The sequence below is a fragment of the Streptomyces sp. NPDC044984 genome, from assembly GCF_040646935.1.
GTDB lineage: Bacteria > Actinomycetota > Actinomycetes > Streptomycetales > Streptomycetaceae > Streptomyces.
The window spans coordinates 55,167-107,483 of record NZ_JBEZBE010000032.1 but is presented as its reverse complement, the minus strand read 5'-3'; the positions used below and the strand labels follow the sequence as shown (position 1 = coordinate 107,483).

Here is a 52,317-nt window from a genome sequence, read left to right as displayed (position 1 = left end):
CTTCGTCGCCCAGGAGTTCGCCTACGTCTCCGCCGACCGCCTCGCCCTGGCGCGCGAGGCCGAGTCCGGGGACCGCAAGGCCGCCCGCGCCCTGAGGGTGCTGGAGCGGCTGTCCTTCATGCTGTCGGGCGCCCAGCTCGGCATCACCGTGACCGGACTGGTCGTCGGCTTCATCGCCGAGCCCTCGGTCTCCGCCCTGCTGAGGCCCGCCCTGTCCGGCACGGGCCTGCCCGACGCGGCCGTGAGCGGCATCGCGGTCGCGCTGGCCTTCGTCCTGGCCACGGTCGTGCAGATGGTGCTGGGCGAGCTGGCCCCGAAGAACCTGGCCATCGCCGTCCCCGAGCGGCTGGCGAAGGCCCTGGCCGGCTCCACGCTGGCGTACCTGAAGGTCGTCGGCCCCCTCGTGCGGGTCTTCGACGGGGCGGCGAACGGGCTGCTGCGCCGGGTCGGCATCGAACCGGTGGAGGAGCTGCACCACGGCGCCACCCTGGAGGAACTGGGCCACCTCATCGGCGAGTCCCACGAGCAGGGTGCGCTGCCCGAGGACACCGCCGCGCTGCTCGACCACGCCCTGGAGTTCTCCGACCGGACGCTGGACGAGGTGATGGTGCCCCGTGTGGACGCGGTCTTCGTCCGGGAGGACGCCACCGCGGCGGAAGCGGTCGACCTGATCGCCAAGTACGGCCACTCCAACTACCCGGTGCTCGGCGACCACCCCGACGACGTCGACGGCGTCCTCGGTGTGGCCGAGCTGATGCGCCTGCCCGCGGACCGGCTGACCGCCACCACGGCCGGCGCCCTCGCCCGGCGCCCGCTGCTGCTGCCGGACACCCTTCCGCTGCCCGACGCGGTGACCCAGATGCGGAAGCGGGGCGACGAGTTCGCGGTCGTCCTGGACGAGCACGGCGGCGTGGCCGGCATCGTCACCTACGAGGACATCGCGGAGGAACTCGTCGGCGACATCGCGGACGAGACCGACACCGTCACCGCGGTCGCCGTCGCGGACGGTGACGGCTGGCTGGTGGACGCGGGCCGCCGGCTGGACGAGGTGGCCGAGGCCACCGGCGTCGAACTGCCCGAGGAGGAGGACTACGACACCGTGGCCGGCCTGATCGTCGACCGGCTCGGCCGCTTCCCCGCCATCGGGGACCGGCTCACGGTCGGACTGCCCGACGGCACCGCCGTCGTGATCGACGTACGCACCCTCGACCGGCACGTGCCCGACCGCGTGCGGATCCGGCAGGACCTCAAGACGGAGGAGCAGGCATGAGTTTCCCGATGGCGCTCTTCGTCACCGTGCTGCTGCTGATCGGCAGCGGATTCTTCGTGGCCGCCGAGTTCGCGCTGGTCGCCGCCAAGCGGCACCGCATGGAGAAGGCCGCCGCCGAGGGCCGGTCGGGCGCCGGTGCCGCCCTCGCCGGCATGCGTGAGCTGTCCCTGATGCTGGCCGGGGCCCAGCTGGGCATCACCGTGTGCACCCTGGGCCTGGGCTCGGTGTCCAAGCCCGCGATCTCCCACGAGCTCGACCCGCTGCTGCACAAGCTGGGCCTGCCGAGCGCGCTCAGCTACGGCGTCGCCTTCGCCGTCGCCATGACCGTGGTCGTGTTCCTGCACATGGTGGTCGGCGAGATGGCCCCCAAGTCGTGGGCCATCGCCCACCCCGAGCGGTCCGCGATGCTGCTGTCGCCGCCCTTCCGGGCGGTGGTGAAGGCCGTACGGCCGCTGATCTCGGTGCTGAACAGGATGAGCAACGCCCTCGTGCGGCTGTGCCGGGTCACCCCGCGCGACGAGCTGGCCTCCGTCCACAACCGGGAGCAGCTCACCCACCTGGTGGCGGAGTCCGAGCGGCTCGGCCTGATCAGCGAGACGGACTCGGAGCTGCTGACGCGTTCACTGACCGAACCGCAGACCCCGGTGCGGGAACTGCAGGTGCCGGCCTCCGAGATCGTCTCGGTGGACGGCGGCGCCGGCGTCGACGAGATCCTGCGCGTCGCCGCGGCCCGTGACCGCACCCGGCTCCTGGTCCGCGAGCAGGGCGTGGTCCTCGGCGCGGTGCACGCCCGCGACGCCGTGGTGGCCCGCGCCCGGGGACGGGCGGCCGGCGCCCGCGCCCTGGCCCGCCCGGTGCCCGAGCTGACGGACGACGCCACGGTCGCCGACGCGATCGACCTGCTGCGCCGCCGCCGGGCCTCGCTCGCCGTGGTCCGCGACGGCTCCGGGCGGCTCACCGGCATGGTGAGCCTGGACGACCTGCTGGCCCGCTTCCTGCAGCCGCAGACGGCATGAGGCCCACCACGGGCCGGGCCCGGATCACCCGTCCGTCCGGCGGCGCCGCTCGTTGTGCCAGGCGATGGCCCGCCGGATGTCCGGCTCGTGCAGTCCGGTCCGGCGGGCGAGCCGCTCCATGGTGAGCCCCGGCGGGCCGGACGTCAGCACCCGGGTGATCTTGGCCGCCCAGAGTTCCTCCTGCACGAAGGGACGGCGCCGGTACGTCTCGCGGATCGCGTCGAGGTGTGCCTCGCCGCAGGCGGTCACCCGGCGCAGACCGTCGGACCAGTCGTCGGTGGGGTGGGCGGAGGACGAGTCCGGAACGTATCCGCGCACCGCCTCACCGGCCGGGAAGGTCCTCGCACAGAGGTCGCACAGCTCCAGCTGGAGGTCCTCGGAACGCCGTGCCCGCTTCCCGCGCTTCCACATCAGGGCTCCCGGTGGCCGGATGCGGCCAGCGTACAGCGGGGCACGGTGAGCGGCACGGCGTTTGCACCGGGGCCGCACGGCAACCCGTCACCTTCCCTGGCAGCGTGACGCGCGGCCGGAACGGGCCGGTGCGCGTCGGCGGAACGGAGGGCCGATGGCCGGCACGAAGGTTTCCGATTACGTCCTTCAGCGCCTGCGCGAGTGGGAGGTGGACCACGTCTTCGCCTACGCGGGCGACGGCATCAACGGCCTGCTGGCGGCGTGGGGGCGAGCCGACGACAACCCGAAGTTCGTCCAGTCGCGGCACGAGGAGATGTCCGCGTTCCAGGCCGTCGGCTACGCGAAGTTCTCCGGGAAGGCCGGCGTCTGCGCGGCGACTTCGGGACCCGGCGCGATCCACCTGCTCAACGGCCTCTACGACGCCAAGCTCGACCACGTTCCCGTCGTCGCGCTGGTCGGGCAGACCAACCGCAGCGCGATGGGCGGCTCGTACCAGCAGGAAGTCGACCTGCAGAACCTGTACAAGGACGTCGCCTCCGACTTCTGCGAGACGGCGATGGTGCCCGAGCAGCTGCCGAACCTCATCGACCGCGCCTTCCGCACCGCCTACGCGCGGCGCACGGTCACCGCGGTCATCATCCCCGCCGACGTGCAGGAACTGGACTACAGCCCGCCGACGCACGCCTTCAAGATGGTGCCGTCCAGCATGGGGATCGGCCGGTACGCGCCCGTGCCCGCGGACGCCGACATCGAGCGGGCCGCCGAGGTCCTCAACGCCGGTGACAAGGTCGCCGTCCTCATCGGACAGGGTGCCCGCGGCGCCCGCGCCGAAGTGGAGGAAGTGGCGGACGTCCTCGGCGCGGGCGTCGCCAAGGCCCTGCTCGGCAAGGACGTGCTCCCCGACGACCTGCCCTACGTCACCGGAGCCATCGGCCTGCTCGGCACCCGGCCCTCCTACGAGCTGATGCGGGACTGCGACACCCTCCTGATGATCGGCTCCAGCTTCCCGTACACGCAGTTCATGCCGGAGCTGGACCAGGCGCGGGGCGTGCAGATCGACATCGACCCGCACATGATCGGCCTGCGGTACCCCTTCGAGGTGAACCTCGTCGGCGACGCGGCCGAGGCACTGCGCCGCCTCCTGCCGCACCTGCACCGCAAGAAGAAGCGGTCCTGGCGCGAGAAGGTCGAGAAGGACGTCGCCCGCTGGTGGGAGGTCATGCAGCGGCGCGCCGCCGTGGACGCCGACCCGATCAACCCGGAGTACGTGGTGCACGCCCTCGACGGCAGGCTCCCCGACGACGCGATCGTCACCGCCGACTCCGGTTCCGCCGCCAACTGGTACGCCCGCCACCTGCGGCTGCGCGGACGGATGCGCGGCTCCCTCTCGGGCACCCTCGCGACCATGGGGCCCGGGGTCCCGTACGCCATCGGCGCGAAGTTCGCGCACCCGGACCGCCCCGCCATCGCCCTCGTCGGCGACGGCGCCATGCAGATGAACGGCATGATGGAGATGGTCACGGCCGCCAAGTACTGGCAGGGCTGGTCCGACCCGCGCCTGATCGTGGCCGTCCTCAACAACCGGGACCTGAACCAGGTCACCTGGGAGATGCGCGCGATGTCCGGGGCACCGCAGTTCGAGGAGTCGCAGGCCATTCCCGACCTGCCGTACGCCGAGATCGCGCAGCGGATCGGGCTCGAGGGCGTCCGCGTGGAGAAGCCGGAGCAGGTCGAGGAGGCCTGGGACCGGGCGCTGACGGCCGACCGGCCCTTCGTCATCGACTTCCGCACCGACCCCGCCGTACCGCCGATCCCCCCGCACGCGGAACTGGACCAGATCGAGGCCGCGGCCTCGGCCGTGCTCAAGGGCGACAGCGACCGTTCCTCCATGGCCAAACAGGGCTTCCTGGCCAAGGTGCAGGAGATACTGCCGGGTACCCGGCACCGTTCCGACCGCCCCGGCGCCGGAGCCGGCGACAGCACCGGCGAGTGAGCCGGCCGACGGGACGCCACGGAGGCACACCGCGAGGGTGAACGACGCGGGCGGCACCGGTCGCGCGGCAACCTCCCGCGGGCGTTCGTCCACCCCCCCGTGCCGCCGCCGGGGCGTTCCCGTGAGGCGCCGTGCGGACGCCGGTACGGCTTCCGCGGTGCGCGACGGCCCGGACGGAGCCCCGCGCCTCCGCCCTCCCATCCGGATCACCCACCACGCGGACGTGCACGATGACGACGGCGCGAAGGTGACGAACGGCCCCATGTCAGGATGATGCGGCATGTCCCTGCGGCGTGTGGCCCACGGGATCCGGGCCTCGATGCGCAACAACGGCCAGGCCTACGGCTGTTCGGTGTCGATCACCCTCGCCCTGGGAATGCTGGACGTCGAGGCGCCGGTGTCCGGTTCGGCCCACCACATCTACTTCGCGCTGGGCGCGGCCCTGGCCCTCAGCGTGCTGGAACTGCTCGCGACCGCCGGGTTCCGCAAGGTCCTGGAGGAGGAACCGGGCACGGTCACGGCCATGGGCGTCTCGCTCAGCCTGGTCTCCGTCGGCATCTCGGCGCTCCTGGCGTGGGCCACCGCCTCCCTCGTCGGCGGAGTGGTCGCGTGGCCGGTGACCTCCTTCGTCGTGTCGGTCGTCTACCTGCTGCCGGCCGGGACGGAGTTCGCCCTCGCGGAACGGGCGCAGCGCTCGCCGCCGCCCGACGGCCCGGACCCCCGCTGACGCCGGTGCGCCGGTGCCGCAGGACACCGGCGTTCCCGGCCGGAACGGTCACCGGGGAGCCAGGGTGAGCGCGCCGTCGGCGCCGAGGGCGATGTCCACGCCGCTGATCCGGTCGAGCGTCTCCCGCAGCCAGGCCCGCTCCTCGTCCGCCGCGGGCTCCAGCCGCATCCGCCGCGCCCTCAGCGGCACCATGCGCAGGCCGGACGGCCGCCCGCCGTCCGGGGACACCGACAGCAGAAAGGCGAGCCGCAGCTCGTCGCGGTACTCCTCGTAGCCGGTGATGCCCTCGTAGTCGTCGACGAAGTCGCCGCAGCCGTACAGGATCACCCGGCCCCGGTACACCTCGACCGGGCGGGGGTGGTGCGAGGAGTGGCCGTGGACTACGTCGACACCCCCGTCGACCAGCGCATGGGCGAAGCCCACATGGCTCCGCGGAACATGGTGGCCCCAGTTCGAGCCCCAGTGCACGGACACCACCGCGATGTCACCGGGGCGCTTCGCCCGCCGTACCCGCCGGACGAGCGCCTCCGCCGCGGCGGCCGAAGGCTCCGCGAGGTACGCCACTCCGGACTGCTCCGCCGTCGCCGCCCAGCTCGGCGGGATGCCGCTCGACATCGTCCCCAGGGCGAACACCAGCACCCGGCCGCCGTCGACGGGGACCACCGCCGGCGCGTACGCCTCGTCGGCGTCCCGTCCCGCGCCCGCCGTCCTCAGGCCCGCGCCGTGGAGCACGTCCAGCGTCTCCCGGAGTCCCGGGCGGCCGAAGTCGAGCACGTGGTTGTTGGCCAGGACGCACACGTCGGGCCGCGCCACCGCCACGGCGGGCACGTTGGCCGGGCTCATCCGGTAGTGGACGGCCTTCCCGGGCGCGAACGCGTCGCTCCGCGTGACGGAGGTCTCCAGATTGACGATCCGCACATCCGGGGCGGTCTCCTCCAGCACCCCCAGCGCCCGGCCCCACGGCCACGGGAACGGGACCGGACGGGGGACCGGGCCGCTCACGGCCTCCGCCAGCTCCACGTAGCCGCGGGCGTCCCGGATCCACTCCTCCCGCAGCGCGGGATCGCCCGGGTGCGGGAGGATCTGGTCGACACCGCGCCCGAGCATCACGTCCCCGCACAGGAACAGCGTCACCGTCCCGGCGCCCATGCCTCCACCGTAGGACTACGGCACGCCCAGTTCGAACAGGACGTACCCCGCGTACGAGCCGGAGGCCAGGGCCGCCGTGCCCAGCACCGTGGCCAGCGAGGGCCACTTCAGCCGGCGCATGGCCAGGGCGAGCGGGACGAACAGCGGGAACAGGGGGAGCAGATAGCGGGAGACGTTGCCGAAGTACTGCTGGGTCGCCATCACCATCAGGTACGACAGCACCGTGTACACGACGAGGACGACGGGCGGCCGCAGCCGCATCAGCAGCACCGTCAGCACCGGCACCAGCAGCACCACCCCGACCCCGATCAGGTCCTCCACGGGCATCGCGAACCGGTAGTCGAAGTGCCCGACGGGTACGGAGGTCAGCACGTCGAGACTGTGCCGGCCCCAGTCGAACTTGTGGGCCCAGGCACCGTCCTGGAGCTTGTTGTAGCCGCCCCAGTCGCCCATCCGGTAGCCGACCCAGCCCAGGTAGCCGACCGCGCCCAGCGGGGCGATCGCCACCGCGGTCAGCGGGCGGCGGACGCCCTCCTCGCGGCGCCACACCGCCAGCAGCCCGGCGACGGCGAGGGCGGCGACCAGGGTGACGGCGGTGGGCCGGGCGAGCCCGGCGGTGAAGGTCAGCACCCCGGCGGTGAGCCAGTGACGGGTCATCACCGCGTAGCAGGCCCAGGCGGCCAGCGCCGTGTACACGGACTCGGAGTACACCGCCCACTCCGCGCCGGAACCGGGCCACACGGCCCACAGCCCCACGGCGATCAGACCGGCCCTGCGCCCGCCCAGCCGGGCCGTGACGGCGTGGATCCCGAGCGCGGCGACGAAGGAGAACACGACCGACACGGTCATGCCGGCGCCGTACGGGCCGAGCCCGGTGACCTCCGAGACCAGCCGCATCAGCGCCGGGTACAGCGGGAAGAACGCCGCCGAGTTGCCCTCGAGGGTGATCAGCCCGGTGGCGCCGGGTATCGGCTCCAGCGCCGGGTCGTAGCCGTGCAGGGCGATCTGCTGGTACCACCAGCCGTCCCAGCTGCCCAGGACGTCCCAGGTGCGGGCGCCGCCGCCGAAGCGCGGATGCTTCTCGCGGAAGTCGCCGGCCGAGTCCAGCAGATACATGAAGACGGCGAAGCCGACGAGCTTCAGCACGCCGTACACCGCGAGAACGGGCCCGTAGCGCGCGGCGGCGCGGCGCAGCCGCTCGCGCGGGTCGGGGGCGGTCGGCGGGGCGTCCTCGGCACGGGGCACGGGGGACGGGGCCGGGCCGGCCGGGTCGGCCGGGGCGATGGTCATGAGGTCGGGGATCCTGTCGTACGGCGGGAGCGTCGGCCGGGGAACACCCAGGCCCGCAGGAGGAGGAAGCGCAGCAGGGTCGCGGCGAGGTTGGCGGCGACCAGCGTCAGCAGCTCCACCCGGGGCCCGGCCCCGGGCGCCGTGCGGTGCAGCACGGCCAGCGAGCCGCTGGTGAGGGCGAGGCCGACCAGGAACGCCGCCAGCCCCTTGAGCTGGTGGCGCAGCACCCCGGCCCGGCCCCGCACCCCGAAGGTGAGCCGCCGGTTCGCGGCGGTGTTGGCGACGGCACTGGCCAGCAGGGCCAGCGCGTTGGCAGGCTGGGCGCCCGCGGCGGGCCGGAGCAGGCTGTACAGCAGCAGGTAGAACAGGGTGCTGGCCACCCCGACCGCGGCGAACCGGATCAGCTGCGGGACCAGCGCGGGCGGCAGGCCGGCGGCCTCGTCGAGTTCTTCGGGGCGGCGCAGCGCGGCCAGCGGCAGCCGGCCGCCGGCCAGCGCACGCCCCAGCCGGGCCGTGCCGCGCAGGTCCGCCAGCGCCGTGGACAGGATGTCGACCCGGCTGTCGGGGTCGTCCACCCAGTCCACCGGCACCTCGTGGATGCGCAGCCCGGCGCGCTCGGCTATCACCAGCAGCTCGGTGTCGAAGAACCACTCCCGGTCCTCGACCAGCGGCAGCAGCCGCTCGGCGACGTCCCGCCGCACCGCCTTGAAACCGCACTGGGCGTCGGAGAACCGCACGGCGAGGGCGCCGCGCAGCAGCCCGTTGTAGCAGCGGGAGATGATCTCCCGCTTCGGTCCGCGCACCACCCGGGAGCCACGGGCCAGGCGGGTGCCGATCGCGATGTCCGAGTGCCCGGAGATCAGCGGGGCCACCAGTGGCAGCAGGGCCGCGAGATCGGTGGACAGGTCCACGTCCAGATAGGCGAGCACCGGCGCGGACGACCGGGACCAGGCGGTGTGCAGGGCGCGGCCGCGGCCCTTCTCGGCCAGCCGTATCCACTCCGTCCCCGGCAGCTCCCCGGCCAGCCGCTCGGCGATCGCCGGGGTGCGGTCCGTGCTGGCGTTGTCGGCGACGGTGATCCGGAAGGCGTAGGGGAAGGTCTCCACGAGGTGCGCGTGGAGCCGCCGGACACAGGGCTCCAGGTCGTTCTCCTCGTTGTGCACGGGCACGACCACGTCCAGGACGGGTTCCGGATGGTGCGCCGGCAGCGGCGCCCGGCGCGGCAGCGCGGCCTGCGCCGCGGACGCGGCGGACGAGCGGCGGCCGGCCGGTGCCGGCCGCCTCGCGGTTCTCATGACGGGTTCACGGTCTCTTTCCGGCGTACGGCATGACGGGCCCTGGTGGCGGCATGCCGGATGCGCCCGAGTGATGGTCGGGGACACGGCCCGGGGCGGCTTTCGCCCACGGGCGGGACGGCGGTGCGGTCTAACCGCTGCCGGGCGACTCCTCGTCGGCCGAGGCGGAGGGCGACCGCGCCGGCGGGGTGGACGGCGGGGTGGCCGGCGGTGCGGAGGAGTACGGCGGCGGTGCCGTCGTGGTCCGCCCGGTCGTGCCCGGCGTGGTGGTCGGCGTGCCGCCGTACCCGGGCGCCGTGGTGGCGGCGCCCGCGGTCCCGGACGCGCTCGTCGGCGGCCGGGAGGGGCTCGGGTCCGTGCTCGGGACGGACGTCGTCGGCGGCGGGGACACCGGGGGCGGCGTCGGACCGGTCGCCGGCAGCGGCCCGCGGTCGGCGGGCAGGGACCGGGAACCGGCGCCGGGCAGCAGGGCCAGCCCGACGCTCAGTCCGGCCACCGCGAGGGCCGATCCGCCGGCCCGCCACAGCATCCGGGACCGGCGGCGGACCCGGATGCCCTCGTACAGCCGCTCCTGGTGCTCGGACCGGAAGGGAGCCGGCTGCCGGGTGTCGCGCATCATGCGCGTCAGCTCACGCTCGAAGTCGTCCATCGCTTCTCCCCTCACCCCACGGGCCTGACGGAGTCGGACAGGATCTGCCGCAGCCGCGCCACCCCGCGCGACGCGTGGGAGCGCGCGGTGCCCACCGGGCAGCCGAGGGCCTGTGCCACCTGCCCCTCGGGCAGGTCCTCGCAGTAGCGCAGCACCACTGCGGCCCGCTGCCGGGGCGGCAGCAGTGCCAGCGCGGCCTCCAGCCGCGAGCGCTCCGCGACGGCCGACGACACGTCGCCAGGACCGGCCCGGTCGGGCAGCTCGCCCACCGGGCGCTCCCCCCACCAGCGGCGCCGGGCCGAACGGGCCGCCATCCGCACCAGCACCTGGCGCACGTACGCCTCCGGGGCCTGCTCGGCGACCCTCGGCCAGACGAACCACAGCTTCACCAGGGCCTCCTGGACGAGGTCCTCGGCCCGCTGCCGGTCGCCGCCGGTGAGCAGACGCGCGACATGGAGCAGCGCCGGCCAGCGGGCGGCCACGAACTCGTCGAAGCCGTCCACCCGAAACCGCTGCATCCCCACCGCCCGTGTCCGAACAACCCTTCACACCTGAGACAAAGACTTACGGCCCGGCGAAACGATGCACCCAAGTGCTGTGATCTGCCTCACTCCGAGCACGCCTCACTCCGAGCACGCCTCACCCCCCGACACCGGACATGCTCACCCCCGGACACACGAAAGGGCGGGCCGTACGCCCATGACCGCGTCACAGCGATCGACGGACGTACGACCCGCCCCCGGGGCGGTGGCCGGTCCTGCCTACGTACTACGGTCACCCTTCGGCTTGCCCCGCTGGTCCGGGGTGCCGTGCGGCGGCGGGCTGGACGGCTGCGGCGAGGTGGCGGGCGAGACGGGGGACCCGGCCCGGCCGGCGCCCTGTTCGGGACGCAGCGCGCCGGGGTCGCCCGACGTCGGCTCGGCACCCGCGTTCAGCTGCTCCAGCCGGGCCGTCAGCAGCTGGGTCGCCGGAACCCGGTCGGCGTGCGACCGCTCGTAGGCCAGCAGCTCCTCGACCTCGCCCGCGGACAGCGAGCGGATCCGGCTCTCCAGCCCGCCGATGGGCAGATGGTCGTAATCGGGCAGCGGCAGGGTGTTGCGGGCGGGATCTGCCATGGCTCTCACTTCCCTGTGTACGACGTTGCGGGCTCCCGGCGGCGGGCCGCCGGGGGAGCGGGACGGTCAGTGGCTGCCCGGGCCGCCGCTGCCGAACGCCCCGCTGCTGTCCTCGTTCCAGCGGGGCCGCTCCTGCGACGCGCTCGTGCGGCTGCCGGCGTTGCCGTGGCCCTTCAGCTCGTGCGGCAGCAGCCGCTCGTCGCTCGTGGGCACCTCGTCCGGCTCCCGCCGCTCCCGTGTCTCCCGGACCGGGCCCCCCTCGGGCATCCGGGGCTGCTCCTCCGGGCCGGGCCGGCGCACCGTGCTGTTCCTGACCCGGCGGCTGCCGAACACGAACATGCCGATCAGCAGCGCCACGACCACCACACCCGCCACCACGAGCCCCGCACCGAGGGCGCCGCGGCCCGCGGCGAGGTCGGCCGTTTCCATCCACGCGGTGTTCATCATGGCTCGCGGGTACCCCCGGTCCCGTCCACCAACCTGCCCACCTCACCGCACCGCGAGGCCGCCCGCCGCGGAACCCGGGAAACCGCGCGGAACCCTTGCGGGCACCGGGTTTGACCGCCGGGGCGGCGGCTACCCGCGTGGTGTGACGACGACATCCCAGGAAGAGCTGTTCCGGTTCCTGGAGGACCGTTTCGCGTGCGCCCAGGCATGCACCGAATGCGCGCGGGCCTGCGCCACGCGGGCGAGCCTTGTGGACCCGGACGGCACCGAGAACCAGGAACTCGTACGGCGCAAGGGCATCATGTGCGCGGAGGTCTGCGACGCGACCTGCCGGGTGCTGTCCGAGCAGAACCAGGTGGACGAGGCGACCATCCGCGTCCAGGTGGAGTGGTGCCGCCAGGTGTGCCTGGAGAGCGCCCAGGTGTTCGACGGCTGCTCCGGGGCGGAACAGACGGCGCAGGCGTGCCGCGCCTGCGCACGGGCCTGCACGGAGTTCCTCGCCACGCTGAACTGACCCGCCGGTGAGCGAGCGGGCCGGACGTCGCGGCACCGTACAAACTCGGGCGAGTTGCCGCCATACTGGACGAGCCAGGGGAGGCGGGGCGGACTGCGACGGGGGCGGGCGAAGGAGATGGGGGACGGCAGGCTGATCCACGGCCGGTACCGGCTGATCGACCGGATCGGACGCGGCGGCATGGGGGAGGTGTGGCGGGCACGGGACGAGTCACTGGGGCGGCAGGTCGCCGTGAAGTGCCTCAAACCCGTCGGCCCGCAGCAGGACCGGTCGTTCGGCCGGGTGCTGCGCGAGCGGTTCCGCCGGGAGGCCCGGGTGGCCGCGGCCCTGCAGCACCGGGGGATCACCGTCGTCCACGACTTCGGGGAGTCCGAGGGCGTGCTCTACCTGGTGATGGAGCTGCTCCGGGGCCGCGACCTCAGCCGGCTCCTGGAGGACAACAAGCAGCACCCGCTGCCGGTCGACGAGGTGGTGGAGGTCGCCGAACAGGTCGCCGCGGCCCTCGCCTACACCCACGACCAGGGCGTCGTGCACCGGGACCTCAAGCCCGCCAACATCGTGCGGCTCGACGACGGCACGGTGAAGATCTGCGACTTCGGCATCGCCCGCCTCGGCCACGACATCGGCTTCACCTCCCGGCTGACCGGCACCGGCGTCGCGATGGGCACCCCGCACTACATGTCGCCGGAGCAGATCAGCGGCTTGGAGGTGGACCGGCGCAGCGACCTGTACTCCTTCGGCTGCGTGCTGTACGAGATCGCCACCGGCGTACCGCCGTTCGACCTCGACGACGCCTGGGCGATCCTCGTCGGGCATCGCGACACCCCGCCCCGCCCGCCGCGCGTCCACCGCGCCGAACTGCCCGAGCGGCTGGAGCGGATCATCCTGGACCTGCTGGCCAAGGAGCCCGGCGGGCGGCCGGACAGCGCCCGCGAACTGGCCCGCCGGATCGGCGCGCTGCGGGCCGCGCCGGCCGTGGTGGCGGCCGGCGCGGGCTTGGCGGGCTCGTTCGACGCGCCCACGGTCCGTCCGTACCGCTTCGGGGAGCCCGAGCTGGCGGGGCGCGCGGCCCGGCTGCCGTCCTGGACCCGCGGCATGACCTCCGGACACAGGCCGGCCGGAACGGGACCGCGCACCGCGCCCCCCGACCCGGCGGCCGGCCTGTCCGGCGAGTGGATCGCCCGCCCCGCCACCGGCTCCCGCGCGCAGCCCGCGGCGGACGAGCCGCCCGCGCCCTCCCCGGAGGCGCTGACCGCCCTCGCCGGACGGCACAACGCGGGCCTGAGCCTGGGACGCCTCGGCCGCTGGACGGAGGCGGGGGAGGTGCACCGCGCGGTCGCCGCCGAGCGCGAGCACCTCCTCGGCCCCGACCACCCCGACACCCTCGCCAGCCGCTACGAGGTCGCGTTCACCCTCAGCCGCACCGGCCGCGCCGCCGACGCGCTGCGCGCCTACAAGCAGGTCGCCGAGGCCCGTATCCGTGCGCTCGGCGCCGACCACCCCGACACCCTCGCCGCCCGCCAGGAGATGGCGTACGTCCTGGCCCAGCTGGGCCGCCCCTCCGACGCCCACCAGGTCTACCTGTCGGTGCTCGCCGCCCGCGAGCGGACCACCGGGCCCGACCACCCCGACACCCTGCGCTGCCGCCACAACCTCGCCTTCAACCTCGGCCGGCTCGGCCGCCCGGAGGAGTCCTACGGCATGGCGTGCGAGGTGGCCGCGGCCCGCGCCCGCGTGCTCGGACCCGAGCACCCCGACACCCTCGTCACCCGGTACGACGTCGCCTACGCCCTCGGCCGGCTGGGCCGCTGGACCGAGGCCCTGGAGGCCTACCGCGAGGTCGCCGAGGCCCGCGCCAGGGCCCTCGGCCCGGACCACCCCGACACCCTCGCCGCCCGCTACGAGACCGGGATCAGCCTGGGCCGGCTCGGCCGCACCGGCCAGGCACTCGACCTCTACCGCGGCCTCGTCGAGGACCGCACCCGCGTCCAGGGAGCCACCCACCCCGAGACCCTGCGCGCCCGGCACGGCATCGGCGTCAACCTCGGCCGGCTCGGCCGCTGGGCGGACGCCCTCGCCGAGTCCCGCGAGGTGTGCGCGCTGCGCGAGCGGGTCCTCGGCCCCGACCACCCGGACACCCTGGTCAGCCGTCGCGAGGTGGCCGTCGGGCTGGGCTGGCTCGGCCGCTGGGCGGACGCGCTGACCGAGTACCGGCGGGTCGCCGGGACCCGCGAACGCGTCCTCGGGGCGGACCACGCCGACACCCTCGCCGCCCGCGACGACGAGGCCCACTGCCTGGAACGGCTGGGCCGCGGCGCGGAGGCGGCCGAGCTGCACCGCCGGGTGGCGGCGGTGCGGCAGCGGTGGGCGGCCGACGGGGCGTGAGGCCCCGGCCGCCCCTGGCCGGTGCGGAGCGGCGCGTGCTACGAAGGACCATGACCGCACCCGAGGGAACCCGGACCTACGACGCCGTCATCGTCGGCGGGGGCCACAACGGCCTCGTCGCCGCCGCCTACCTCGCCCGGGCCGGACGCTCCGTGCTGGTGCTGGAGCGGCTGGACCACACCGGCGGGGCGGCGGTGTCCACCCGCCCGTTCCCCGGCGTCGACGCACGGCTGTCCCGGTACTCGTACCTGGTCAGCCTGTTGCCCCGGAAGATCGTCCGGGACCTGGGACTCGACTTCCGGACGATCACCCGCACCGTCTCCTCGTACACCCCCGTCGAACGCGACGGACGGCCCACCGGGCTGCTCGTCGGCGGCGGCGAGCGGCGCACCCGCGAGGCGTTCGCCCGGCTCACCGGCTCCGAGAGCGAGTACCGGGCCTGGCGGCGCTTCCACGACATGACCGGCCGCGTCGCCCGCGGCGTCTTCCCGACCCTCACCGAGCCGCTGCCCACCCGCGAGGAGCTGCGCCGCGCGGTCGGCGACGAGGAGGCCTGGCGGACCCTGTTCGAGGAGCCCCTCGGCGTCGCCGTCGAGCAGCGCTTCGCCGACGACCTGGTGCGCGGCGTCGTCCTCACCGACGCCCTCATCGGCACCTTCGCCGACGCCCACGACCCCTCACTGAAGCAGAACCGCTGCTTCCTCTACCACGTCATCGGCGGCGGCACCGGCGCCTGGGACGTCCCCGTCGGCGGCATGGGAGCCCTCACCGACGCGCTGGCCGACGCCGCCCGCGCCGCCGGCGCGGTCATCGCCACCGGTCACGAGGCGGTGCGCGTCGACACCGACGGCCGCACCGCCGAGGTCGTCCACCGCACGGCCGACGGCGAGGGCGTCGCCGCCGCGCGGCACGTCCTGGTGAACGCCTCCCCGCGGGAACTCGCGAGGCTCACCGGCGACACGCCCCCGCCGCCCGCCGAGGGCGCCCAGCTCAAGGTGAACATGCTGCTCGAGCGGCTGCCCAGGCTGCGCGACACCTCCGTCGACCCGCGCGAGGCGTTCGCCGGCACCTTCCACGTCGCCGAGGGGTACGGACAACTGGCCGCCGCCCACGCCCAGGCCGCCGCCGGTGAGCCGCCCGCCGTCCCGCCCTCGGAGATCTACTGCCACTCGCTCACCGACCCCACGATCCTCGGCCCGGACCTGGCCGCCCGGGGCTACCAGACCCTCACCCTGTTCGGACTGCACACCCCCGCCCGGCTGTTCGAGCGGGACAACGACGCCGTGCGCGAGGAACTCCTGAAGTCGACGCTGGCCCAGCTCGACGCCCATCTGGCCGAACCCCTCGCGGACTGCCTGGCCACCGACGCCGACGGACGCCCGTGCCTGGAGGCCCGGTCCCCGCTGGACCTGGAACGCGACCTCGGACTGCCCGGCGGCAACATCTTCCACCGCGAACTCTCCTGGCCCCACGCCCAGGACGGCACCGGCCGCTGGGGTGTGGAGACCCGGCACGCCAATGTCCTCCTGTGCGGCGCGGGCGCCGTGCGCGGCGGCGGGGTGAGCGGAGTGCCGGGACACAACGCGGCCATGGCGGTGCTGGAGGCCGGGGAGGCGTGACGTGCCCGGCTCAGTCGGCCGACCGGGTCCAGCCCTCCGCCCGGACGCGCGCCGCGTCCGTCCGGCGCGCGTCGTCGAACAGCCGGCCGCCCGGCGTCTCGACCCGCACCCCGTCGACGTAGGCGCCGCGCCCCGCGTACAGCCGGTCCGTCGTGTACCGCCAGCGCAGGGTGAGGTCCCGCGCGGCGGGCAGGGCGGCGGTGAGGTCGTGCCAGACCCGGCCGGACCAGCCGGTGACCGTGCCGGACGGGTGCCGCCGCGGTTCCCCGTCCCGGCGCCGCGTGGTGAACGGCACCGGCTCCCAGGCCGTGCCGTCGTCCGTGGCGGCCTCCAGGACGAGGACGTCGGCGCGGGGCTCCGTGTCCCACCACAGCGAGCAGCGCAGCCGCGCCCCGCCGGACGAGGTGTCCAGCGCGGGCAGGGTGAGGGTCGCCGTCGCCGAACCAGCCATCCCGGAGAACCATGCCGTGCGGCCCCGGGCCGGGCGGACCGGCACCGCGCGGGCCAGCTGGTTCGCGGCGGCCACCCTGGGCGCGGAACCGGAGCGCCAACTGCGCGCCGGATGAACGGAGTTGCCCAGCACGACGAGGAACGAGTCGGTCGTCGGGTCGAGCACCAGGCAGGTCCCGGTGAAGCCGGTGTGGCCCGCCGTGCGCGGGGTGGCCATCGCGCCCATGTACCAGTGCTGGTACAGCTCGAAGCCCAGACCGTGCTCGTCCCCGGGGAAGGCGGTGTTGAAGTCGGTGAACATCAGCTCCACCGACTCCGGGGCCAGGATCCGCTCCCGGCCGTAGACACCGCCGTTGAGCAGGGTCCGCCCGAGGACCGCCAGGTCCCAGGCGTCGGAGAACACGCCCGCGTGGCCGGCGACCCCGCCCAGGCTGTGGGCGTTCTCGTCGTGCACCTCGCCCCACACCAGCCCCCGGTCGAGCCCGGACCACGGCCTGCGGGCGTCCTCCGTGGCCGCGATCCGCGGTCTCCAGGAGGCGGGAGGGTTGTAGCGGGTGCGACGCATGCCCAGCGGGCCGGTGATCTCGTCGCGCAGGAGGACGTCGAGGGTGCGGCCGGTGACCTCCTCCAGGACCAGCTGGAGCGAGATCAGGTTCAGGTCCGAGTACAGATAGGCGGTCCCGGGCGGGCTGACCGGCCTCTCGTCGTGGACGAGCCGGACCTTCTCCTCGTAGGTGGGCGCGTCGTACAGCGGGATCCAGGCGCGGAAGCCCGAGGTGTGGGTGAGCAGCTGGCGGATCGTCACGTCCTGCTTGCCCGCGCGCCCGAACTCCGGCAGGTACGAGGCGACGGCCGCCTCCAGCTCCAGTCCGCCCCGCTCGATCCGCTGCACGGCGAGGATCGACGTGAACAGCTTGGACACCGAGGCCAGGTCGAAGACGGTGTCCTCGGCCATCGGGATCTGCCGGTCGGGCGGGAACTCGACGCCCGTGTCGGTCTCCTCGTCGTACGCCCGATAGCGCACCGCCATGCCGATGGGCCGGTGCAGCGCGACCGTGCCGCCGCGCCCGGCGAGCAGGACGGCGCCCGCGTACCAGGGGTGTTCGGGGGACGGGGCGAGGAACGCCTCGGCGTCGGTGACGAGTTGCCGCAGGGGCGCGGCCAGCAGTCCGGCGCGCCGGGCCGAACCGTGCCGCAGGGTCGGACGGCCGCCGCGCGCCGGTACGGCCGCCGACGCCGGATCGGCCGGGAGGGAGGCGAAGGCCAGCGCGCCGCCCAGGGCCAGTGCGCCTCCGCCCAGTTGACGTCGGGTGAGGCTTCTCGCCCCTTCGTCCGCCATCAGGTTCCTCCCGGATCGTGGCCCTGCGCGGGCTGAAAGAACTTTTCGGGGATCGCCTTGCGGAGTGAAACTTTCCTGTCAGGTGCGGGCCGTGTCAATGGGGCGTGCGCGGTCGCTCCGCCCCGAGGTGGACGACTCCGGGCGTAGTACTCTGGCTGAAGTGGTGTGGCGGGTGTGCTGCGAGCGGAGTGGTGTGGCAGTGGTCAGACGGAACGAGCAGCGGCGGGCCGCCCTGGTGGACGCCGCGATCGAGGTGCTGGCCCGCGAGGGCGCCCGGGGCCTGACGTTCCGGGCCGTGGACACGGAGGCCGCCGTACCCGTCGGCACCGCGTCGAACTACTTCGCCTCGCGCGACGACCTGCTCACCCAGGCCGGCGCCCGGGTCTACGAGCGGCTCCAGCCCGACGAGGAACTCGTCGCCCGGCAGCGGGCCGCCGGGCGTGACCGGGAGACCTACGCGGAGCTGATGCGGGAACTGGTCGGCCGTATCGCCGCCTTCCGCACCGGATACCTCGCGCTGCTCGAACTCCGGCTGGAGGCCACCCGCCGCCCGGAACTCCGCGAGGTGCTCACCGAACGGGTCCGTGCCGACGTCGAGGCCAACGTCCGCTACCACGAGGAGTCCGGCCTCCCCGGCGACGCCATGGCCGTCAAGCTGCTCTACCTGGCGCTGAACTGGCTGATCGTCGAACAGCTCACCCTGCCGGACGTCTTCACCCCGGACGAGCGCGAACGGCTGGTGACGGCCGCGGTCGAGCGGATCGTGGCCGCCGGGTAGCCAAAGCGGGCGGTCAGTCCCGCTTCTCGCGCAGGTCCACGATCCGCCGGATCTTGCCCACCGAGCGCTCCAGCGTCTCCGGGTCGACGATCTCCACGTCCACCGAGACGCCGATGCCGCCCTTCACCGCCGCCGCGATCGACCGGGCGGCCGCGTCCCGCGTCGTGGCGTCCGCGTCGGCACGGGCCTCCGCGCGGACGGTGAGGGAGTCCATCCGGCCCTCGGTGGTGAGGCGGAGCTGGAAGTGCGGTGCCACGCCCGGGGTGCGCAGCACGATCTCCTCGATCTGCGTGGGGAAGAGGTTCACCCCGCGCAGGATCACCAGGTCGTCGCTGCGGCCCGTGACCTTCTCCATCCGCCGGAACACCCGGGCGGTCCCCGGCAGCAGACGGGTCAGGTCCCGCGTCCGGTACCGGACGACCGGCATCGCCTCCTTGGTGAGCGAGGTGAAGACCAGCTCACCCCGCTCGCCCTCCGGAAGGACCTCGCCGGTGATCGGGTCGACGACTTCCGGATAGAAATGGTCTTCCCAGATGTGGAGACCGTCCTTGGTCTCCACGCACTCCTGCGCGACACCCGGACCGATCACCTCCGACAGCCCGTATATGTCCACCGCGTCGATCGCGAACCGCTCCTCGATCTCCTGCCGCATCCGCTCCGTCCACGGCTCCGCGCCGAAGATCCCCACCCGCAGCGAGGTGGAGCGCGGGTCGACGCCCTGCCGTTCGAACTCGTCGAGCAGGGTGAGCATGTAGGACGGGGTCACCATGATGATCTCGGGCTTCAGGTCCTGGATCAGCGTCACCTGGCGGGACGTCATCCCGCCGGACGCGGGGATCACCGTGCAGCCGAGCCGTTCGGCGCCGTAGTGGGCGCCCAGGCCACCGGTGAACAGACCATAGCCGTAGGCCACATGTGCCGTGTCCCCGGGCCGGCCGCCCGCCGCGCGGATGGACCGGGCCACCATGTCGGCCCACAGGGAGAGGTCACCTTCCGTGTAGCCGACGACCGTGGGGCGTCCGGTGGTGCCGCTGGAGGCGTGCAGACGGCGGATCCGGTCGCGCCCCACCGCGAACATGCCGTACGGGTAGTTCTCCCGCAGGTCCGCCTTGGTGGTGAACGGGAAACGGGCCAGATCGGACAGCGAGCGGCAGTCGTCCGGGTGGACGCCCGCCTGGTCGAAGGACTCCCGGTAGAACGGCACGTTGTCGTACGCGTGCCGCAGGGAATTCCGCAGCCGTTCCAGCTGGAGCGCGCGCAGCCCTTCGGGGTCGAGCCGTTCCGCCGGGTCCAGCAGGTCCGCCGCCTCCGTCATCGGGACCGTCCTCCCACCTGTCGTACCAATTCGGACGACCGATCATTCGGTCGATCCTTCCGGGATCAGTAAGTCAGGCCACTGCTCCAGGGGCAAGAGTCCGCCTGCATTTTTCTCGCCCCCGCCGCCCCTTCCCGTCCCGACCCGGGGCTCCGCCCCGGATCCCGCTCCTCGAACTCCCCCAGAGGGGGCACCCCCGGAGGAGCTGTCCTTCAACCCGTCCGGCAAAAATCCGGCCTCACGGGCGCGCCGGCCCGCCCCGCGGCCCGTACGCCGTCATGAAGCGGTCGCGGAACTCGTCCATGGCCCAGCGCGGAGCGTCGGGCGCGGGCTTGAGGCCGTCGGTCCAGTTCCAGCCGGCCACCCGGTCCAGCACCTCCGGATCCTTGGCGACGATCGTGACCGGCACGTCCCTGCTGGTGCTCCCGGCGGTGACGGTGGGCACCGGCTGGTGGTCGCCGAGGAACACCAGGACCGTGTTCTCGTCGCCGTACCGCTCGACCCACCCGGTGAGGCTGCTCAGCGAGTACTCGATGGCCCGCCGGTACTCGGTGCGCACCTTCTCCGGGTCCTTCCAGACCTCCTTCGGGTCCGTGCCCTCCTTCTTGATCCCGTGGAACACCGAGCCGTCACCGAGGTCGTCCCAGTCGATCATGCGGGCGACGGGGGACCAGGGGTTGTGGCTGGAGGCGAGGATGATCTCCGCCATGATCGGCTCACGGTCCGCCCTGCCGTGCTCCAGCCGCTCGAAGGCCTCCAGGCTGAACTGGTCGGGCACGGGGGTCCAGCTGAAGTACGGGCCGTGGTAGCCGAGGTGCTCGGAGTCGTAGATGTGGTCCAGGCCGAAGAACTCGCCCTCCGGCCAGGCCCGCCGCACCCCGGGCACGATGCCGACGGTCCGCCAGCCACCGGCCTTACGGAAGTACTTGGTCAGGGTCATGCGGTCACTGGTGGTCAGACTGCGGTAGCGCTGCTGGTTCTTGATCCACAGGCCGGACAGGAAGGTGGAGTGCGCGAGCCAGCTGCCGGCGCCGGTCACCGGGGACTCCAGCCAGCCGCTGCGGGAGGCGAAACCGGCGTCCTCGAGCCTCCGGGTGCCGTCCTTCAGCGCCGCGTCGACCGGTCCCGCCATCGCCGGGTCGTCGATCGCGACCCGGCCGTAGCTCTCGACGAAGGTGAACAGGACGTCCTTGCCGCGCAGCCCGGTGAGCAGCCGGTCGGGCGGCGTGTCCGCGAAGGCGTCGACGGCGGCCTCCTTCTCGAAGACCCGCGCGTCGCGCAGCCCCGCCCGCACCTGCTCCACCCGGTTGCCCAGCATCTCCGCGGTGCCCTTGGTGGCGACCGGCACACCGGCGACCTGCACGCCCAGCGTGACACAGGTGATCCACGCGACGCCCAGGACCAGCGTCGTGCGGACGGCGACGGGACGGTGGCGGACCATCAGGCCGGTCAGCCGCACCGTCGCCAGCGTCATCAGCACCAGCAGGGCCACGAACAGCGCGATCACCCCGGCCACGGCGAGCACCTGCCCGCCCCGGCCGAACGACTCCCGGACGAAGTCCGTCGCGTCGTCCAGCAGGATCCAGTCGAGCACCAGGTCGAAGGGCCGGGCCAGCACCTGGTGGAAGCCCATGTCCACGAACTTCAGGACGGTGAGCAGACCGAGCAGGACGCCCGAGACCACCGCCGCGATCCGCCGCCACCTCGACGGCAGCGCGAGCAGCAGCGTGGCGAGCAGGATGCCCTCGGCGGGCAGCCGGACGAACGCGCCGACCTCGAGGCGTTCCACCCGGTTCGGCACGAGAAGCGCGAAGAGCACCAGCGCCCCGGCGAGAACGGTCGTCCCGACGGTGACGCCGCGCGCCGTACGCGGCCACCGGTGCCGCCAGCCGAACCAGCCCGGTGGCGTGACCACCGGCGGTGTGCCCTTGGCGGTCTCCCCGGGCGCGGCCGGGCCGCCGTCCCGGCCCGCTCCGCCCTCGGTGGTGTCCGGCAGTCGGCGGGGGCGAATGAAGAGCGACACCCGGAGGGTCCTTCCGTGCGGTCCTGCGATGGCATGGCGAACAGGACCCGGTGAGCGGGCCCGCCCCCACCAGTACGTCGGCACGCCGCCACGGGTTCAAAGCGCGCCGGCCCGGTTTGGTCCGCCCACTCCGGCGCCCTCGCGAAAGGTGCTCCTCGCGGCCTGTCGGGGGCAGGGACCGATCGCTAGGCTGGCCCGCGGACGACGGTAATCGGGAGGAGCACGGACGTGGCCGAGAGCACCACCCAGCAGCGCCCGCTGACGGGCTGGGACAAGCCGGACCTGGACCTCAGCAACGCGCAGTGGCAGTCCAGCAGCCGTGGCCTGGGCGATGTCCAGATCGCCTTCGTGGAGGGCTTCATCGCCATGCGCAACAGCGGCAGTCCGGAGAGCCCTTCCCTGATCTTCACCCCCGCCGAGTGGGGCGCGTTCGTGTCGGGAGCGCGGGAGGGGGAGTTCGACCTGACGTGAGCGGCGTCGCCGCCACGAGGGTGTTCCGCGCGTTTTTCCGGACACGCGATCCGAAGCGCCGTTCCCGGCCCCCGCCTGAGTCAGGCTGGCCGGGGGGGCGAAGAGCGATGGTCGTATCCCGGAGGCGAGGAACCATGAACACCCAGCCGGTCGTCGCGGCGGTCGACGGTTCGGACGACAGCCTGCGCGCGCTGGAGTGGGCCCTCGACGCCGCACGCCGGCGCGGAGCCCCGCTGCGGATCGTGCACGTACGCCAGTACGCCCCCTGGACGCAGCCCGAGGTGCTGGCGGCCGGACCGCCCGACCCCGACGAGGACCCGGTCCTCGACCAGGTCCGCGGTCACCTGGCACAGCGCGGCGGCCTGCCCGCCGTCGAGTACGCCGTGCCGGAGGGGGCGCCCGGGGTGTTGCTGCCCGAAGTGGGGGCCGCGGCTCGGCTGCTGGTGCTCGGCTCCCGGGGCCGCGGGGGCTTCGCCAGCCTGCTGCTCGGCTCCAATTCCCTGGCCGCGGCCCGCGACGCCGAGTGCCCGGTCGTCGTCGTGCCCCGGCCCCGGCGCGGCGGCGAGGAGAGGACGTCCGGCGGGGCCGACCGGCCCGTGGTGGTCGGCCTGAACGCCGACGGCCCCGACGAGGCCACGCTCGCCTTCGCCTTCGCGGAGGCGGCGCTGCGCGGCGCCCGGCTGCGGGTTCTCGTCGCCTATCCGTGGCCGCTGCAGACCTGGATGCTGCCCGGGGAGATGCCTCCGCCGCAGGTCGATCAGGGCGCTGTCGAGCACGAGAACCGCCTTCTCGCCGACGGCTTCCTCGCTCCGCACCGGGAGCGGCATCCCGAGGTCACCGCCGGGATCGACGTGCTGCCCGGAGACGCGGCCGGCCATCTGGTCGAGGCGTCGCGGGACGCCGAGCTGGTCGTCGTGGGCCGTCATCGGCGTCGGCTGCTGGCGCCGGCCCGCATGATGGGGTCGGTGACGCAGGCGGTGCTGCTCCACGCGGTGAGTCCGGTCGCGGTGATTCCTCCGGCGGCACCGGAGGAGTAGTCCGGAGGGGCCGGCCGAGCCGGGGCGGGGCAGGAGGTGCCGACCGGTGCGGAACGCCACGTCGCCGGCGCCGATGGTCTCGCCCGTGTCCGTGACCTGCGCACCGCTGTCCGCACCCTCCTCGCGCACGCCGTCCGCCCGGCCGAACCGAGCCCCGCGGACGCGACCCGTCTGCTCCCCCTCCCCGAGGTGCCGCGGCGCCTGAACGACGCTGCCGCCCGCACCTCCACCGGCCCCGACCGCGAGCGCCTGCGCGCCTGCCACGCCCCCGCCGCGTGCGCCACTTCCCGAAGGAGCACCCGCGTCAGGAGTGGCGCGAGCCCTCCTGCGGCGACCGCGCCCGGGTGGCCCGCCACCACGAGCGGCACCGGCGGTCCGGGGAGCCGGGGCGGGTGTCGCCCGACCGTCCATACGCGGGTCCGGGCACGTACCATGGCGGCATGTCGTTCCTCCGCCGCCGCAGTGCCACGCCCGCCGGGCCCGACTTCGACGTTCTGGCCATGGACCCGGGCGACTGGCCCGGCAACCTGGGCGCCGGGCTGCTGCCCGCCCCCGACGGAAGCTGCCAGGGCGTCTTCCTGCGCTACGACCTGTTCGGCGGCCGCGGCCCCGCGATGGTCATCGGCAATCTGCCCGAGGGCTCCCCGGCCCGGGACGTCCCGGAGGGCGAGGTCCCCTTCGAGGTCGGGCAGCTGCTGCTGGCGCTGGAGAACGACGAGGAGATCACCGTCGTCGGCACCGAGGACGTGCCGGTGATGCAGGGCGACAACCTGCTGATCGTGCGCCGGGTCAAGCTCTCCGAGGGCCGGATCTCCTGCGTGCAGTTCGACCGCAGCGACAACGTCCTGGTGACCATCGCCGCCTGGGACCGCCCCATCACCGACGACCTGTACGCCCTCCTCAAGCCGCTCCCCGCGGAGCTGTTCCAGCAGGGCTGACACAAGGGGCCGGGTTCCGTGGGAACCCGGCCCTCCCGCTACGCCCCCGCACCGCTACGACGACGTCACCGTCACGTCCGCCGCCCGGACGAAGCCGACCCGGTGGCCGAACTGGATCTCGTAGTACAGGTCCTCGCCCCGCACCACCTGGTGGGACGCCTCGTCGAAGGTCACCGCGTAGTAGTACTCACCGGGCACCTTGCCCCCGGTCACGTACTTCTGCCCCTCGGGCACCGTGTACGGCAGCGGCGACACCGCCTGGGCCGGCACGCCCTCCGGGTAGGCGGCCTCCTCCGGGTACGCCCTTCCGTACACCGGCACCGGGCCGAGGCCCTTCCTCGGGGTGACGACCCTCCCCTTCGCGGGCACGGCGGTCGGCTGCTCCTCCGGGTTCCTGAACCAGGCCTTCTGACCGAGGTACCAGATGGCGGTCCAGTCGCCCCAGCGGTCGGCGACCGCGTACTGCTGGCCCGTGGAGGCCCGCGAGGACAGGTCGTTCACCCCGGTGGTCGGGGCGGAGCCGAGGCCGATGTCCCTGATCAGCGGGGAGTCCTCGGCGTGGTCGGAGTACAGCCGCACCGCGCTCGACCCGTGGGCGGCGCACGGCTCGCCCGCCCGCTCGCAGCCCGTGAACACCGGCCGGTTGGCGGAGTGGTCGGGCCGGATCGTGACGACGCCGGCGTTCTCGCCGGCCGTGGCCCTCAGGGGTTCGCCCAGCAGTTCGAAGTAGTGCCGCCAGTCCCAGTACGGTCCGGGGTCGGTGTGCATGCCGGGGATGGTGGCGGTGGTCGTCCCCGGCACCGTGTCGTGGCCGAGGATGTGCTGCCGGTCCAGTGGGATGCCGTACTTCTCGGCGAGGTACTTCACCAGCCGGGCCGAGGACCGGTACATCGCCTCGGTGTACCAGGCGTCGGGATCCGCCAGGAAACCCTCGTGCTCCAGACCGATCGACCCCGCGTTGACGTACCAGTTGCCCGCGTGCCAGGCCACGTCCTTCGCCTTCACATGCTGGGCGATGTGGCCGTCCGTGGAGCGCAGACTGTATTGCCAGGACACATAGGCGGGGTCCTGCACCATGTCGAGGACGCCTTCCCAGGCGCCCTCCGTGTCGTGGACGACGATGTACCGGATGCGCTGCGAGGCGGGCCGGTTCCCCAGGTCGTGGTTGCCGTAGTCACCGTCGCCGAACTCCTCGTACGGGGCCGGGACCCACTCGCACGACACCGTCCTCGGGCACTCCGTCCCGGCGGCGGAGGCGGTGCGCAGTCCGGCGCGCTCCAGCGCCGCGGTGTCGGGTGCGAGGTCCGGGCGGGCGCCCAGGACCACCCGCTGCCCGGCGTCCGTGACCCGTGCCCCGCCTGCGCGGATCACCTCGTACACCTCGTGGGCGTACGCCGCCGCCGACGCGGTGTCGTCCGCGCCGGAGAAGAGGGCGACCGCCGCGTACCAGTCCGCGGGGTCGTCGCTGCTCGGCCCGCCCAGCCGGCGCTGGGCCTCGGCCAGCAGGGCGGCGCCGCCCGCCACGTTCGCGGCCGGGTCCTCGCGCAGGCGTTCGGGGCTGAGGCCGGTCAGGCGGGCGGCTTCCGGCAGCGTGGTGAGCCGGTCCGGCAGCTCCTCGGTCCGTGCCGCTCGTGCCCCGGGACTTTTCGGCGGGCGGGCCTCGTCGCCGCGCGGGTCCTCCGTGCCGGAGGAGTGGTGGTCGGAGGCGGCGAGCGCGGTGCGGGCGTCCGTGAGGTGCATCGGTCCGTAGCCGCCGGTCACGCTCGGGGCGCCACCGTGGGCGTCCCAGCGGGACTGGAGATAGGAGACGCCCAGCAGCACGCTCTGCGGCACGCCGTACTCGGCGGCGGCGGTGGCGAACGCGTGCTGGAGGTGGGCGGTGCTCGGCGGGACGGCGGAGGGGGCGGCGCCCAGGAGGGGGAGGGTGAGGGCGGTTGCGGCGAGGGTGCGGATGGCGATCCGGGTGGGGACGGGTCGTCTCATGCGGCCTCCTGGGGCGGCGGTGCGTGTGACGGGAGCCGAGCGGTGTGTCAGTGGTACCGGTCAGCTGATGATCCGTCAATCATGCCCGGGGAGGCGCGTATTACCTTGTCAATGGGGGTGCGCGTCGCTTTCGTGGTGGTGGGTGCCAGGCCTGCGGGGCGTCAGTGGTGTACGCCAGTGGTGGGGCGGGGGGTGTTGCGCAGCCCGGCGTTGCGGGGTGCCTCCCCCACTCTCGGCTTCGCTCGAGCGGGGGGACCCCATCGCCCACCCGTGCCGCCCCAGCGGCACGACTGCCCGCAGCTGGGGCGGCACGGGTGGGCGCGGTTGGGGTGATGGGGGGGGTCAGCGGGTGCCCACCGCTGCGCGTACTGCTCGGCGGGCCATCTGGCAGTCGTCGTGGAGGCGGCGGAGGAGCAGGCGGTGTTCCTCGCCGGACGGGGCCGAGGGGGACGTGTCCTGCATCGAACGCTGTACGGCCGTCTCGTAGGTACGGATCTCCCGGGTCAGCACCAGCATCAGGTTCACCAGGAAGGCGTCCCGCGAGGCGGGCCCCGCCGACTGGGCGATCTGGCTGATCTGACGCCGCGCCACCGGCGCGTCCCCCAGGACCGACCACAGCGTCGCCAGGTCGTATCCCGGCAGGTACCAGCCCGCGTGCTCCCAGTCCACCAGCACCGGACCGGCCGGTGAGATCAGGATGTTGGAGAGCAGGGCGTCGCCGTGGCAGAACTGGCCCATGCCCTGCCGGCCGGTCGCCAGCGCGATGCCGTGCAGCAGCTTCTGCAGGTCGCCGAGGTCCCGGTCGGTGAGCAGACCCAGTTCGTGGTACCGGGAGATGCGGGCCGCGTAGTCCAGCGGCGCGTCGAACGTCCCGGCCGGCGGCCGCCAGGAGTTCAGCCGGCAGACCGCGCCGAGTGCCGCCCTGATGTCCGCCCGCGGCGGTGCCTCCACCGGGTGCCGCTGGAGCGCCGCCACCCGGCCGGGCAGCCGCTCGATCACCAGCGTGCCGTTGTCCGGGTCCGCCGCGATCAGCCGGGGCGCCCGCACGGGCGGGCGGTGCCGGACGAACGAGCGGTATGCCGCTATTTCGTGGCGGATCCGTTCGCTCCACGCGGGGGAGTGGTCCACTAAGCACTTGGCGACCGCGGTGCTCCGGCCGGCGGTGCCGACCAGCAGGACGGACCGGCCGGTGCGGCGCAGCACCTGGACCGGCGCGAACTCCGGGCAGATGCGGTGCACCGACGCGATCGCCGTGCGCAGCTGGGCGCCCTGCGGGCCGGACAGGTCGAGCCTCCCGCTGAGCGGCTGGATGCCCGGTCCCGCGGTGCGCCGTACGCCGCCCGCGCCGAGCACGGGGTTCGCCGGGCGCGCGGGGGCGAGGTAGGGGCCGCTGTCCGACGGACGGGGGCGCAGCGGCCGGGGCGGGGCGGACACGGAGGACGATGCTGCGTACATGGGTGATACAGATCCCTTCGTGTGCCTGCGACGTCAGCGCACCACCCGGCCCGGCCGCCCGGGCGCACCCTGGGGAATGCCCCTGTGGCGACGGGGTCGTGGTGGCGCGTTCCTACTCGACACCCGATGCCCCCTGGCACACCATCTGGCGCACCCTGGCGAACCCTGGCGAATAGTCGCCCGGCAACCCGCACCGGGCTACTGTCAACTCAGCCGAGAACCTGGGGGCTTGACGTGAGCGGACAACCCAACACCCGGCTCTCGGACCTGTTCGGCCTGGCCGGCTGGTCCAAGGGCGAACTCGCGAGGCTGGTCAACCGGCAGGCGGCGGCCATGGGCCACCCCCAGCTGGCGACCGACACCTCCCGGGTGCGGCGGTGGATCGACATGGGAGAGATCCCGCGCGATCCCGTACCGCGGGTGCTGGCGGCCCTGTTCACCGAGCGTCTCGGCCGTGTCGTGACCATCGAGGACCTCGGTCTGGTCCGGCACGGGCGTACGGGGAAACGGCCACGCCCCGGGAGTGCGGAACATCCCGACGGAGTGCCGTGGGCGCCCGAGCGGACAGCCGAGGTCCTCACCGAATTCACGGGAATGGACCTCATGCTCAACCGACGCGGCTTGGTGGGCGCGGGTGCCGCGCTCACCGCGGGCTCCGCACTCAGCAGCGCCATGCACGACTGGCTGCACACCGATCCGGCCCTGACCGCCGACGCTCCCCGACTCGACGACCCCCTGCGCGTCGACCCCGCCGGGTTCGACCGTTACGAGGCCGCCCCGATCGGCTCGCAGGAGATCGAGGAACTGGAGCGCTCCGTGGAGGTGTTCCGCGCCTGGGACGCCGCCCGGGGCGGCGGTCTCCAGCGCAAGGCGGTGGTCGGCCAGCTCAACGAGGTGGGCGGCATCCTCGCCTACCACCACCCACCCCATCTCCAGCGGCGCCTGTGGGGCGTCGCCGCCAACCTCGCCGTCCTCGCCGGCTGGATGTCGCACGACGTCGGCATGGAACCCACGGCCCAGAAGTACTTCGTGATCGCCGCCCACGCGGCCCGGGAGGGCGGCGACCGGCCGCGCGCGGGCGAGGCGCTCTCCCGGGCGGCCCGGCAGATGGTGCACCTGGGCCGGCCCGACGAGGCGATGGACCTGATGGAACTCGCCCAGTCCGGCTCGGGCGAGGAGGTCCTGCCGCGCACCCGCGCCATGTTCCACACCATCGAGGCCTGGGCGCAGGCGTCCATGGGCAAGGGCCAGGCGATGCGCCGCACCCTGGGACAGGCGGAGGACCTCTTCGTCTCCGACAAGGGGGACGTGCCACCGCCGAACTGGATGCAGCTGTTCAACGAGGCGGACCTGTACGGCATGCAGGCCCTGGCGTACCGGACGCTCGCGGAGTTCGAGCCGGACGCGGCCGTGCACGCCCAGCACTACGCGGACAAGGCGCTGGCACTGCGGGTCGAGGCACAGCAGCGGTCGAAGATCTTCGACTTCCTGTCCATGGCCTCCGCGTGCTTCATCGCCGACGATCCCGAGCAGGCGGACCGGTTCGCGCGCCTCGCCCTGGTGTCGATGGGCCAGAACTCCTCGCGCCGCACCTGGGACCGGCTGCGCCAGATGTACCGGCTCACCGCCGAGTACGCCTCGTACCCGAGGATCCAGGAACTCAGGGAGGAGATCGAGCTGGTGCTGCCCAGGCCCAGGGGCAAGGGAGGCAGCGCCCAGGCGTGAGGGCGGTCCGGCCCGCGGGCTCGCTCGCTACGGGGTGACCCGGGCGACGAGCACACAGGCGGCGTCGTCGCGCTCCCGCTCGCCGAACTCCTCCGCGACCGCCCGGACGCAGTCCTGTGCGGTGCGGGCGGCGGCGAAGCGCGGGGCCAGTTCGAGCAGACGGTGTGCGGCCGTGGCTCCGGCGTGTCCGGGCACCAGCCCGTCGGTGTGCAGCAGCAGCACGTCACCGGCGTCGAGGGTCTCCTCGGCCTGTCCGTAGGAGGCGCCCGAGACGGCGCCGAGCAGCACGCCGTCCGGCGTGTCCAGCGCCCGCCCCGTCCCGCCGCGGAACAGCAGCGGGGCGGGGTGCCCGGCCTGCGCCCACAGCAGTGAGCGGGTCCCGGGCCGGTAGCGCAGACAGACGGCGCTGCCCAGGGCCGGCTGCGCGGTGGTGTCCAGTAACCGGTTGAGGCAGGCCAGCAGCGGTCCCGGCGCGGTGCCGGTCATCGCCATGCCGCGCACGGCGCCGAGCAGCATCGCCATGCCCGAGGCCGCGCCGACGCCGTGCCCGGTCAGGTCGCCGACGCTGAGCAGCGTCGTACCGTCGGACAGTTCCAGGGCGTCGTACCAGTCGCCGCCGATCCGCGCGTGCGCCGACGGCGGCAGGTGGGCCGCGGCGAGGTCGAGGCTTCCCGGGCCGGCCTGCGGGAACCGCAGGGGGCCGTGCCACGTCGGCAGCACGGCCTCCTGCAGCTCGACCGCGAGCCGGTGCTCGGTCCGCGCGGCGGCGTGCCGTTGGCGGTGCAGCGAGTCACGGGTCTCGCTCACCGCCCGCCGGCAACGGCGCACTTCGCTGACGTCGCGCAGCACCGCCCACATCGAGGCGGTGCTGCCGTCGGCACCGAGTACCGGTTCGCCCATCATGTGCACGGTCCGTACACCGTCGTCCGGGCGTACGACGCGGAACTCCCCGTCGATGGGCCGGGCGTCGACGAGACAGTCCGTGACCATCGCGGTCAGCCTGGGCCGGTCCTCCTCGAACACCAGCGAGGGCAGTTCGTCGAGGGTGAGCGGCGCGGCGGCCGGGTCGCGGCCCAGGATCCGGTACAGCTCCCCGGACCAGCGCACCTCGTCCGTGAGCAGGTCCCACTCCGCGCTGCCGACCCGGCTGAGCAGGGCGTCGTGCGGTGCCTGCGCCGGCACGGGGAGCGGGTCGTCCCGCAGCTGCGCCAGGTGCCCGTCCAGGTCGTCGAGCTGATGCAGCGCCAGGTCGTACAGCGCGCGTCGCCAGCGTTCCCGCGGGTCCGCCGCGTCGGCCGGACCGTCCCGGCGTGCGGCGTCGACCTCGCCCTTGAGCCGCCGGGTCTGCGAGATGAGCGCGTCGACCGGGCCGCGTCCTGGCGGCTGGGCGGCTGGGCGGTCCGCGGAGAGGTGGGACGGCATGACGCACTCCGATGCGGGGACGGTACGGCCTTCAGGCGGAGGGAGGACCGTTACGACTCTCGCACAGCCCGCGACGGCCCGTAAGGGATTCGGCAACACACGATAAGGCGGTGCCCATGGCATATGTCACCGTCTTCACCGGGTTACCCGCGGGAATACGTCAGAGGCGCTACGGGCGTCTCAACTCCCATGGTACGCAAGTGATATGACGCTCCGTCGGTCGGCCGCCGTCACTCATTCACGCGTTCGACGGACAAGTGTTCGCGCGTGGGTGACCGGTGGGTCGCCCCGTCCTCAGTAGCGCAGCACCGCCGCCATCCCGTCCGCGTCCCCGAGCGCGCCGTCCGGGACGAAGCGGACCTCGGCGCCGGTCTCCAGGCACTGTTCGACGATCTCGTCCACGATGTCCGCGCGGGCGTCCAGGTCGCCGTCCTCGGCGATGACCAGATGGTCGCCGGTGTCGCGCGCCGTGATCCGGTAGTTCTCCTCCACGGCCAGCAGCCGGACCCGGCCCTCCCGGGCGCTCTGCCACAGCTCGTCGACGCCGGCCGCGAACTCCTTGCGGCCCCGGGCCGACTCCAGCGACCGCGCCACGTCCTCGGTGCTCCTGCGGGCCTCGGCCTCCAGCACCGGCCGCACGGCCTGCCACACCGCCTCGGGCGTGCCGTGCGCCAGGCCGCCGTGCGGGACGTGCACGGCGTCCCCGGCCGCACTGCCGGCCTCGCCCAGCAGGGACAGGGCGGCGGGCTCACCGGTGACGTACAGCGGCCGCGGGTGGTGGCGCAGCAGCTTCCCCAGCGCGGTGTCCGCCTCGCGCAGGAACCGGCGGGTGTCCTCGTTCCGGAAGCTGCTCGGCTGGTCGCCGATCCACTCCTGCCGCTCGGGGTCGAAGTTCCGCTGCTCCCGGATCAGCGGGAAGCCGCCGGCGCGTTCCTCGACGACCCGGTCCACGCCGCCGCTCCACAGGGTGCACCGGTCGGCGGAGACGGACAGCACCCAGAACGGCCGCTGCGCCGTGTGGGCGGAGACGAGGTTGCGGGTCAGGAAGGTGTCCGAGAGGACGATGCGCTCGGGCACGCTGCGGGCGAGCGACCACACCTGGTGCTCGCCCGGGGCGGCGAAGATGACCAGGCCGTCCTCGGAGTGCGACAGGTCGACCTCGGCCAGGGCCCGGTCGAGCTGCCGGGCCACATCGGTGCGCCGGTCCCGGGTGACCGCGGGATCGGCCTCCAGCTTCTTCTTGGCCTCGGCCACCGCGTTGCGCAGCCGGACGGCGTCCTGGGTGTTGAGGGGCTCGCGCCGGTGCGTCGGCGTCAGCACGGACACCGCGGGGTAGGGGCGCGGGCGACGAAGCTCGGCAAGGGCCGTGGGACTCAGATCGTGCTCCATGACAGCACCATAGGGCGGATTCACCGACAGGGCATTCGGGGCAAAGCGGGCCTGTGCGTCCCCGGGGCCGGGCAGCCGCTCAGAGGCGGCCGTCGTCCTCGGATCCGCAGGAACTGCCGCTGCGCGGCAGGGAGCCGTAGAGCAGGAAGTCGTCGATCTTGCGGTGGACGCACTCGGACGCCCCGTAGCCGGTGTGCCCCTCCGCCCGGTTGTCCAGCACCACGGCGGAGGGGCCGAGCCGCTCGGCCGTCTCCACCGTCCAGCGGTACGGCGTGGCCGGGTCGCCCCGGGTGCCGACCAGCAGCATCTTCGGCGTGTCGAGGTCCTTGACCCGCTCGCGGATGTAGTCGGTCCCCTTGGGGCGGCCGTAGCACAGCACCACCTGGGCGAGCCGGTACCGCCCGAAGACCGGCGAGGCCTCCTGGTAGGCGCCGCGCAGCCGGGCCAGGTCCCGGGTCAGGCGTTCGGCGTCCGGACGCTCGGGGTCGTCCGCGCAGTTCACCGCCATCAGCGCCGCCGGCAGGTTGTCCAGGGGCACGTCCTCCTCGTCGACGAGGGGGTGGTCGGCCCGATGGGGCACGGGCGGCGCCATCCCCCCGGTCGCGAGGGCCTCCACCCCGCGCGTGTCCCCGTCCTCCATGAGCTGGGCGAGCGCCCGCTGCAGCAGCGGCCACGTCTCCTTGGTGTAGAGGCCCTGCCCGATGGCGGCGACCAGGTCCTGACCGGTGAACTCGTAACCGAAGTCGGTCGGCACCGGGTTCTCGTCGAGCGAGTCGACCAGCTCCACGACCTGTGTGCGGGCCGTGCGCGCGTCCTGCCCGAACGGACAGGAGAGCTCCTCGGTGCACCAGGTGAGGAAGTTGTCCAGCGCGGTCTGCTGCCCCCGGGCACCGGCCAGCCCCTGCTCGGCCAGCGGCTCGGTCAGCGTGTCCACGCCGTCGAGCGCCATGCGGCCGACCTTGTCGGGGAACTTGGCGGCGTACACCGCGCCGAGCCGGGTCCCGTACGAGAATCCCAGGTAGTTGAGCTTCTCGTCGCCGAGCGCCTGACGCATCACGTCCAGGTCGCGTGCGACGTCCACGGTGCCGATGTGCTCGAGGACCGGGCCCGAGTGCTCGGCGCACTCGGCGGCCACCTCGCGCAGCTTGCGCAGCGTGTCGCGCGGATCCGCGGTCTCCTCGCCGTCGGTGGCCTCCAGCGCCTGACCGGTGGCGTCGGCGCCGCAGCTGACCGGCGCGGAACGGCCGACGCCCCGCGGGTCGAAGGAGACCACGTCGTAGTCCTCGGTCAGGCCCAGGAAGTCCTCGCGGCCCCGGGCGAGTCCCAGCACCCCCGAACCGCCCGGACCGCCGAAGTTCAGCAGCAGCGAGCCCCGTGGGTCGCCGGAGGCACGGTAACGGGCGAGGGCCAGTTCGAGGGTGCCCCCGTCGGGCTTCGCGTAGTCGAGCGGCACGGTGACCGTCCCGCACTGCATGTCCTTCGGCAGGTCCGTGCCCTCGCAGGCCGACCACGTGATCTTCTGGTCGTGGAACCGGTCGAGGTCGGCGTCCGTCCGGCCGGTGGCCGTCAGTCCCGTGCCCAGCAGGGCCAGCCCGACCGCCCCGGTGGCCGCGCAGCGCCGGACCGTGGGCCGCACCGCGCGGCGCCGGACCGAGGGTCGCTTGGACAGCTTGGCCAGCATCGATGCCTCCAGGGACGCCCCGACCGGCGCCCTCGCCCACCATAAGCGGGCCCCGGGGCTCCCGCCCGCCGGCCCGGCGACAGTACGCCGGGCGGTCCGGCCGGGTACCCGGCCGCCACGAGCCCGGCGGCCCGTGGCCGGGCCGGCCGGCGGCGGGACGCCCGATGAGGTGAGACGGCTGCGGACGTACGGCCGGACCGTCCGGAGAGACGGCCGGCCCCGTGGGTCAGCCGCGTCCGCGGTGGAACCGCCGGTGCAGCTCCTTGACCTCCTCCGCCAGCCGGGGGACGGGGCCGGCCACGGTCACGCCCGGGGCGATCTCGGCGACGGGCAGCGTCCGCACCGGCGGGGCTGGCACCCCCAGTTCGGTGAGCCAGGACGCCAGCTGCTCGGAGGAGGCGACGTACACGATGCGTCCGAGGCCCACCCAGGCGTGGGCGGCGGCACACATCGGGCAGTGCTCGCCGGAGGTGTACACCGTGGCCGCGGCCCGTTCGGCGGGGGTCATGCGGGCGGCCGACCAGCGGGCCAGTTCGAACTCCGGGTGCCGGGTGCGGTCCCCGGAGGCCACGCGGTTGTGGTCCTCGGCGAGCACGGTGCCGTCCCCGGACACGAGGACCGAACCGAACGGCTCGTCACCGGACTCCAGCGCCTCGGCCGCCAGTTCCACGCAGCGCCGCAGGTACGGCAGTTCCTCGTCCCGCACGACCATGGTCAGGCCTCCTCGTCTCGTCCGACCGGGAGCAACGGTAATCCCGTTGCCCCGGACATCGCCCCATGATGGGGTCCGGCGCATGGATCAAACGGATCAAGTTGACGTACTGGCCCTGTTCGACCGTGAGGTGCGCGAGGGGGCGCGGCCCGACGGCCCCGGCGCGGAGGTGGAGCGAGCCGGCGCCGTGGTGCGCCAGAAGGGACCCGCGCACGGCTGGAACGGTGTCGTCTGGTCCGCCCTGGAGGCGGCGGACGCGGACGTGGTGATCGCGGAGCAGATCGCGCACTTCACCGGGCTCGGCCGCGAGTTCGAGTGGAAGCTGTACGGACACGACCGGCCGGCGGACCTCGGGCAGCGACTCGCGGCGGCCGGATTCGTCCCCGAGCCGGCCGAGACGCTCATGGTCGGCGAGGTCGCCGGTCTCGCCCTGGACGCGGAGCCGCCCGAGGGGGTCCGCATCGTGCCCGTCACCGACCGGGCGGGCGTCGACCTGATGGCGGAAGCACAGGCGAAGGCGTTCGGCACCGATGTCTCCCGGTTCCGCCGGTACCTGCTCGACCGGCTCACCGCCGACCCCGGCACCGTCGTCGCCGTCGTGGCCCTGGCGGGCGGCGAACCGGTGAGCGCGGCGCGCATGGAGCTGGTGCCGGGCACCCCGTTCGCCGGGCTGTGGGGCGGTGGGACCGTGCCGCGGTGGCGGGGCCGGGGGATCTACCGGGCGCTGGTGGCCCACCGGGCCCGGGTCGCGGCCGACCGTGGCTACCGCTATCTCCAGGTCGACGCCTCCAGCCAGAGCCGGCCCATCCTCGAACGCCTCGGCTTCACCCCTCTGACCACGACCACGCCGTACGTGTACGTGCCCGTGCGGTAGGTCGGGGCGGTACGGCCCGTCACTGCAATCCCTCATTGCGAGAGTTATAGTCTCTAACAATTGTGAGGGCCGATAAGTGATCCCTCGCGCCGTCCGTCGAGGAGACCGTCATGCCCGCTGCCGCCCCCGCCTCCCGCCCCCTGCACGCCGTCCTGGGATCCGGTCCCGCCGGAACCACCCTCGCCCGGGAGCTCGTCCGGCGGGGTCACGCCGTCCGGCTCGTCTCCCGGAAGGGGGACGGGCCGGAGATCGAGGGGGTCCGGCGGCAGGCCGCCGACGTCGGCACGGCCGACGGCGCACGCGCGGCCGTCGCCGGCGCCGCCGTGGTGTACCACTGCGCCAACGTCGCCTATCACCTGCAGGTCGAGGTGATGCCGCGGATCCAGGAGGCGGTGCTCGCCGCCGTCGAGGAGTCCGGAGCCCGGCTCGTCGTCCTCGACACGATCTACCCGTACGGCCCGACCGGGGGAGCGGTGATGACCGAGGACACCCCCTGGCGGGCGACCAGCCGCAAGGGCCGGATGCGCGCCACGCTCGACGAGCGGTATCTCGCCGCGCACCGGGAGGGCCGTGCCCGGGTGGTCCTCGGCCGCTCGGCCGACTTCGTCGGTCCCGGAGTGCTCAACTCGTCCCTCGGCGGAGCCGTCTTCCCGGGGGCGCTCACCGGCGGCGAGGTGATGGGGGCGGGTGACCTGGACCTGCCGCACAGTTACAGCGGCATCGAGGACGTGGCGGCCGGTCTGGCCGTCCTCGGCGAGCGGCCCGAGGGCGACGGGCGGGTGTGGCATCTGCCCACCGCGCCCGCCGTCAGCACCCGTGAGATCCACGCCATGATCGAGAAGCGGACCGGCCGGCCCCTGAAGGTGGTCGTCCTGGAGGAGCCGCGCCCCTTCGGCCCGTTCGACGAGGTCTTCATGGCCGAACTCGCCGAGATGTTCTACCAGTACACCGAGCCCCAGATCATGGACTCCTCGGCCTTCGAACAGGCCTTCGGCGTGACGCCGACGCCGCTCGAGGAGACCGTGGACGCCACGGTGACCTGGTACGAGCAGTGGCTGTCGCGCCGCTGACGCGGACCGCCGGATTCCGTCTGCGGCCGGTCCTCGCGCGTTCCGGCGCGGTCGCTTCCGGTGTGGTCGCTTCCGGTGCGGTGAGGCCGATCCGGAGCGGCCGCTCCACCCGGGCGACGCCCCGAAGGCCGCCCCGAAGGCCGCCCCGAAGGCCGCCCCGAAGGCCGCCCCGAAGGCCGCCCCGAGGTTGCCCCGAAGGCCGCCGCGACGGTCCCGCCCGGACGCGAGAGGGCCGGTCCGCGATCGGCGCGGACCGGCGTTCGGCTCCTTTCGTGGCCCTCCTACGACCGGCGGGCGGTCTTGGCGGCCGTGGCGGCGCAGGCCGTGCCCAGGATCAGGGTGAGGGCGCCGATGATGATGTTGTTCCAGATGACGCCGGCGTCGGGGTCACTACCGACGATCCACGGCGAGACGATCATCCACAGGCCCAGGGCGCACATGGCCCCGCTGAGGCCGTACATGCGCGCCGGGGCCGCGGTGAACCCCAGGGCGAGCAGACCGATCGCGATGCCCACGATCAGGTTGTGGGTCACGAGCGCGGGCTGGCTCGTCGTGTAGTGGAGTATCCACGGGGACACCGCGCAGTAGAGACCGAGCAGGAACACCGGTCCGTCCACGAGGGCCACATCACGACCCCCGAGCATGCGGTCGTACCGTGCCCGCATCTCCGAGGCATCGGGGTGGCTCGTGATGTCACCGCGGGGGTGTGAGACGTTGGCCATGGGTCGTCTCCTTCGACTAGCAGGCCTGACCGCGTCTGGTGCGGTATGCGGTAAGAGCCGCGTAGGTTCATTCTGCCCTTATTTTTCCTTTATGTGTAGGGCTCGTGGGGAGTCGGGTCCGGTCGCGGTCCCCGCCGCGGACCACCTCCGCACGGCCCGCCCGCGGACGGCCGCGCGGCCGGCCCGGTGAACGGGCCGGACGGCGTGTCCGGCACCCGGCGCCGGGGAGTTCGGGCACGGGCCGGCCGCCGGTGCGACCCGTCGGCCCGGCCGCCGCGAGCCCGCGGACGCGTCCGCGCCGCGATGACTGGTCTAAACCCTTGACTGGTACAGACCAAAGCGGTTGAGTGTGCTCTCACACCCCCCACCACGGCCGCCCCCACTGCCGTGACCGGCCCCGCCGGCATGTGCGGGCGAGGTCCCGCTCAGGCGTGCCCCCGCCCGGGAGCGGCCGCGTTCCGCGAAGGAGTCGTTCCCTTGTCGAGAAGACGCATCGCCGCCGTGACCGCCGCTCTCGTCCTCGCCGGCAGCGCGCCGGTGCTGCTCCCCGCCGCCACCGCCTCCGCCGCCTCGTGCTCCAGTTATCCGAACTGGGTGGCCGGAAGGTCGTACAACGCCGGTGACATCGTGCGCTACACCGACGGCCGGGCGTACATCGCCGAGCACGCCAATCCGGGGTACGACCCGGTCATCAGCACCTGGTACTGGGAGCCGTACGCCTGTGACAACGGCCCCGGAACGCCCGTTGGCACCTTCGTGGTGACCGAGGCGCAGTTCAACCAGATGTTCCCGAACCGGAACCCCTTCTACACCTACAGCGGGCTCACCGCCGCGCTGAGCGCCTACCCCGGTTTCGCCAACACCGGCGGTGACACGGTGAAGAAGCAGGAGGCCGCCGCCTTCCTGGCCAACGTCAGCCACGAGACCGGCGGTCTGGTGCACGTGGTGGAGCAGAACACCGCCAACTACCCGCACTACTGCGACTGGGGACAGCCGTACGGCTGCCCGGCCGGCCAGGCGGCGTACTACGGGCGCGGACCGATCCAGCTGAGCTGGAACTTCAACTACAAGGCGGCGGGCGACGCGCTCGGCATCGACCTCCTGGGCAACCCCTGGCTGGTGCAGAACGACGCGGCCGTCGCCTGGAAGACCGCCCTGTGGTACTGGAACACCCAGTCCGGGCCGGGCACCATGACCCCGCACAACGCCATGGTCAACCAGGCCGGTTTCGGCCAGACGATCCGCAGCATCAACGGCTCCCTGGAGTGCGACGGCCGGAACCCGGCGCAGGTGCAGAGCCGGGTGACCAAGTACCAGCAGTTCACCCAGATCCTCGGAACGTCACCCGGCGGCAACCTGTACTGCTGACGCCCGACCGTTCGGCGTGCTGTCATGCACCTGACCTAAGAGCCTCGGGTAGCGGCCCGCGCACCGCACGTGCGCGGGCCGTCCCCCGGACGAAGGGCAGCCACCATGCGCACCCCCCACGCCCTGCTCACCACGACCGTCACGGCCGCCGCGCTGGCCGCGACGGTCGTGGCACCCCTACCTGCCGCCGCCGCGTCGGTTCCGCCGCCCGGCGCCTACTACGTCCAGAGCGCGACGACCGGACTGAACGCCGCCGACGCCTCCGGCGCGGTCGAACAGCACAGACCGCGCGGCGACGAGGACCACCAGCAGTGGAACCTGCGCGCCGACGGCACCCTGGAGAACACCGACGGCCCCGGCACCTGCCTCGGCCGCGCCGGCGACCAGGCCCGGACCGTGGCCTGCGCGAGCCCGGAGGCGCGCTGGGAGATCGCCCCCGTGGGCGCGGACCGCTTCACGCTCACGGTCCCCGGCACCGACCGCCGCCTCACCGTCGTCCCGAAGCCCTCCGGCGCCAACCATCCCGCCCCGCTCGCCGTGGGCACCGGCACGGGTGACCTCGCCACCTGGTACCTGACCCCGGTCGACCCGGTGACCCGTCCCCTGCCGCCGTGGGACCTGCGCACCCTGGACGAGGTCACCTTCCTCACCGCCCACAACGCCTACGCCAACGGCGTCGACGGCGGCTTCGCCCCGCCCTTCATCGACCTCTTCCCCAACCAGAACCGGGGCATCGAGCGCCAACTCGCCGACGGCGTCCGCGGATTCATGCTGGACATCCACCAGACCCCGGACGGCGCGATCCTCTGCCACAACAGCTGCACCCTGGTCAGCAGGCCCGTCGCCCTGTGGGTGGACCTCCAGCGGATCGTCGACTTCCTGCGCGCCCACCCCGATCAGTTCGTCACCGTCTTCCTGGAGGACTACGTCGACCCGGGCGTCCTGCGCGCCGAACTCGCCCGCGTCCAGGGGCTGTCGGACGTGCTCTACCGGCCCGACCGCACCGGTGTCCGGGAGAACGGCTGGCCGACCATGGGGGAGCTGGCCGCCGCCGGGCACCGGCTGCTGATCTTCACTGACCACAGCCGCGCCGCCGACCGGGCCGCCGGAACGACCCGGGACACCTTCGGCGTGCTGTACCAGCGGGAGTGGACCGTCGAGAACCACTGGTCCATGGGCCCGGGCGTCGGCGCCTCCGACTGGTCCTGCTACAGCCGGTGGTACGACGCGGACACCACCATCCCGCTGACCCGCACCGAACCCGGCTTCCGCCCCCTGTTCGTCATGAACCACTTCCGGGACACCACGATCGCCTCCACCGCCGGCACGGACAACTCCAAGCTCGCCGACCGCGCCCGCCGGTTCTGCCGGCCGGCCGCCCGCAAGAAGCCCAACTACCTCGCCGTGGACCGCTACGACCTCGGCGACCCGGCGGCCGCCGTCACCGCCCTCAACACCTACGCGTATCCGTAGCCGGCTCTCCGGTCCCGCTCCGGTCCCGCTCCGGTCCCGCGCCGGTCCCGCTCCGGGGCCTCCCCGGAGCGGGACTGGCGCGCCCGGCGGTTTTACGTATAACCTCTCCGGTCAATCCCCCTTCGAGAGGTCACGATGAGACGCATCCCCCTGGTCACCCTCGTCGTCGACGACTACGACGAGGCGATCCGCTTCTACACCGGGGCGCTCGGTTTCCGGCTCGCCGAGGACGCGCCCAGGCCGGACGGCGGCCGCTGGGTCGTCGTCGAGCCGGACGCCGGGCACACCGGCACGGGGCTGCTGCTCGCCCGCGCCGAGGGGGAGGCCCAGCGGGCCAGGGTCGGTGACCAGACCGGCGGGCGCGTGGGCTTCTTCCTGTACACCGACGACTTCGCCCGCGACCACGCGCGCATGACCGCCGCCGGCGTGACCTTCCTGGAGGAGCCGCGCCACGAGCCGTACGGCTCGGTCGCCGTCTTCCGGGACCTGTACGGCAACCGCTGGGACCTGCTCCAGCCCGCCACCCCCTGATCCGCTCCGCCTTCCCGCCGAACGACCCGCCGAGGAAAGACCGCACATGTCATCTACGCGCATAGACGCAGAAACCCTCCGCCGCCTCCCCAAGGCGGTGCTGCACGACCACCTCGACGGCGGTCTGCGCCCCGCGACCGTCGTGGAACTGGCGGCGGCCGTCGGCCACACCCTGCCCACCACCGACCCCGACGAGCTCGCCGCCTGGTACGTCGAGGCCGCGAACTCCGGCGACCTGGTCCGTTACATCGCCACCTTCGAGCACACCCTCGCCGTCATGCAGACCCGTGAGGGCCTGCTGCGCACCGCCGAGGAGTACGTGCTCGACCTGGCCGCCGACGGTGTCGTCTACGGCGAGGTGCGCTACGCCCCCGAGCTGAACACCCGGGGCGGGCTGACGATGCGCGAGGTCGTGGAGACCGTCCAGGAGGGCCTCGCCGCCGGCATGGCCAAGGCCGCCGCCGCCGGGACGCCCGTCCGGGTCGGCACCCTGCTCTGCGGCATGCGGATGTTCGACCGGGTCCGCGAGGCCGCCGACCTGGCCGTCGCCTTCCGGGACGCCGGGGTCGTCGGCTTCGACATCGCCGGCGCCGAGGACGGCTTCCCGCCCGCCGACCACCTCGACGCCTTCGCGCACCTGCGCCGCGAGAGCGTGCCCTTCACCATCCACGCCGGCGAGGCCCACGGCCTGCCCAGCATCCACCAGGCGCTCCAGGTGTGCGGCGCCCAGCGCATCGGGCACGGGGTGCGCATCACCGAGGACATCGTGGAGGGCAAGCTCGGCCGCCTCGCCGGCTGGGTCCGCGACCGCCGGATCGCGCTGGAGATGTGCCCCACCTCCAACCTCCAGACCGGCGCCGCGACCTCGATCGCCGAGCACCCGATCACCGCGCTGAAGGACCTCGGCTTCCGCGTCACCCTCAACACCGACAACCGCCTCGTCTCGGGCACCACCATGACGCGGGAGATGTCCCTGCTGGTCGAGCAGGCCGGCTGGACGGCCGAGGACCTGCGCACGGTCACGGTGAACGCCGTGAAGAGCGCGTTCCTCCCGTTCGACGAGCGGAACGCGCTCATCCGGGACGTCGTCCTGCCCGGCTACGAGTCCGTGCTCTGAGTCAGCCCCCGCACGTACGCGGCCTGTCCGACGTGCTGCAGATCGTCGGACAGGACGCTGACCAGCCGTACGCCCAGGGTCACCGGAGGATCCCAGCCCTCGTCGACGACGCGCTCCAGGTCCTTGGCGGCCAGCGCGCGCAGCGCCCCCAGGGTCTGCTCGTGCACCGCGTCGTGGTAGCCGGTCAGCAGGTCACCGGAGCCGACCCGCACCTCGGCGACCTCCGCCGGGGTGTGGCCGTACCCCGTGTCGTGGCGGGGCAGGCCGAGGTCCAGGCGCTTCTCCCAGCCCTGGGAGAGCCACACCTGGTCGAGCCCGAAGGCGTCGGCGACGTGGTCGTCCTGGACCCGGGTGAGGTGCCAGACCAGCCAGGCGACGGAGTTCGCGCCGGGGCCGGGCCGGGCGTTCAGGTCGTCGGGACCGAGGCCCTCGACGGCGGAGTGGACTTCTTCCCGGACGCGGCCGAAGCCGTCTATGAGGATGTCCTTGGCATGCATGCCCCCTACCCTCGCGCATCCGCGCGCCTCACGCGCCCCCGTCGTCCAGCAGGGTCATCAGCGCCCGCGCCGCCGGACTCGTCGCCCGCGGTGACGGCACCAGGGCGACCGTCTCGTACACCGCCTCCCCGGTGTCCTTCAGCGGGAGCGCGGTGAGGGCCTCCCGCTTGTGCCGGAAGTGCCGCGGCACGACGGCGACGCCCAGGTTCTCGTCGACCAGGTCGAGCAGGCTGTGCACGTCGTTCACCTCCAGCGCCACCGTGCGCCGTACGCCCGCGGCGGCGAAGGCCGCGTCGGTGGCGCGGCGCGGACCCCAGTCCGGGTGGAAGTCGACGAAGACCTCGTCGCCGAGATCGCGCGGGGTCAGCGGCGCCCCGGCGCGCGCGAGACGGTGGCCGGGGTGGCAGAGCACCGTCATCGGCTCGCTGGTCAACGGCACCGACCGCAGCTGCTCCGGGTCCGCCTCCGTCCGGTAGGCGAAGGCCAGGTCCAGCCGCCCCGCCGCGACCTCCTCCGCCAGCGCGGCCGACCCCCACTGCCGCAGCCGGATCTCCACGTCCGGGTGGAGCCGCCGGAACGTGGCGAGCAGCTCCGCCACGTTCACCCCGGCGATGCACTGCTCGGCGCCGACCGCGAGCGTGCCGCGCAGCACGCCCTGCACCGCGGCCACCGCCTCGTGCGCGGCCCGCACCTGGGCGAGGATCCGCTCGGCCTCCGCCAGCAGCGCCCGGCCGGCCTCGGTGAGCGTCACCCTGCGGGTCGTGCGGACGAACAGCGGGGTCTGCAGCTCGCGCTCCAGGGCGCGGATGGACGCGGACAGGCCCGACTGGGAGACCAGCAGCCGTTCCGCCGCGCGGGTGAAGTGCTGGTCCTCGGCCACGGCGACGAAGTGCTGGAGGTGACGCAGTTCCATGATTGAGAAGCGTATCCGCTGAATTCCATCGGATTCTTCTGTTGGACCACTGCCCGCAGGTCGCGACAGAGTGGACGGGCGGTTCGACGGAACCGTCCAAGACGTGTGCCAACCCCTCTGGAGTCGTGTTGTACACCGCACACCCCGACCGTTACGCGGACATGCCCTACCGGCGCACCGGCCGCAGCGGCCTGAAGCTCCCCGCGCTCTCGCTCGGCCTGTGGCACAACTTCGGTCCCGACCGTCCGGCCGGGACCCAGCGCGCCATCCTGCGCCGCGCCTTCGACCTGGGCGTCACCCACTTCGACCTCGCCAACAACTACGGGCCCCCGCCGGGCGCGGCCGAGTCCGCCCTCGGCGAGGCCCTGAAGGCGGACTTCGCGCCGTACCGCGACGAACTGGTGATCTCCACCAAGGCCGGCTACCTGATGTGGCCCGGCCCGTACGGCGAATGGGGCTCGCGCAAGTACCTGCTCTCCTCGCTGGACCAGAGCCTGAGCCGGATGGGTCTGGACTACGTCGACATCTTCTACTCGCACCGCTTCGACCCTCAGACTCCGCTGGAGGAGACGATGGGCGCGCTGCACTCGGCGGTCCAGCAGGGCAAGGCGCTGTACGTCGGTGTGTCCAACTACTCCGCGGAGCAGACCCGCGAGGCCGCCCGCATCCTCGGTGAGCTGGGCACCCCGCTGCTGATCAACCAGCCCCGCTACTCGATGCTCGACCGCCGTCCGGAGGACGAGGGGCTGATGGACGCCCTGGACGAGCTCCAGGTCGGCTCCATCGCCTACTCCCCGCTGGAGCAGGGCCTGCTGACCGCCCGCTACCTGGACGGCATCCCCGAGGACTCCCGGGCCGCGAGCGACAGTCCCTTCCTGAACACCGACGCCGTCACCGGGGAGCTGGTGGGCCGGCTGCGCGCGCTCGACGAGATCGCCGCCTCGCGCGGCCAGACCCTGGCGCAGATGGCGCTGTCCTGGGTGCTGCGCGGCGGCCGCCTCACCTCCGCCCTGGTCGGCGCGAGCAGCCCGCAGCAGCTCGAGGACAGCGTCACCGCCACGCGGAACCTCGACTTCAGCGAGGAGGAGCTGGCCCGCATCGACGCGGTCGTGAAGCAGTAGGGGCACCGGTGCGGGCCGGGCGTCGTGCGGCCGCCCGGCCCGTGGCCGACGGCGTCGTGGCGGTGGGCGTCCGTGGCCACGGCGGATTCCCCGGGGAGGCCGTGCCCGCCGGTCGGACAGCGGATCCCGGTCGACCACCTCCGAGGTCACATGCGCTCCCTCGGCCACACCCGCACCGTTTCGGCCAGCGACGGCCGTGAATATGCCAGGAGACTGGCCGGAAACATATGGTGACAGTGTTTCAGCGGTGAACATACTCGACATCGAGAGCGCTTCACACCGCGCGACGGCGCCCTCACGCACAGCATGCGAGCCACGAGGCGGGCAGCCGGCCCGGCCCGGCGGGCGAGCGACGCAGCGGGGGAGGGAACGTGCACGACGAATTCCTGTGCCATGTCACCGCGTACGGGATCTGCGACGGCCGGCGCATCGGCGTACCGCTCGGCACCTACCGGGCGCCCACCCTCGCCCTGGCCCTGTGGTGGCTGCGCGACCGCGCCCTCTGGATCGCCGAGCGTCTCGACCCGCAGCCCGACGCCGAGCACTTACCGCCGGGAGCGCTCGTCCCCGTCGCCGACGGCGTGCCCGACGTACCCGCCGTGCTGCGCACCTGGTGCGGCGACGTCGCCCGGCAGGAGGAGGTGGCCGAGACGCTCGCCGCCGGACGGATGGTGCGCGTCGCCACCGGTGACGACACCACCGAGTACGAACTGCTGGCCGAGTCCGTGGACGCCCTGCGCATGCAGCGCGCCGCCCGGGTGCTCGGCGTTCCCGTCGCCTGAGGCGCACGGCCGCGCCCCGGCCGGTGACACCGGGCACCCGAACGGGCCAATGGGTAGAATCCAGTCATGGCGGAGCGGCCGGTCGCCCCGGAGCTCGTCCTGGAGACCGAGACGGGCTCCACCGTGATGAGTCCGGTCCGCGACTACCACGTGGGACGCGACCCGTCGAGCGACATCGTCTTCGACGACGCCCGGGTCTCCTGGCACCATGCGGTGCTCCGTCCCGAGGACGGCCGCTGGACCGTCGAGGACGAGCACAGCGCCCACGGCACCTACGCCGACGGTCAGCGCATCCGCACCCGGGAGGTCGGCCCCGGCCACGTCATCCACTTCGGCAGTCCCGACGACGGCCCCCGCGCCGTCCTCGCCGCCCCCGCGCGCGACCGGCCGCAGGCGGTCTCCCATCCCGCCCTCACCCACACCTTCCGGCAGCCGGCCTCCGTACGGCCGCTGCCCACCCGCACCGTCCGCATCGGCCGGGACCCCGACAACGACCTGGTCGTCGACGACCTGATCGTCTCCCGGCACCACGCCGAACTGCACCTCCACGCCGACGGCTCGTACGAGATCGTCGACCTCGGCAGCCACACCGGCACCTACCTCAACGGCGTGCCGGTCGACCGGGCCGACATCCGCCCCGGCGACATCGTCGGCGTCGGCCACTCCGACTTCTGCCTGATCGGCGACGAACTCCAGGAGTACGTCGACACCGGCGAGGTCTCCCTCGACGTCCAGAACCTCACCGTCGCCGTCGACCGGGGCGCCAAGCGCCTCCTCGACCACGTCTCCTTCCCGGTGGGGGAGAAGTGCCTGCTCGCGGTCGTCGGCCCGAGCGGTGCGGGCAAGTCCACCCTGATGAACGCGCTCACCGGTCAGCGCCCCGCCGACCACGGCACCGTCCTCTACGACGGCCGCGACCTCTACCACGACTACGCCGAGCTGCGCCAGCGCATCGGCCTCGTCCCGCAGGACGACATCCTGCACACCCAGCTGACCGTCCACGCCGCCCTGTCCTACGCCGCCGAGCTGCGCTTCCCGCAGGACACCGCCCAGGCCGAACGACGGGCCCGGGTCGACGAGGTGATCCGCGAACTCGGCCTCGGGGAGCGGGCCCGCCAGCATGTCCACAGCCTGTCCGGCGGACAGCGCAAACGGGTCAGCGTCGCGCTGGAACTGCTGACCAAGCCGTCACTGCTCTTCCTCGACGAGCCGACCTCCGGCCTCGACCCCGGCATGGACCGCTCGGTGATGCGCATGCTGCGCGGCCTCGCCGACGACGGCCGGACCGTCGTCGTCGTCACCCACAGCGTGCTCAGCCTGGACGTCTGCGACCGCCTCCTCGTCCTCGCCCCCGGCGGCAGGGTCGCCTACTACGGCCCTCCCGGCGACGCCCTCGCCTTCTTCGGCTTCGAGCACTGGCCGGAGGCCTTCGAGGCGTTCGAGCAGCAGCGGGACCGGGACTGGAAGGGGCAGTACCACGACTCCCTCTTCCACCGGCGGTACGTCGTCGAGGCCGCCGCCCAGCCCGAGCGGCCCCGCGAGGAGCCGGTCACCGTGGGCCCCCCGCCCCGGCCGCGCGGCTGGGGCGCCCAGCTCCGCACCCTGGTCCGCCGCTACACCGCCGCGCTCGCCGCGGACCGCACCTTCCTCGCCGTCATGATCGCGCTGCCGTTCGTGATGGGCGCCATGGCGCGGGCCCTCGCGGGCAGCGAGCTGACGCGCAGGTCCGCCATGAACGCCCTGCTCATCCTGTGCGTCGGCGCGGTCCTCACCGGCGCGGCCAACGCGGTGCGCGAACTCGTCAAGGAGCGGGTGATCTACCAGCGGGAGCGGGCCGTGGGCCTGTCCAGATCGGCGTACCTGATGTCCAAGGTGGTCGTGCTCGGTACGGTCACCGTGCTCCAGGCCGTGGTGCTGACCCTCGTCGCACTGCTCGGTGTGGACCTGAACGCACCCGGTGGCGAAGGCGTGCTGATGCCGCCCCTTGTCGAGATCACCGTCGCCGTCGCGCTGCTCGCCTTCACCGCGATGATGCTCGGCCTGCTGGTCTCCGCGGTGGTCCGCAAGGAGGAGGTGACGATGCCGCTGCTGGTGCTGCTCGCCATCGTCCAGGTCGTCTTCTGCGGCGCCCTGCTGCCGCTCGAGGGCGTGCTCGTGCTGGAGCAGCTGGCCTGGCTGGTACCCGCCCGCTGGGGGTTCGCCGCGATGGCCGGCACCATCGGGCTCCCCGCGCTCTCGCCCGGCGACCTGAGCCGTGATCCGCTCTTCGTGCACACGGTGGACGTGTGGCTGCTCGCCGTCGGCATGCTGCTCGCCCTGTCGCTGGTCCTCGGCCTGCTGGTGTCCCGTCTGCTGCGGCGCCACGAGCCGGCCGTGATGCGGGGGTAGGCGCCGGCGACGACGGCCCCGGATTCCGTCCCCCGCACGTCGCCCCGCGCCACTGACCGCCGGCCGCCCCGACCTCGCCCCACGGGCCGGCGCCGTCCCCGCCAGGGCCCTGGCCGCCGCTACGCCTCCTGCCGGGGCCTCGTCGCGGCCCCGCCCCTCCGGCGTACCCCGCGCGCCGACAGCGCCCCCGCGAAACCCGTGACCAGGCCCCACAGCAGGGCCAGGCCCAGGGCGCTCCACAGCCGCGGCCTCAGCAGCACCTGGCCGGAGAAGCCCTCGCCGAGGTCACCGATGCCGAGCACGGACAGGCCGAACCGTGCGGAGATCCGGACCATGAGGCAGATCATCAGCACGGCCGACGCCAGTGCCGGCGCCATGCGCGCGGCGTGCCGCCAGGCGGGGACCCGGGCCGGGGACCGGGCCGCCGTCACGGACGCGGCGGCCAGCAGCAGCACCGCGTCCACCACCAACAGCCACCACCACCTCCCGCCGTCGTGCTCGGTGAGCGTGCGCAGGTTCAGGGCGGAGACGTCCGGGGTGCGCAGCACCTCGTCGAGCACCCGCGGCATGGGCAGCCCGAAGGGCCCCTCCACCCTGCCGTCCCAGGTGGCACCGAGCCCGATCGTCAGCGCCAGCCAGGCCACGTTGGGCAGCCCCAGCAGGATCACGGCGAACGTCTCGGCCGGGTGCCCCCGGGTGGCGGCGACGACCAGCGCGATGACGAGGCAGACGACGACGGCGGCCAGCAACAGCAGCACCATCGCCTGCGCTGCCGGACGCGCCGACGTCTGGAACCGCAGCAGCCCGGCCGGCAGCGGGGCACCCCGGGACACCAGCAGTGACACCACCAGCACCCCCGCCAGCCAGAGCAGGCCGACGAGGACGGTCGGCGGCACGTCGGTGGAGAACCCCACCACCGGCCTGATCCCGAACAGGTCACCCAGGTCACCGAGCGGGCCGTCCCCGAGGGAGAGCTCGAACGTGTGCCGCGCGGCGAGCGCGAGGCCGAGGAGCGCGAACAGCCACAGGGCGGCGATCCTCGCGGCCCACCCGGCCAGCTCGGGCGCCCCGGCGACCGCGTGGTGCCGCAGCGGGCGCAGGAAGGCCCGGCCGACGACCAGTGCCCCGACGAGGGTGACGGACAGCGGGACGACCGTCAGACCGCCCTCCGTGCCGGCCAGTTCACCGGCGTCCCCGGAGAGCTCCACCGAGCCGCCGACGGCCGCGACCACCGTCGCCGCGACCACCGGAGGGAAGGAACCGCCCGGAAGGTCCCCGGCACCCGCCGCCCACAGCCCGAGCGAGGCCACCGCGCCCATGGTGATCAGCGCGCCGAGTACCGCGGCGAGGGCCTGCGCCCAGCCGTGACGGGCGGCCGGACGGCCGGAGAAGGTGCGTGAGCTCACGTCTGCACGCTAAGCAGCCCCGCCCGCCCCCGCCCGCCGGGAGGTCCGTCCGCGCGGCATGTCCTCCGCGTGGTGCCCGTCGCCCGTCCGGACCACCAGGGCGTGGTCCCCGAGACCCAGCAGGCGCTCGGCCGGCAGCTCGCCGAGGGTCGTCAGGACCGCCTCGATGCGGGCGGTGACCGGATCGAACGCTGCGTCGAGCACGGTGCCGCGCTCCTCGCCGCACTCGGTGAGCACCCTGCTCCCCACCAGGTCGCGGTGGGGCGGGACCTCGGCCGGCCGGCCGGACGGGCGCGCGATCAGCATGTCCGGGCCGGCCGCGCCCAGGTCGGCCCAGGCCACCACGGCCTCCCTGCGCAGCCGCCCGCGCCGTATCCGGACGTGCGTGACCTCCCTGGACGCCGCGTCGACCGTCAGCGCGCGCACCGCCCCGACCCGGTCCGCGTCGCCCGGGGTGAGGACGGGCAGCCCGTGCACCCGTGAGAACAGCATCATCGGACCGCGCCCCTCCCGAGCCCGTGGCGGGCGCCGGCCCGGGCGACGAAGGACGGCAGGTCGCCGGTGACGTACGCCGTCGCGTGCGCCGGGATCACCAGCGTCCGGCCGGAGACGCTCAGGACCTCGCCCCGCGGCACGTACACCTGGTGCCGGCGGTGCCGGGAGCCGTGCACCAGCTCCCGGTGCGCGGCGAGCCGGAACGCGACGAGCCGGCCACTGGTACCGCCCTCGACCAGCACGTCGAGCACCGAGCCCACCAGGTCGCCCTCGTCGGTCAGCACCTGCGCCCCGAGCAGCCGCCCGCGCAGGGCGTCACGGCGCGCCACCGACAGCGGCAGGTCGCACAGCGCCCCCTCGTCGCGGACCATCACCGCGTGAGGGCCCAGGCAGTGCACCGCCGGCCAGGGCAGGTCCCGCGGCAGCGGGCCCGACATCAGGGTCCGGCCGGTGAGGGTGAAGCTCGCGATCCGCCCGGCCGCCGGGTCGAAGACCGTGTCCTTGACGTGCGCCACGGCATCGCCGCCCAGCGTCACCACGGGCAGCGTCGTCAGGCTCCGCACCGCCGTCAGTCCGTTCATGGCGCCCCTTCCGCCGAACCCCGGTGGAGCCCGGGTTCCCGCCCCGCGGAGCCGAACACCGACCCGGGTCCTCCACCCCGCGGAGCCGAACACCGATCAGGGGGACTGCGCCGCGAGAGCCGGGGTACCAGGACTGGTGCAGATTCGTCCGGTCGACCCGGCTTCGCGGAAAGAAACGAGCATGACCTACCACCTGGACGGGGCAGTGATACCGACTGGCTTCGACGTGCCCGTGGAACCGCTGCGGCGGGCGGCACACTTCACCGGCGAGCCGGGATGCATCGCCGAGGCGCGGACGTTCGCCGCGCACTTCCTCCAGCAGCTGCGGACCGAGTGGTGCGCCACGATCGACGAGCGGGCCGACGGCGCGGTGCTGCTGGTGGTGAGCGAACTGGTCACCAACGCGGACCGGCACAGCGACGGACCGTACATCCTGGAGCTGGAGGGCACGGACACCTCGCTCACGGTGGCGGTCTACGACAGCAGCGCCAGCCTGCCCCGGGTCTTCCCCCGCAACCCCGAACGCGTCGGCCGGCACGGTCTGGAGATCGTCCGCGCGCTGGCACGGGACGTCCGTGTGGAGCGCGTCCCGGTCGGCAAGTGCGTGCGCGCCGTGCTGGAGCTCGGCGCCGCCTGACCGGCCGCGTCGTCGTCCGCCCGGTCAGGCGCAGCCGAGGTCAGGCACAGCCGAGCTCGCCCAGCATGCCCTCGCGCAGCCGGGTGATGATCCGCTTGATCAGGCGGGACACATGCATCTGCGAGCAGCCGAGGCGCTCGCCGATCTCCGCCTGGGTGGCCTCCTCCACGAACCGCATGTGGATGATCTCCCGGTCGCGTTCGCTGAGCTCGGCCATGAGCGGAGCGAGCGAGTGGAAGTCCTCGACGAGGCGCAGCCCCTCCTCCTCGATCCCGATGAAGTCGGCCAGGACGGCCTCGCCGTTCTCCGGGCCGTCACCGGTGAGGGCGGCGTCCAGCGACGACGAGTTGTACCCGTTCGCGGCGATCTGCCCCTCGACGACCTGCTGCTCGGTGATGTTCATCAGCGTGGCGAGCTCACCGACCGTGGGCTCCCGGTCCAGCCGGCTGGCCAGCTCCTCGCGGGCCTTCGCCAGCTCGACGCGCAGCTCCTGGAGCCGGCGCGGCACGTGCACGGCCCACGTGGTGTCCCGGAAGAAACGCTTGATCTCACCGACGATGTACGGCAGCGCGAAGGAGGTGAACTCGACCTCGCGGGACAGCTCGAACCGGTCGATGGCCTTGATCAGGCCGATCATGCCGGTCTGCACGATGTCGTCCATGTCGTCGCCGCGGCCGCGGAACCGCCCGGCCGCGAACCGGACGAGGGACATGTTCATCTCGATGAGGGTGTTGCGCGCGTACTGGTACTCGTGCGTGCCCTCCTCCAGTTCCGCCATGCGACGGAAGAACTGGCGGGACAGCTCCCTGGCGTCGCGCGGGGCGACGGCGCGCGGATCCACCACGTCCAGCGGACTTCCGTCACCCGTCCCGGCCTCGGTGTGCATCTCCGCTACCTGCGCCTGCGACCGGATCACGGCGGTCCTCATTACCTCTCCCCACGGACGTCACGGCTGACATGTGCCTGAGCCCTGCGGGTACCCAGGTCACGCGGACCCATGCCCACCGTGTTCCGAGAGGCTCGGAACCGCGGCGCGCACCGGTCGTCACTCGTACGTCCGATGGTACGGGGGCGCGGCCCGCGCGGCAGCCCGGGCCGCGCCCGGGAACGCCTTCACTCAGGGCGGAACTCCGCTCCCTTCCCCTCGGGACCGGAATTCCTAGGCTGAGGAGGTGACCAATCAAGAGCTGACCGGCCCCGCGCCGGACCGTGCCCGTGTCATCCCCCTGCGCCCCGGCCCGTCGCGGCCGGAGCCGGCACCCGCGCCCAGGGAGCCGCTGCTGCGCGACCTCGTCGGCGACGTGCTGCGCAGCGAGCGGCTCGCCCAGGAACGGACGCTGAAGGACGTCGCCGACGCGGCCCGGATCTCCCTGCCCTATCTCTCGGAGGTGGAGCGGGGCCGCAAGGAGGCCTCCTCGGAGGTCCTCGCGGCCGCCGCCCAGGCGCTCGGCCTCGGCCTCGGCGACCTGCTGACCCGGGCCCACGGAGAGCTGGTCCGCGTCACCGGCCGCCGGACCGTCACCGGCCGGGGAGTGTCCGGCTCCGCCCACAACGGACTGTGCCTGGCCGCCTGACCCGCGGCGCCCGGCGCCTCACACGCCCACCAGGCGCCGGGCCAGCACCTCGTCGGCCAGGCCGTACGCCACGGCCTCCTCGGCGGTGAACACCTTGTCGCGGTCCATGTCGGCCCGCAGGGTCGCCACGTCGTGGTGCGTGTGCCGGGACAGCACCTCCTCCACCTGGG

General features: G+C 73.6%; 48 protein-coding genes and 1 pseudogene (1 of these 49 cut by a window edge). 24 read left to right on the top strand and 25 right to left on the bottom strand.

Translation table 11 applies throughout. From position 1 onward, the window contains the following. Together AB0A94_RS29750 and AB0A94_RS29745 are read left to right on the top strand one after the other, a co-directional pair. The coding region (locus AB0A94_RS29750) for a hemolysin family protein (protein WP_361749017.1) at positions 1–1,270 on the top strand (1,270 nt) is incomplete at its 5' end. After that, positions 1,267–2,286 carry a hemolysin family protein gene (locus AB0A94_RS29745; RefSeq protein WP_361749016.1) on the top strand — a complete coding sequence of 340 codons (1,020 nt, stop codon included), beginning with the start codon at positions 1,267–1,269 and terminating at the stop codon, positions 2,284–2,286. The genes AB0A94_RS29750 and AB0A94_RS29745, both read left to right, overlap by 4 nt. A gap of 24 nt (positions 2,287–2,310) precedes the next feature. Here AB0A94_RS29745 and AB0A94_RS29740 read toward each other — a convergent pair whose 3' ends face one another. Then, the gene (locus tag AB0A94_RS29740) at positions 2,311–2,697 is read right to left on the bottom strand and encodes a hypothetical protein (RefSeq protein ID WP_361749015.1); all 387 of its coding nucleotides are present in this window, start codon (positions 2,695–2,697) and stop codon (positions 2,311–2,313) included. Between the two features lie 154 nt (positions 2,698–2,851). On the opposite strand from AB0A94_RS29740, the gene AB0A94_RS29735 reads away from it, so the two are divergent. Next, positions 2,852–4,690 (top strand): thiamine pyrophosphate-requiring protein, encoded by a 1,839-nt coding sequence (locus AB0A94_RS29735; RefSeq protein WP_361749013.1) that lies wholly within the window; start codon positions 2,852–2,854, stop codon positions 4,688–4,690. Between the two features lie 280 nt (positions 4,691–4,970). Further along, entirely contained in the window at positions 4,971–5,417 is a 447-nt protein-coding gene (locus AB0A94_RS29730) for a hypothetical protein (RefSeq protein ID WP_361749012.1), read from the top strand. 48 nt (positions 5,418–5,465) lie between these two features. Here AB0A94_RS29730 and AB0A94_RS29725 read toward each other — a convergent pair whose 3' ends face one another. The 7 genes from AB0A94_RS29725 to AB0A94_RS29695 form a co-directional block, all read right to left on the bottom strand. Continuing rightward, positions 5,466–6,566 (bottom strand): CapA family protein, encoded by a 1,101-nt coding sequence (locus AB0A94_RS29725; RefSeq protein ID WP_361749011.1) that lies wholly within the window; start codon positions 6,564–6,566, stop codon positions 5,466–5,468. Between the two features lie 15 nt (positions 6,567–6,581). Continuing rightward, positions 6,582–7,856 carry a hypothetical protein gene (locus AB0A94_RS29720; protein ID WP_361749009.1) on the bottom strand — a complete coding sequence of 425 codons (1,275 nt, stop codon included), beginning with the start codon at positions 7,854–7,856 and terminating at the stop codon, positions 6,582–6,584. Then, on the bottom strand, positions 7,853–9,064 hold the full coding sequence (locus AB0A94_RS29715) for a glycosyltransferase (protein ID WP_361749027.1): 1,212 nt from the start codon (positions 9,062–9,064) through the stop codon (positions 7,853–7,855). The genes AB0A94_RS29720 and AB0A94_RS29715 overlap by 4 nt, the downstream gene beginning before the upstream one ends. Before the next feature lie 217 nt (positions 9,065–9,281). Then, entirely contained in the window at positions 9,282–9,800 is a 519-nt protein-coding gene (locus AB0A94_RS29710) for a cellulase (RefSeq protein ID WP_361749008.1), read from the bottom strand. 11 nt (positions 9,801–9,811) lie between these two features. Continuing rightward, a complete protein-coding gene (locus AB0A94_RS29705) occupies positions 9,812–10,318 on the bottom strand; it encodes a SigE family RNA polymerase sigma factor (protein ID WP_361749007.1) in 507 nt (168 codons plus the stop codon). 243 nt (positions 10,319–10,561) lie between these two features. Next, positions 10,562–10,915, bottom strand: a complete 354-nt coding sequence (locus tag AB0A94_RS29700) for a hypothetical protein (RefSeq protein WP_361749006.1) — start codon at positions 10,913–10,915, stop codon at positions 10,562–10,564. 66 nt (positions 10,916–10,981) lie between these two features. Beyond that, complete coding sequence (locus AB0A94_RS29695; RefSeq protein WP_361749026.1) at positions 10,982–11,359, bottom strand: DUF6479 family protein; 378 nt, start codon at positions 11,357–11,359, stop codon at positions 10,982–10,984. A gap of 145 nt (positions 11,360–11,504) precedes the next feature. Between AB0A94_RS29695 and AB0A94_RS29690 the strand changes: the two genes are divergently transcribed. The 3 genes from AB0A94_RS29690 (at position 11,505) to AB0A94_RS29680 (ending at position 15,880) form a co-directional block, all read left to right on the top strand. After that, a complete protein-coding gene (locus tag AB0A94_RS29690) occupies positions 11,505–11,876 on the top strand; it encodes a ferredoxin (protein WP_217131292.1) in 372 nt (123 codons plus the stop codon). Between the two features lie 117 nt (positions 11,877–11,993). Beyond that, a complete protein-coding gene (locus AB0A94_RS29685) occupies positions 11,994–14,261 on the top strand; it encodes a serine/threonine-protein kinase (protein WP_361749005.1) in 2,268 nt (755 codons plus the stop codon). Positions 14,262–14,311: 50 nt separating this feature from the next. Continuing rightward, positions 14,312–15,880, top strand: a complete 1,569-nt coding sequence (locus AB0A94_RS29680) for an NAD(P)/FAD-dependent oxidoreductase (protein WP_361749004.1) — start codon at positions 14,312–14,314, stop codon at positions 15,878–15,880. Between the two features lie 10 nt (positions 15,881–15,890). Here the strand turns inward: AB0A94_RS29680 and AB0A94_RS29675 are convergent, their stop codons facing one another. After that, complete coding sequence (locus AB0A94_RS29675; protein ID WP_361749003.1) at positions 15,891–17,669, bottom strand: serine hydrolase; 1,779 nt, start codon at positions 17,667–17,669, stop codon at positions 15,891–15,893. 199 nt (positions 17,670–17,868) lie between these two features. Here AB0A94_RS29675 and AB0A94_RS29670 point away from each other — a divergent pair, with 199 nt between their 5' ends. Continuing rightward, positions 17,869–18,447 carry a TetR family transcriptional regulator gene (locus AB0A94_RS29670; protein WP_361749025.1) on the top strand — a complete coding sequence of 193 codons (579 nt, stop codon included), beginning with the start codon at positions 17,869–17,871 and terminating at the stop codon, positions 18,445–18,447. A gap of 13 nt (positions 18,448–18,460) precedes the next feature. On the opposite strand, the gene paaK is transcribed toward AB0A94_RS29670, so the two are convergent. Both paaK and AB0A94_RS29660 read right to left on the bottom strand, forming a co-directional pair. Continuing rightward, positions 18,461–19,762, bottom strand: coding sequence for a phenylacetate--CoA ligase PaaK (gene paaK, locus AB0A94_RS29665; protein WP_361749002.1), 1,302 nt, complete (start codon positions 19,760–19,762; stop codon positions 18,461–18,463). A gap of 238 nt (positions 19,763–20,000) precedes the next feature. Beyond that, on the bottom strand, positions 20,001–21,677 hold the full coding sequence (locus tag AB0A94_RS29660) for a sulfatase (protein WP_361749024.1): 1,677 nt from the start codon (positions 21,675–21,677) through the stop codon (positions 20,001–20,003). A 336-nt stretch (positions 21,678–22,013) separates the two neighbouring features. Here AB0A94_RS29660 and AB0A94_RS29655 point away from each other — a divergent pair, with 336 nt between their 5' ends. From AB0A94_RS29655 to AB0A94_RS29640, 4 genes and pseudogenes are all read left to right on the top strand, one after another. Next, complete coding sequence (locus AB0A94_RS29655) at positions 22,014–22,256, top strand: DUF397 domain-containing protein (RefSeq protein WP_361749001.1); 243 nt, start codon at positions 22,014–22,016, stop codon at positions 22,254–22,256. Positions 22,257–22,390: 134 nt separating this feature from the next. After that, the gene (locus AB0A94_RS29650; RefSeq protein WP_361749000.1) at positions 22,391–23,293 is read left to right on the top strand and encodes a universal stress protein; all 903 of its coding nucleotides are present in this window, start codon (positions 22,391–22,393) and stop codon (positions 23,291–23,293) included. 36 nt (positions 23,294–23,329) lie between these two features. Further along, positions 23,330–23,670 (top strand): annotated as a pseudogene (locus tag AB0A94_RS29645) (hypothetical protein); the annotation flags it as partial. A 63-nt stretch (positions 23,671–23,733) separates the two neighbouring features. Further along, positions 23,734–24,231, top strand: coding sequence for a hypothetical protein (locus AB0A94_RS29640; protein ID WP_361749023.1), 498 nt, complete (start codon positions 23,734–23,736; stop codon positions 24,229–24,231). 54 nt (positions 24,232–24,285) lie between these two features. Here AB0A94_RS29640 and AB0A94_RS29635 read toward each other — a convergent pair whose 3' ends face one another. Together AB0A94_RS29635 and AB0A94_RS29630 are read right to left on the bottom strand one after the other, a co-directional pair. Then, positions 24,286–26,214, bottom strand: coding sequence for an N-acetylmuramoyl-L-alanine amidase (locus tag AB0A94_RS29635; RefSeq protein ID WP_361748999.1), 1,929 nt, complete (start codon positions 26,212–26,214; stop codon positions 24,286–24,288). A 342-nt stretch (positions 26,215–26,556) separates the two neighbouring features. Next, entirely contained in the window at positions 26,557–27,669 is a 1,113-nt protein-coding gene (locus AB0A94_RS29630; RefSeq protein ID WP_361748998.1) for an aminoglycoside phosphotransferase family protein, read from the bottom strand. 234 nt (positions 27,670–27,903) lie between these two features. On the opposite strand from AB0A94_RS29630, the gene AB0A94_RS29625 reads away from it, so the two are divergent. Beyond that, the gene (locus AB0A94_RS29625; protein ID WP_361748997.1) at positions 27,904–29,394 is read left to right on the top strand and encodes a hypothetical protein; all 1,491 of its coding nucleotides are present in this window, start codon (positions 27,904–27,906) and stop codon (positions 29,392–29,394) included. 27 nt (positions 29,395–29,421) lie between these two features. Here the strand turns inward: AB0A94_RS29625 and AB0A94_RS29620 are convergent, their stop codons facing one another. The 4 genes from AB0A94_RS29620 to AB0A94_RS29605 form a co-directional block, all read right to left on the bottom strand. Further along, complete coding sequence (locus AB0A94_RS29620) at positions 29,422–30,816, bottom strand: SpoIIE family protein phosphatase (protein ID WP_361748996.1); 1,395 nt, start codon at positions 30,814–30,816, stop codon at positions 29,422–29,424. A gap of 294 nt (positions 30,817–31,110) precedes the next feature. Continuing rightward, a complete protein-coding gene (locus AB0A94_RS29615) occupies positions 31,111–32,205 on the bottom strand; it encodes a chemotaxis protein (RefSeq protein ID WP_361748995.1) in 1,095 nt (364 codons plus the stop codon). A 79-nt stretch (positions 32,206–32,284) separates the two neighbouring features. Then, positions 32,285–33,886 carry an alpha/beta hydrolase gene (locus AB0A94_RS29610; RefSeq protein WP_361748994.1) on the bottom strand — a complete coding sequence of 534 codons (1,602 nt, stop codon included), beginning with the start codon at positions 33,884–33,886 and terminating at the stop codon, positions 32,285–32,287. A 226-nt stretch (positions 33,887–34,112) separates the two neighbouring features. Then, positions 34,113–34,598 (bottom strand): nucleoside deaminase, encoded by a 486-nt coding sequence (locus AB0A94_RS29605; RefSeq protein ID WP_361748993.1) that lies wholly within the window; start codon positions 34,596–34,598, stop codon positions 34,113–34,115. Between the two features lie 82 nt (positions 34,599–34,680). Here AB0A94_RS29605 and AB0A94_RS29600 point away from each other — a divergent pair, with 82 nt between their 5' ends. After that, positions 34,681–35,472 carry a GNAT family N-acetyltransferase gene (locus AB0A94_RS29600; protein ID WP_361748992.1) on the top strand — a complete coding sequence of 264 codons (792 nt, stop codon included), beginning with the start codon at positions 34,681–34,683 and terminating at the stop codon, positions 35,470–35,472. A gap of 110 nt (positions 35,473–35,582) precedes the next feature. Then, positions 35,583–36,542, top strand: coding sequence for an NAD-dependent epimerase/dehydratase family protein (locus tag AB0A94_RS29595; RefSeq protein ID WP_361748990.1), 960 nt, complete (start codon positions 35,583–35,585; stop codon positions 36,540–36,542). Between the two features lie 281 nt (positions 36,543–36,823). On the opposite strand, the gene AB0A94_RS29590 is transcribed toward AB0A94_RS29595, so the two are convergent. Beyond that, positions 36,824–37,264: an SPW repeat protein gene (locus tag AB0A94_RS29590; protein ID WP_361748989.1), complete on the bottom strand. Its 441-nt coding sequence runs from the start codon at positions 37,262–37,264 to the stop codon at positions 36,824–36,826. A 477-nt stretch (positions 37,265–37,741) separates the two neighbouring features. Here AB0A94_RS29590 and AB0A94_RS29585 point away from each other — a divergent pair, with 477 nt between their 5' ends. From AB0A94_RS29585 to AB0A94_RS29570, 4 genes are all read left to right on the top strand, one after another. Beyond that, positions 37,742–38,632 carry a glycoside hydrolase family 19 protein gene (locus AB0A94_RS29585; RefSeq protein ID WP_361748988.1) on the top strand — a complete coding sequence of 297 codons (891 nt, stop codon included), beginning with the start codon at positions 37,742–37,744 and terminating at the stop codon, positions 38,630–38,632. A 105-nt stretch (positions 38,633–38,737) separates the two neighbouring features. Then, a complete protein-coding gene (locus AB0A94_RS29580; RefSeq protein WP_361748987.1) occupies positions 38,738–40,105 on the top strand; it encodes a PI-PLC domain-containing protein in 1,368 nt (455 codons plus the stop codon). Positions 40,106–40,240: 135 nt separating this feature from the next. Then, on the top strand, positions 40,241–40,636 hold the full coding sequence (locus AB0A94_RS29575; protein WP_361748986.1) for a VOC family protein: 396 nt from the start codon (positions 40,241–40,243) through the stop codon (positions 40,634–40,636). Positions 40,637–40,682: 46 nt separating this feature from the next. Further along, positions 40,683–41,753, top strand: coding sequence for an adenosine deaminase (locus AB0A94_RS29570; RefSeq protein WP_361748985.1), 1,071 nt, complete (start codon positions 40,683–40,685; stop codon positions 41,751–41,753). Here the strand turns inward: AB0A94_RS29570 and AB0A94_RS29565 are convergent. Next, complete coding sequence (locus AB0A94_RS29565; protein WP_361748984.1) at positions 41,735–42,250, bottom strand: DinB family protein; 516 nt, start codon at positions 42,248–42,250, stop codon at positions 41,735–41,737. The two genes, AB0A94_RS29570 and AB0A94_RS29565, sit on opposite strands and share 19 nt — an antisense overlap. Positions 42,251–42,278: 28 nt before the next feature. Continuing rightward, positions 42,279–43,163 (bottom strand): LysR substrate-binding domain-containing protein, encoded by an 885-nt coding sequence (locus AB0A94_RS29560; protein WP_361748983.1) that lies wholly within the window; start codon positions 43,161–43,163, stop codon positions 42,279–42,281. Between the two features lie 128 nt (positions 43,164–43,291). On the opposite strand from AB0A94_RS29560, the gene mgrA reads away from it, so the two are divergent. The 3 genes from mgrA (at position 43,292) to AB0A94_RS29545 (ending at position 47,454) form a co-directional block, all read left to right on the top strand. After that, entirely contained in the window at positions 43,292–44,284 is a 993-nt protein-coding gene (mgrA, locus tag AB0A94_RS29555) for an L-glyceraldehyde 3-phosphate reductase (protein WP_361749021.1), read from the top strand. A 371-nt stretch (positions 44,285–44,655) separates the two neighbouring features. After that, the gene (locus tag AB0A94_RS29550; RefSeq protein ID WP_361748982.1) at positions 44,656–45,066 is read left to right on the top strand and encodes a hypothetical protein; all 411 of its coding nucleotides are present in this window, start codon (positions 44,656–44,658) and stop codon (positions 45,064–45,066) included. 66 nt (positions 45,067–45,132) lie between these two features. Further along, the gene (locus AB0A94_RS29545) at positions 45,133–47,454 is read left to right on the top strand and encodes an FHA domain-containing protein (RefSeq protein ID WP_361748981.1); all 2,322 of its coding nucleotides are present in this window, start codon (positions 45,133–45,135) and stop codon (positions 47,452–47,454) included. Positions 47,455–47,573: 119 nt separating this feature from the next. Here the strand turns inward: AB0A94_RS29545 and AB0A94_RS29540 are convergent, their stop codons facing one another. From AB0A94_RS29540 to AB0A94_RS29530, 3 genes are read right to left on the bottom strand one after another with little or no spacing between them, the layout of a single operon-like run. Then, positions 47,574–48,860 carry a streptophobe family protein gene (locus tag AB0A94_RS29540; RefSeq protein WP_361748980.1) on the bottom strand — a complete coding sequence of 429 codons (1,287 nt, stop codon included), beginning with the start codon at positions 48,858–48,860 and terminating at the stop codon, positions 47,574–47,576. A 9-nt stretch (positions 48,861–48,869) separates the two neighbouring features. After that, positions 48,870–49,355 carry a PRC-barrel domain-containing protein gene (locus AB0A94_RS29535; RefSeq protein ID WP_361748978.1) on the bottom strand — a complete coding sequence of 162 codons (486 nt, stop codon included), beginning with the start codon at positions 49,353–49,355 and terminating at the stop codon, positions 48,870–48,872. Continuing rightward, positions 49,352–49,936 (bottom strand): PRC-barrel domain-containing protein, encoded by a 585-nt coding sequence (locus tag AB0A94_RS29530; protein ID WP_361748977.1) that lies wholly within the window; start codon positions 49,934–49,936, stop codon positions 49,352–49,354. The genes AB0A94_RS29535 and AB0A94_RS29530 overlap by 4 nt, the downstream gene beginning before the upstream one ends. Positions 49,937–50,117: 181 nt before the next feature. On the opposite strand from AB0A94_RS29530, the gene AB0A94_RS29525 reads away from it, so the two are divergent. Further along, a complete protein-coding gene (locus AB0A94_RS29525; protein WP_361748976.1) occupies positions 50,118–50,573 on the top strand; it encodes an ATP-binding protein in 456 nt (151 codons plus the stop codon). 40 nt (positions 50,574–50,613) lie between these two features. On the opposite strand, the gene AB0A94_RS29520 is transcribed toward AB0A94_RS29525, so the two are convergent. Beyond that, positions 50,614–51,501, bottom strand: coding sequence for an RNA polymerase sigma factor SigF (locus AB0A94_RS29520; protein WP_361748975.1), 888 nt, complete (start codon positions 51,499–51,501; stop codon positions 50,614–50,616). A 259-nt stretch (positions 51,502–51,760) separates the two neighbouring features. Between AB0A94_RS29520 and AB0A94_RS29515 the strand changes: the two genes are divergently transcribed. After that, on the top strand, positions 51,761–52,147 hold the full coding sequence (locus AB0A94_RS29515; protein ID WP_361749020.1) for a helix-turn-helix transcriptional regulator: 387 nt from the start codon (positions 51,761–51,763) through the stop codon (positions 52,145–52,147). 18 nt (positions 52,148–52,165) lie between these two features. Here AB0A94_RS29515 and AB0A94_RS29510 read toward each other — a convergent pair whose 3' ends face one another. Further along, a protein-coding gene (locus AB0A94_RS29510; RefSeq protein WP_361748974.1) for an ATP-dependent Clp protease proteolytic subunit crosses the window boundary here: on the bottom strand, positions 52,166–52,317 show its 3' end. The gene runs 451 nt beyond the window's last position; 152 of the gene's 603 nt are visible here — the last part of the coding sequence; its start codon lies off the right edge, out of view; its stop codon occupies positions 52,166–52,168.

Coding starts and splice junctions, on each gene's coding strand:
- AB0A94_RS29745 (WP_361749016.1), top strand. CDS start 1,267: ATGAGTTTCCCGATGGCGCTCTTCGTCACCGTGCTGCTGCTGATCGGC.
- AB0A94_RS29740 (WP_361749015.1), bottom strand. CDS start 2,697: ATGTGGAAGCGCGGGAAGCGGGCACGGCGTTCCGAGGACCTCCAGCTG.
- AB0A94_RS29735 (WP_361749013.1), top strand. CDS start 2,852: ATGGCCGGCACGAAGGTTTCCGATTACGTCCTTCAGCGCCTGCGCGAG.
- AB0A94_RS29730 (WP_361749012.1), top strand. CDS start 4,971: ATGTCCCTGCGGCGTGTGGCCCACGGGATCCGGGCCTCGATGCGCAAC.
- AB0A94_RS29725 (WP_361749011.1), bottom strand. CDS start 6,566: ATGGGCGCCGGGACGGTGACGCTGTTCCTGTGCGGGGACGTGATGCTC.
- AB0A94_RS29720 (WP_361749009.1), bottom strand. CDS start 7,856: ATGACCATCGCCCCGGCCGACCCGGCCGGCCCGGCCCCGTCCCCCGTG.
- AB0A94_RS29710 (WP_361749008.1), bottom strand. CDS start 9,800: ATGGACGACTTCGAGCGTGAGCTGACGCGCATGATGCGCGACACCCGG.
- AB0A94_RS29705 (WP_361749007.1), bottom strand. CDS start 10,318: ATGCAGCGGTTTCGGGTGGACGGCTTCGACGAGTTCGTGGCCGCCCGC.
- AB0A94_RS29700 (WP_361749006.1), bottom strand. CDS start 10,915: ATGGCAGATCCCGCCCGCAACACCCTGCCGCTGCCCGATTACGACCAT.
- AB0A94_RS29695 (WP_361749026.1), bottom strand. CDS start 11,359: ATGAACACCGCGTGGATGGAAACGGCCGACCTCGCCGCGGGCCGCGGC.
- AB0A94_RS29685 (WP_361749005.1), top strand. CDS start 11,994: ATGGGGGACGGCAGGCTGATCCACGGCCGGTACCGGCTGATCGACCGG.
- AB0A94_RS29680 (WP_361749004.1), top strand. CDS start 14,312: ATGACCGCACCCGAGGGAACCCGGACCTACGACGCCGTCATCGTCGGC.
- AB0A94_RS29675 (WP_361749003.1), bottom strand. CDS start 17,669: ATGGCGGACGAAGGGGCGAGAAGCCTCACCCGACGTCAACTGGGCGGA.
- paaK (WP_361749002.1), bottom strand. CDS start 19,762: ATGACGGAGGCGGCGGACCTGCTGGACCCGGCGGAACGGCTCGACCCC.
- AB0A94_RS29650 (WP_361749000.1), top strand. CDS start 22,391: ATGAACACCCAGCCGGTCGTCGCGGCGGTCGACGGTTCGGACGACAGC.
- AB0A94_RS29640 (WP_361749023.1), top strand. CDS start 23,734: ATGTCGTTCCTCCGCCGCCGCAGTGCCACGCCCGCCGGGCCCGACTTC.
- AB0A94_RS29635 (WP_361748999.1), bottom strand. CDS start 26,214: ATGAGACGACCCGTCCCCACCCGGATCGCCATCCGCACCCTCGCCGCA.
- AB0A94_RS29630 (WP_361748998.1), bottom strand. CDS start 27,669: ATGTACGCAGCATCGTCCTCCGTGTCCGCCCCGCCCCGGCCGCTGCGC.
- AB0A94_RS29620 (WP_361748996.1), bottom strand. CDS start 30,816: ATGCCGTCCCACCTCTCCGCGGACCGCCCAGCCGCCCAGCCGCCAGGA.
- AB0A94_RS29615 (WP_361748995.1), bottom strand. CDS start 32,205: ATGGAGCACGATCTGAGTCCCACGGCCCTTGCCGAGCTTCGTCGCCCG.
- AB0A94_RS29610 (WP_361748994.1), bottom strand. CDS start 33,886: ATGCTGGCCAAGCTGTCCAAGCGACCCTCGGTCCGGCGCCGCGCGGTG.
- AB0A94_RS29605 (WP_361748993.1), bottom strand. CDS start 34,598: ATGGTCGTGCGGGACGAGGAACTGCCGTACCTGCGGCGCTGCGTGGAA.
- AB0A94_RS29600 (WP_361748992.1), top strand. CDS start 34,681: ATGGATCAAACGGATCAAGTTGACGTACTGGCCCTGTTCGACCGTGAG.
- AB0A94_RS29595 (WP_361748990.1), top strand. CDS start 35,583: ATGCCCGCTGCCGCCCCCGCCTCCCGCCCCCTGCACGCCGTCCTGGGA.
- AB0A94_RS29590 (WP_361748989.1), bottom strand. CDS start 37,264: ATGGCCAACGTCTCACACCCCCGCGGTGACATCACGAGCCACCCCGAT.
- AB0A94_RS29580 (WP_361748987.1), top strand. CDS start 38,738: ATGCGCACCCCCCACGCCCTGCTCACCACGACCGTCACGGCCGCCGCG.
- AB0A94_RS29575 (WP_361748986.1), top strand. CDS start 40,241: ATGAGACGCATCCCCCTGGTCACCCTCGTCGTCGACGACTACGACGAG.
- AB0A94_RS29570 (WP_361748985.1), top strand. CDS start 40,683: ATGTCATCTACGCGCATAGACGCAGAAACCCTCCGCCGCCTCCCCAAG.
- AB0A94_RS29565 (WP_361748984.1), bottom strand. CDS start 42,250: ATGCATGCCAAGGACATCCTCATAGACGGCTTCGGCCGCGTCCGGGAA.
- AB0A94_RS29560 (WP_361748983.1), bottom strand. CDS start 43,163: ATGGAACTGCGTCACCTCCAGCACTTCGTCGCCGTGGCCGAGGACCAG.
- AB0A94_RS29545 (WP_361748981.1), top strand. CDS start 45,133: ATGGCGGAGCGGCCGGTCGCCCCGGAGCTCGTCCTGGAGACCGAGACG.
- AB0A94_RS29535 (WP_361748978.1), bottom strand. CDS start 49,355: ATGATGCTGTTCTCACGGGTGCACGGGCTGCCCGTCCTCACCCCGGGC.
- AB0A94_RS29530 (WP_361748977.1), bottom strand. CDS start 49,936: ATGAACGGACTGACGGCGGTGCGGAGCCTGACGACGCTGCCCGTGGTG.
- AB0A94_RS29525 (WP_361748976.1), top strand. CDS start 50,118: ATGACCTACCACCTGGACGGGGCAGTGATACCGACTGGCTTCGACGTG.
- AB0A94_RS29520 (WP_361748975.1), bottom strand. CDS start 51,501: ATGAGGACCGCCGTGATCCGGTCGCAGGCGCAGGTAGCGGAGATGCAC.